Source organism: Wenxinia saemankumensis (genome assembly GCF_900141735.1).
In the GTDB taxonomy this organism is placed as follows: domain Bacteria; phylum Pseudomonadota; class Alphaproteobacteria; order Rhodobacterales; family Rhodobacteraceae; genus Wenxinia; species Wenxinia saemankumensis.
In genome coordinates this window covers 447,909-502,703 of sequence record NZ_FQYO01000004.1, presented here as the reverse complement: position 1 = coordinate 502,703, position 54,795 = coordinate 447,909, and the positions used below count along the sequence as shown (strand labels likewise).

The following is a 54,795-nucleotide window of genomic DNA, read 5'->3' as shown; positions in this document are numbered from 1 at the left end:
TTGCGCGCGGGTGTCGGGGTGCAGCGGCGCGATGGGGTGGCGGCAGAAGGCGGAGCGGATCACGCCCCCTTCCACCATCGCCTCCTTGGCCGAGCGGAACCCGCATTGACGGTTCTCGTGGTTCACAGCAGGTAGCACGCGGGCATAGGCGTCCAGCGCCTCCTGCCGGCGGCCCGCTGCGTGATGGGTCAGGACCGGCTTGATCTGGTCGGGGATCATGGCGCTGGTCATGGTGCCCGTCGCGCCCGCGTCGAGATCGGCCATCAGGGTGATCGCCTCCTCGCCGTCGAACGGCCCCTCGATGGCGTCCCCCCCTTCCGCGATCAGCGTCCGCAGCTTGGCCGCGGCCTGGGCACATTCGATCTTGAAGAGGCGGACCTCCTCGATCTCCCGCGCCATGCGCACCAGCAGCGGCACCGGCAGGTCGACGCCGGAAAGCGGCGCGTCCTGCACCATGATCGGGATCCCGACCTGTCCCACCTCGGCGAACTGCTGGAACGTCTGCTCCGCCGTCCCCTTGAGCAGCGCGCCGTGATAGGGCGGCATCATCATCACCATGGCGGCGCCCTGATCCTTCGCCCGGCGCGCGCGCTCCACCGCGATGGGGGTGGAGAAATGGCTGATCGTGACGATCACCGGCACCCGGCCCGCGACATGCTCGAGGCTGAGGCGGGTCAGCGTCTCGCGCTCCTCGTCCGAGATCAGGAACTGCTCGGAGAAGTTGGCGAGGATGCAGATCCCGTCGACGTCCTGATCGACCATGCAGTCCAGCACGCGGCGCATGCCGTCCTCGTCGACGCGGCCGTCGTCGTGGAACGGCGTCGGCGCGACCGGCCAGATCCCGGAATAGCGGGCCATTGAACTCTCCCTCTGATGTCTCGCGCGGGACACTTACTCATCGCCCGCCGGGAATCAACGGATTTGGTATACCAGATTCTCCGATCCGCCGCCCGCGCGGATTCCGTTTGCCAGACCCGCAGCGGGCGCCTATGTCCGGCGGCGGGACACCCCTCCCCAACGAGGGGCATATATCTGCGAGGGTATCAGATATGGCGATCGAAGCCCCGGGTGCGCGCCCGGCCAATCCGCGTTTCTCCTCCGGCCCCTGTGCCAAGCCCCCGACATATGCGCTCGACAAGCTGGCCGACGCCCCGCTCGGCCGGTCGCATCGGGCCGCCATCGGCAAGGACAAGCTGAAGGCCGCGATCGACGAGACGCGCGACCTGCTCGGCGTTCCGGACGATTACCGCATCGGCATCGTCCCCGCCTCCGATACCGGCGCGGTCGAGATGGCGATGTGGTCGCTGCTCGGCGCGCGGCCCTGCACGATGATCGCGTGGGAGAGTTTCGGCGCGGGCTGGGTCACCGACGCGGTCAAGCAGCTGAAGCTCGACGCGACCGTGCTGACGGCCGATTACGGGCGGATCGTCGACTTCGCGCAGGTCGATTGGGACACCGACGTCGTCTTCACCTGGAACGGCACGACCTCCGGCGTCCGCGTCCCGAACGGCGACGCGATCCCGGCGGACCGGGGCGGCCTGACGATCTGCGACGCGACCAGCGCGGCCTTCGCGCAGGACCTGCCCTGGGACAAGCTCGATGTGACGACCTTCTCCTGGCAGAAGGTGATGGGCGGCGAGGCGGCGCACGGAATGCTGATCCTGTCCCCCCGCGCGGTCGAACGGCTGGAGAGCCACACCCCCGCCTGGCCGCTGCCGAAGATCTTCCGCATGACCAAGGGCGGCAAGCTGATCGAGGGCATCTTCAAGGGCGAGACGATCAATACCCCCTCCATGCTCTGCGTCGAGGACTACCTCTTCGCCCTCGCCTGGGGCCGCCAGGTCGGCGGGCTGAAGGGCCTGATGGGCCGCGCGGATGCCAATGCCCGCGCGATCTGGGAGTTCTGCGAGAGCCGCGACTGGATCGCCAACCTGGCCGAGGATCCGGCCACACGGTCCAACACCTCCGTCTGCCTCAAGTTCACCGATTCGCGCATCGCGGACGGGGCGAGCTTCGCCAAGGCGGTCGCCAAGCGGCTGGAGGCGGAAGGCGTGGCCTTCGACATCGGCGCCTACCGCGACGCCCCTCCGGGACTGCGGATCTGGTGCGGCGCGACGGTCGAGACCTCCGATATCGAGGCGCTGCTGCCCTGGATCGACTGGGCCTTCCACGCCGAGATCGCCGGGTAGGACGAAGGGTGCGTGACGAGCACGCACCCTACCGCGCCTCCCCATCCGATCACATGGCGGTGCGTGGCGAGCACGCACCCTACCGCCCGACTCCGCGGCCGACCCGAACCCCGTAGGGTGCGTGCTCGCCACGCACCGTCCGCCATCCCACACCGGGCCCCCGGCCCGCCCGCACAGGACAATACCCATGCCCAAGGTTCTCATCTCCGACAAACTCTCCGACGCCGCCGTGCAGATCTTCCGCGACCGCGGGATCGACGTCGATTTCGAGCCCGGTTTCGGCAAGGACAAGGATCGCCTGCTCGAGGTGATCGGCCAGTATGACGGCCTCGCCATCCGCTCCGCCACGAAGGTGACCGAGAAGGTGATCGCCGCGGCCGGCAACCTGCGCGTGATCGGCCGCGCCGGGATCGGCGTCGACAATGTCGACATTCCCGCCGCATCCAAGAAGGGCATCATCGTGATGAACACGCCCTTCGGGAACTCGATCACCACGGCCGAGCATGCCATCGCGATGATGTTCGCCGTGGCCCGCCAGATCCCCGAGGCCAGTGCCTCGACCCATGCCGGCAAGTGGGAGAAGTCCCGCTTCATGGGGGTGGAGCTGACGAACAAGACGCTCGGCGTGATCGGCGCCGGCAATATCGGCTCCATCGTCATCGCCCGGGCGCTGGGTCTGAAGATGAAGGTCATCACCTACGACCCCTTCCTGTCCGAGGAACGTGCCGCCGAGATCGGGGTCGAGAAGGTCGAGCTGGACGCCCTGCTGTCCCGCGCCGACTTCATCACCCTGCACGTCCCCCTCACCGACCAGACCCGCAACATCCTGAGCGAGGCGAACATCGCGAAGCTCAAGCACGGGGTGCGGATCATCAACTGCGCCCGCGGCGGCCTGGTGGACGAGGCCGCGCTGGCCGCGGCGCTGAAGGACGGGCGCGTCGCCGGCGCCGCCTTCGACGTGTTCGAGACCGAGCCGGCGACCGACTCGCCGCTCTTCAACCTGCCCAACGTCGTCGTCACGCCCCATCTCGGCGCCGCCACGACCGAAGCGCAGGAGAACGTCGCCCTGCAGGTGGCAGAGCAGATGTCGGACTACCTGCTGACCGGCGCCGTCCAGAACGCCCTCAACATGCCCTCCGTCACGGCGGAGGAGGCGAAGGTGATGGGCCCGTGGCTCAAGCTCAGCCAGCATCTGGGCAACTTCATCGGTCAGATGACGGACGAACCGGCCAAGGCGATCAACATCCTCTACGACGGCTCGGTATCCGAGATGAACCTCGCCGCACTCAACTGCGGGGTGATCGCGGGCATGATGCGGCGGCGCAACCCGGACGTGAACATGGTCTCGGCCCCCGTGATCGCCAAGGAGGCGGGGATCAAGGTCTCCACCACCCGGCAGGAGCAGACCGGCGCCTTCGAGGGCTACATCAAGGTGACCGTGGTGACGGACACGCGCGAGCGGAGCATCGCGGGCACCGTCTTCAGCGACGGCAAGCCACGCTTCATCCAGATCAAGGGCATCAACATCGATGCCGAGATCGGCGAGCACATGCTCTACACCACGAACAACGACGTGCCCGGCATCATCGGCCTGCTCGGCCAGACGATGGGAGAGGGCGGCGTCAACATCGCCAACTTCACGCTCGGCCGGTCGGTCAAGCAGGGCGAGGCGATCGCGATCCTCTATGTCGACGACGCGGTGCCGGAGCCGGTCATCCGCAAGCTGGAGGAGACGGGCAAGTTCAACCAGGTAAAGCCGCTGACCTTCGACGTGGCCTGATCCCGGGCGGATCCCCCGGGGGGGGGTGGCGCAGGCCGCCCCCCATCTTGCCACTGATACCTCATGGGGCCCGGGGGCACGAAGCCCCCGGACCGTGCCGCCGGGACCGGGCCGAAGGATCGGGGCTGGACCCGGTGCCTCGTCCGCCGGTCCCCCATCCGCCCCTGCCCGGATTTCCGCCGGGCCGGCGGTGCCGGGCTGGAAATCCGTCCCTCGCGCCCCATCCTCTACCACCATAGGAGGAGCCAGAGAGATGACACCGGATCCGAAGTCTTTCGTCGCCGATTGGCAGGCCGCATGGAACAGCTACGACATGCCGCGCCTCATGGCCCACTTCCGCCCCGACATCGTCTACCGCTCGCCCCAAGCCGAAACGATCTGTGGAAACGGCGAGGTGCGCGGCATCCAGGCGCTGACCGCCTATTGGTGCGCCACGCTCGAGCGCGACCCTGATCAGGAGGTCGAGGTGCTGGACGTGTTCACGGGGTTCGAGACGATCGTGATCGTCTGGCGCGACCGGGGCGGGCCGCCCGTGGCCGAGAGCTTCCATTTCGACGAGAACGGGGCGATCGACGTCGCCGCCGCCTGCCCCCGCACCGGCCCCATCGACGCGCGCCCGGGGATCCCGCTCGGCAGCATGGCGACGCCGCAGGCCGCGACGCGCCTGCCCGCCTGACGGACCTTCCGAAACGGAACGGGGCGGGAATGATCCCGCCCCGTCCGCACTCACGACAGGATACTCGTCACTTCTCCGGCGGCTCGACCGGGACCAGCAGGTCCTGCGCCTCTTCGGGCGACAGCGCCGCCGGGCGCTCGCAGGTCGTCGTCATCTCGATCACCTGGCGGCTTTCGCCCGCTTCGAGGATCTTGGTCATCACCTCGACCACGTGCAGCGCGAAATCGAGATTGCAGCGATGCTCGCGGCCTTCCTCGATCGCCTGGGCCATGTCGGCAAGACCCGCGCATCGGTAGTTCGCCAGCGCCCGCTCCTCGATCCGGTGGATCTGGTTGGCGACGCCGAACGGGTGGTCGCGCCGCTCGACCTTGTCGCGCTTGGTGCCGGGGCCCTGGAACTCGACATCGTCGCCGAAGAAGTTCGGGTCGGGCACGAAGAGCGAGCCGTCCTCGCCGTAGATCTCGATCGGATCGTGGCCGTGGGCCCAGACGTCCCAGCTGGCGGACAGCGTGACGACCGCGCCCTGCGCGAATTCCAGGATCGCGTGGACGTTGGTCGGCGTCGTCACCTCCAGCTCCTCGCCGAGGCGGGGGCCGTTGCCGATGATGCGCTTCTCGATGGTCGTGTTCGCGATGCCCTGCACCCGCTTCACCGGGCCGATCAGCTGGACGAGATCGCTGATGTAGTAGGGGCCGAGGTCGAGGACGGGGCCGGCGCCAGGCTTGTAGAAGAAGTCCGGGTTCGGGTGCCAGTGCTCCATCCCGTGGTTCATCACGTGGGCCGAGCCGCCGACGACCTTGCCGATCTTGCCCTCGTCGATCAGGGCGCGGGCGAGCTGGTGCGACCCGCCGAGCCAGGTGTCGGGGGCGGAGCCGACGCGCAGGTTCTTCTCGGTGGCGATGCGGCGCAGTTCCTCGCCCTCTTCGAGCGACAGGACGAAGGGCTTCTCGGAATAGACGTGCTTGCCCGCCTCGAGAATGCGCTTCGACACTTGGTAATGCGCATCCGGGATGGTGAGGTTCACCACCACGTCGATGTCCTCCGCGGCGAGGAGGTCATCGACGCTCATCGCGCGAACGCCGTACTTGTCGGCCCGCTTTTGCGCGGCCGCCATGTTGATGTCGGCCACCGCGCGGATCTCCAGCGCGCGGAACGAGGGGGCGAGGCCCAGATAGCTGACGGAGATGTTGCCGCATCCGATGATGCCGACGCCGATCTTGCTCATGATGTTCAGTTCCAGCCTTTGACGGTCGCCAGCGAGCGCGTCGCGAAGCGTTCGTGATCGTTCGGGTTGTCGTGCTCCAGCACGTAATGGGTGATGCCGGCGGCATCGAGGACGGGCTTGATGCTGCCCCAGTCCATCGTGCCGTGACCCACATCGGCCCAGCCGCCCTCGTCCGTCGCCTCGCCCTCGGGGGCGATGTCCTTGACGTGAACGGCGCTGATGCGGCTGGCATACTTGTCGATCCAGGCCACCGGGCTCTGTCCGCCGCGCTTGACCCAGCCGAGGTCGAGCTCGAGATCCACGCCGGCCTCGGCGATCAGATCGAGCGGTGTGATCCCGCCCAGATCGGCCAGTTCGAAATCGTGGTTGTGCCATCCATAGGCGAGGCCCGCGTCACGGATCGGCTTGCCCGCCTCGGCGAGCCGCTTGGCGAAGGCTTCCCAGCCCTCGCGGTCGTCCGGGCGCTGGTCGGGCATCAGGAACGGCACGAAGACCTTCTTCACGCCGCAATCCTTCGCAAGCTTGATCGTCTGGTCCGGGTCGCCCTCGACCATGTCGAGGCCGAAATGCCCGGACGGCATCGCCATGTCGTTGGCCTTCAGCAGGTCGACCAGCTCGCCGGGATTGGCGAAGAGCGCGCCGTAGCCCTCGACGGCGGAATAGCCCGCGGCCTTGAGCATCTTGAGCGTGTCCTCGAGCGGCCAGTTCCGCGAGCAATAAAGCTGGTATGCGATGGTTGGCATCGGGGGGGACTCCTTTCAGGTGTCGTGACGTCGTCCGGCCATGGTGGCCGAATGCAGGTGCCGCAGCGTGAAGTCCGGGCGGGCGCCCGGATCGCGCGGGGTGAAGGTCAGCCGGGCCGTGTGGCCGGGGCCGAGATGGATGGCGTTGTCGCTCCACCGGCCCGGCACGTCGGCCTCGGCCGTGAGGTAGAAGGCCATCGCCTCGGCCGTGAGGGCGAGGGTGAAGGTGCCGTCCGTCTCCTCGACCTCCATCCGGGCCTTCGGGTCCGGCAGGTCGTAGGTCTTCCACGGGCGGGGGGCGTAGATGTCGCCCCCCTTGGCAGCGCCGGCCGTCCAGCCGAAGGACAGCACTTCGCCCTCCTTCAGCGCGGAGCGGTCGATTTCGGCCAGCACGCTGGCGTCGCCGCCGACTTCCGCCCGCCCGGTCGCGATCTCGCGGATCGATCCGTCCAGCGACAGGGCCCAGGCAGTGACCGAGAACTCCGCCGCGTCGGGATCGTCGTTGACCGCGACGAGCTGCACCTGACCGTCCTTCGGCTTCGCGATGACGGTCTTCGGCGCGTAGAAATGCCGGGCGTGGTGGTGCAGCACCTTCCACACGCCGCCATGATCGAGCGAGGACCACGAACAGACGGGCCAGGTGTCGTTCAGCTGCCAGTAGAGCGTGCCCATGCAATGCGGCCGCAGCGCGCGCCACGAGGTGACGGCGGTCTTGATCGCCATCGCCTGCTGGACCTGGCTCAGCCAGACGAAATCCTCGAACCTCTCGGGCCAGCGGAAATAGCGGAACATCGTCGCCGCGATCCGCTCGTTCCCGCCCTCGTTCTTCTGGTGGCTCTCGAAGACGGGGGCGCCGATGTTCCAGTCCTCGGGGCCGGCGAAGGTGCGGATGACCTCCATCGACGGATAGGACTGGAAGCCGAACTCGCTGCAGAAGCGCGGCTGCACGTCGTGGTAATGCTCGAAATCCCGGTTCTCGTGCCAGACGGACCAGAAATGCATGTCGCCCGAGCTGTCGTCGTGCCAGGCGTCGCCGAAGGACATCGGCCCCGGGGACGGCGACGAGGGCCACCAGTTCGCGCGCGGATCGGCCTCTGTCAGGGCCTGCTCGATCGTGTGGTTCAGCCGGTCGTAGCTGACGAGGTAGCGGTCCCGGTCGGCCCGGCTCTCGTCGTACCAGGTCAGCGCGCCGACCAGCTCGTTGTCCCCGCACCAGAGCGCGAGGCAGGCATGGTGCTGGATCCGCGCGACCTGCTCCGCCACCTCGTCTGCCACCTGCGACAGGAAATCAGGGGTGGAGGGGTAGAGCGAGCACGCGAACATCAGATCCTGCCAGACCATCAGCCCGAGCTCGTCGCAGAGGTCGTAGAACCAGTCCGGCTCGTAGCGCCCGCCGCCCCAGACCCGGATCATGTTCATGTTCGCGTCTACGGCCGATTGCAGCAGGTCGCGCACGCCGTCCCGCGTGATCCGGCCCGCCAGCGCATCGGCGGGGATCCAGTTCGCGCCCTTGGCGAAGACGTCGCGCCCGTTCACGCGGAAGCCGAAGCTGCGGCCCGCCGCGTCGGGGGCCGAGACCAGCTCGACGCTGCGCAGGCCGATACGGCGGGTCGCGGTCACCCCGCGCACGGTGACGGTCAGGTCGTGGAGCGGCTGCGCCCCCTGCCCGGCCGGCCACCACAGGTCCGGCGCCTCGACGATGAGGCGCGCCTCGGCGCGGCCGTCGACGACCACCCCCTCGGCGGTCGAGCCGCAGAGCGCGATCTCGACGCTCTCGCCCTCCGCATGGGCGGCGCCGACCGCGACCGTCACGGCGACCGCGCCGTCGCGGTGCTGCTGCCAGACGCGGATCGTGTCGATGCGCGGCGTCCCCGCGGGCTCCAGCGCGACGCGCCCGTAGACCCCGAACGTGGCGAGCGCGATGTTCCAGTCCCAGCCGTAATCGCAATGCGGCTTGCGGATCAGGTTGCCGAAGGGAATCGGGCAGTTCTTGGTCTGCGGCACCGGGAAGGGCAGCCCCTCCGCCACCTCGCGCCCGGCCTCGACCGGCGAGCGGAAGCGGATGGCGATCTCGTGCTCTCCGGCCTCCAGCGGCCCGAGCGGGATGCGGTGCGCGGCAAAGGCGTTGCGCATCTCGCCCACCGGCCGGCCGTCGATCCGCACTTCGGCGATCGTGTCGACCTCGGACAGGACGAGATCGACGTCCGACCCGTCATGGGTAAAGCGACGGGTCGCGATCCAGTCGCGCTCGCAGACCCAGCGGCACTCGTATTCGTTGCGGCCCCGATAGGGCTCGGGCAGGTGCCCGGCGCGGACGAGGGCGGTGATCCCGTCCTCGCCCGGCAGCGAGATGTCGCAGGCGTGCTCGCCGCCCACGTCCGTCAGGGCCCAGGTGCCGGTCAGGTCGACCGTCCCGGGGCGTTCGATATAGGTCAAAGTCGTGTCTCGTCCGATGCGTCGAAGAGGGAGGCCCGGGAGGGGTCGATGCCGATCGGCAGCCTCTCGCCGGGCTTCACGCGGGCGTTGCCGTCCATCCGCAGGCGGAAGGGCCGGTCGCCCATGTTGCCCCAGACCAGCGTGTCCGAACCCATCGGCTCGACCACGTCCACGAGGATCTCGGACTTGACCGGCGCGCCCTGCACCAGCTCGCCGGTGATGACGTGCTCGGGCCGGATGCCGATCGTGGCCTTGCGGTCCGCCACCTTGGGCGCGGCGAACTCGTAGCCGGTCATCGGCATGACCAGGTCGCCGCGCTTGAAGACGTGGTTCTCCAGGTGGCCGTCGAGGAAGTTCATCGAGGGCGAGCCGATGAAGTCGGCGACGTACTTGTTGCGCGGGCGGTTGTAGATCTCGTCGGGGGTCGAGAGCTGCATGATCTGCCCGCCCTTCATGATCGCGATCCGGTCGGCCAGCGTCATCGCCTCCACCTGGTCGTGGGTGACGTAGATCATCGTGTTCTCGAGCTGCTGGTGCAGGCGCTTGAGCTCCACCCGCAGGTCGGCGCGCAGCTTGGCGTCGAGGTTCGAGAGCGGCTCGTCGAACAGGAACACGTCCACGTCGCGGACCAGGGCCCGGCCGATCGCGACGCGCTGGCGCTGGCCGCCCGACAGGGCGCCCGGCTTGCGGTCGAGCAGCGGCTGGATCTGCAGGATCTCGGCCGCGCGGTTCACGCGCTTCTCGATCTCAGCCTTGGGCACCTTGGCGTTCTTGAGGCCGAAGCTCAGGTTCCCGCGCACCGTCATCTGGGGATAGAGCGCGTAGGACTGGAACACCATGCCGATGCCGCGGTCCGACGGCTCGGCCCAGGTCACGTTCCGGCCCTTGATGAAGATCTGTCCGTCCGTCGGCTCCAGCAGGCCCGCGATGCAGTTCAGCAGGGTGGACTTGCCGCAGCCGGACGAGCCGAGAAGCACCAGGAACTCGCCCTCGTGGATGTCGAGGTTCAGGTCCTGCAGCACCTTCACCGCGCCGAAATCGAGGTCGAGATGCCGGATCTCGACGGAATGTTGCTCTGCCATTGTTCCTTGTCCCTCCCGGGGTGGCGGCCTTCGGGCCGCCCTTGATCTTGTGCCGATGGGGCGCCCGCCGGGGGCGCCCCGCCTCCCGTCAGCCCTTCACCGCGCCGGCGGCGATGCCGCGCACGAAGAGCTTGCCCGATACGAAGTAGATGAACAGCGGCACCAGGCCCGTCAGCAGCGTCGCCGCCATGTTGACGTTGTATTCCTTGATGCCCTGCACCGAGTTGACGATGTTGTTGAGCTGCACCGTCATCGGGTAGCTGTCGGCCCGCGTGTAGACGACCCCGAAGAGGAAGTCGTTCCAGATGCCCGTCACCTGCAGGATCATCGCGACCACCAGGATCGGCAGCGACATCGGCAGCATGATCCGGAACAGGATGCCCCAGAAGCCCGCCCCGTCGACCCGCGCGGCCTTGAACAGCTCGTCCGGGATCGACGCGAAGTAGTTGCGGAACAGCAGCGTCAGGATCGGCATGCCGAAGACGGAATGGACGAGGACGAGACCGGTCAGCGAGCCGAAGAGCTGGACGCCCAGCGTGTTGCCCACCTCGCGCAGCATGATGACGATCGGGTAGAGCATCACCTGGTAGGGGATGAACGCCCCCACGATCAGGATCGTGAAGAACAGGTCCGAGCCTTTGAACTTCCACTTCGACAGCGTGTAGCCCGAGATGCAGGCGATCGTGATCGACAGGATCACCGAGGGGATCAGGATCCGGACGGAGTTCCAGAAGCCCCGGGACAGGCCCTCGCAGTTCACGCCCGTGCAGGCCTCGGCCCAGGCCTTTACCCAGGGCTGGAAGGTGATCTCCATCGGCGGGGCGAAGACGTTGCCGGCCCGGATCTCGGGCATGCCCTTCAGCGACGTGACGATCATCACGTAGAGCGGCAGCAGGTAGTAGAGCGAGACGACGAGGAGCGTCCCGTAGAGGATGATGTTGCCGCGGCTGAGGGCCCTTTTCGGGCGCGCGCCCCGCGGTCCGCTGTCGAGACGGCGCCGGACCGGGTCCTCGGCCGCCTTGACCGTGTTGAGCATACCGATGTCAGACACGCTTCTTCCTCCCGCCGAATTCGAGGAACGCCCATGGGACGAGGATGATGACCACGCCCAGCAGCATCATCGAGGACGCCGCGAAGCCCTGGCCCAGGTTCTGGCCGCCGAACATGGCGGTCATCACGTATTTCGCCGGCACTTCCGAGCTGATGCCCGGCCCGCCCGAGGTCTGCGCCACGACGAGATCGTAGAGCTTGATGATGCCGGACGCGATCAGCACGACCGAGGTGACGAAGACCGGGCGCATCATCGGGATGATGACCTGCACGTAGGTCTTGACCGTGCCGATCCCGTCGACGCGCGTCGCCTTCCAGATGTCCTCGTCGATGCCGCGCAGGCCGGCCAGCATGATGCACATGATGAGGCCCGTGCCCTGCCAGAGGCCGGCGATCAGCAGGCCGTACATGACGATGTCGGGGTTGTTCAGCGGGTTGAAGGTGAAGCTTTCCCAGCCGAGCGAGCGGACCACGCCCTGCACGCCGTAATCGGGGTTCAGGATCCACTGCCAGACAAGGCCCGTCACGATGAAGGACAGCGCGAACGGGTAGAGGAAGATGGTGCGGAACACCGCCTCGCCCCGGATCTTGCGGTCCAGCATCGCGGCGAGGGTGAAGCCGATCACCAGCGTGAAGATGAGGCTGAGAAAGCCGTAGAGGGCGAGGTTCTGGATCGAGACGATCCACTTGGTCGTGGACCAGAGCCGGTCGTACTGCTCCAGCCCGACCCAGTCGAGGCGCGGCAGCAGGCCCGAGGAGGTGAACGAGTAGACCACGGTCCAGATCGTCCCGCCGAGGAACACGACGACGGCGGTCAGCGCCATCGGCGTCAGCGCCAGCTTGGGCATGAGGTTGCGGAAGAGCCGCATCGGCTTCTTCGCGCTCGCGGGCCGGTCGGCCACGCGGTCGTCCGTTGCGGTGGTATCGGCGATCGCCATGTCCCCTCCCTCTCGGAAAACGGCCCCTCCCGGGCCGGTTGACGCAGCGGTACGCACCGCCTGCGACGGACAGGACGGGCCCCGCCGAGGGGGCCCGTCCGTTGTCTTCAGAACCCCGTGAGGGCGATCAGCTCGCGCTCTCGATGATCTGGGCGTACTGCTCCTGCACGTCCGCGGGGGTCATGCTGGTGTCGTTCCAGAACTGGGTCATCAGGTCGTTGAGCTGGGTGATCGTGTCGGGCGACAGCAGCTCGTTGCCCGAGGGCAGCGTCTGGCCGGCCGCCAGCAGGTCGAGACCCTTCTGCGTGCACTCGTTGACCGTGGTCAGGTCGACATCGCCGCGGATCGGGAGCGAGCCCTTGGCGGAGTTGAACGCAACCTGCACTTCCGGAGAGAGCAGCAGCGCGGCCAGTTCCTTCTGGGCGGCTTCCATTTCCGGATCGCCGGTCACCGGGAAGAAGAACGCGTCGCCGCCGGTGTCGAGCACCGCGACCTCGCCGAGACCCGGCAGGCAGGAATAATCCTCGCCCGCGACCTCACCGGCCAGAGCGAACTCGCCCTGCGCCCAGTCGCCCATGATCTGCGCCGCGGCCGTGTCCTCGATCACCGCGTTGGTGGCCTGGTTCCAGTCCTGGACCTGCAGGCCGGCCGAATAGTCGCGGGCGGCGCCGAAGGCCTCGAACACGCGGGCATATTCGGGGCCGCGGGCGACCTCGGCGTCCTTGTCGCGGTTCACCGCGAGCCAGGCTTCCTCGCCGGCCAGCGCGATCGCCATCACGCCGAACGAGCCGTTCTGCTGCCACGCCTGACCGCCCATGGCGAGCGGGGTGATCCCGGCCTCTTCCAGCGCGGGCACGGTCTCGACGAACTCGGTCCAGCTCTGCGGAACCTCGACGCCGGCCGTCTCGAACGCGGCGTTCGACAGCCACATCCACTGCCAGGAGTGGATGTTGACGGGGGCGCAGTAGACGCGGCCGTCATAGGTGCAGGCCTCGAGCAGGGACGGCGGATTGATGATCTCGGCCCAGTTCTGCTCCTCGGCCACGTCGGTGAGATCGAGCAGCAGGCCGGCCTCGACCAGCTCCTCGGCCTGGCGGCCGTGGTTGAACTGGAAGGCGGCCGGCGGATCGCCACCGATGATCCGCGACACCATGACCGGGCGGGCCACGTCGCCGCCGCCGGCGATCGCGCCGTCGAGCCAGGTGTTGTCGGTGTTGTTGTTCAGCGCCTCGGCGAACTGGGCGACTGCCGCGGCTTCGCCGCCGGACGTCCACCAGTGCATCACCTCCATCTCGACCGCGTTCGCGGCCGTGGCGGAAGCGGCCACGATGGCCGTCGCACCAAGCATCTTCGTGGTGAGTTTCACGATCTACATCCTCCCTAGACTAAATCGTTGTAGACATGCCTATATCGATTTAGAAAAGGCTGGCAAGTCACAATCTTTCACGGATGCGACGCCGGGCGACAGGACCGTGGAGGACGGTCCGGACGCCTGTATCCATAGGGGGGAACGACACCGGATGCCCGAGGGCACACGACCCGAGGCCCTGCAGGCCAAGCCGACGCTGAAGACGATTTCGGCGTTGACCGGCCTTGCCGTGCCGACGGTCAGCCGCGCGCTGAACGACGCCCCCGACATCGGCGCCGAGACGAAGGAGAGGGTGCGCCGGATCGCCGCCGAGATCGGCTACGTGCCGAACCGGGCCGGGGTCCGGCTGCGGACCGGGCGCACCAACGTCATCAGCCTCGTGATGTCGACCGAGCACGAGCAGATGACCCATACGGCGCGGCTCATCTCCTCGCTCGCCGGGGCGCTGCGGGGCACGCCCTTCCACCTCATCATGACGCCGTATTTCCCGGACGAGGATCCGATGAAGCCGATCCGCTACATCGTCGAGAACCGCTCGGCCGACGCGCTCGTCTTCAACCAGATCAAGCCCGAGGACGAGCGCGTCGCCTTCCTGCTCGACCGTGGATTCCCCTTTGCCACGCATGGCCGCACGATCTGGAGCGACCGGCACGGCTGGGCCGATTACGACAACGCGGCCTATGGCCGGCTCGCCATCCGCGCGCTGGTCGAGCGGGGGCGCCGCAACGTGGTTCTGATCGCGCCGCCGCGCGACCAGACCTATGCCCAGGCGATGATCGAGGGATTCCTCGCCGCCGCGGCGGAGGCGGGGATCAGGGCCACGCTGCTGGACGAGGCCAGTTCCGACGAGGATCAGGACAAGGTCGGACTCGCAGTCGCCGCCCGCCTCGCCGCCGACCCCACCATCGACGGCCTCGCCTCCGGATCGACCAAGGCCGCGATGGCCGCCGTCGCGGGCATGGAGGCAGAGGGATTCGACGTGGGCACCGATGTCGACATCGTCGCCAAGGAGGCCTTTCCGATCCTCAAGGCGTTCCGCAGCCGGATCCTCGTCGTGACCGAGAACGTCCGCGAGACCGGAGACTTCCTCGCGCAGGCGGCGATCCGCGCGATCCGGTTTCCCGGCGAGCCGCCCTTGCATCATCTCGAGGTTCCGACAGAGTTCGCCTGATTCGGAATCCGGGCCAATCCGACCAGTAACGGAGACTTCCATGACACAGACCCAGATCAAGGGGCCGGCGATCTTCCTCGCCCAGTTCGCGGGGGATGCGGCGCCGTTCAACTCGCTGCCCTCCATCGCGAAATGGGCCGGCGATCTCGGCTACAAGGGCGTGCAGATCCCGGCCTGGGACGCCCGGTTCATCGACATCGCGAAAGCGGCGGAGTCGAAGGATTACTGCGACGAGATCAAGGGACAGTGCGCCGAGGGCGGCGTCGAGGTGACCGAACTGTCGACCCACCTGATCGGCCAGCTCGTCGCGGTGAACCCGGTCTACGACGACGCGTTCGACGCCTTCGCCCCGTCCCATCTCCACGGCAAGCCGAAGGACCGTCAGGCCTGGGCCGTCGACATGATGAAGAAGACGGCGCAGGCCTCGGCCAACATGGGCCTGTCGCACACGGTCAGCTTCACCGGCTCGCTCGCCTTCCCGTTCCTCTACCCCTGGCCGCAGCGGCCCGCGGGCCTGATCGAGGAGGCCTTCGCCGAGCTCGGCCGCCGCTGGACGCCGATCCTCGATCACTACGCCGATCTCGGCCAGGACATCGGTTACGAGATCCATCCCGGCGAGGACGTGTTCGACGGCGCGACCTACGAGATGTTCGTCGATGCCTGCGGCGGCCATGTCGCGGCGACGATCAACTACGATCCCAGCCACTTCCTGCTGCAGCAGATGGACTACCTCGCCTTCATCGACCTCTACCACGACCGGATCACGGCCTTTCACGTCAAGGATGCCGAGTTCAATCCGGACGGCCGGCAAGGCGTCTATTCGGGCTACCAGGGCTGGACCAACCGCGCGGGGCGCTTCCGCAGCCTCGGCGACGGGCAGGTCGATTTCGGCGCGATCTTCTCCAAGCTCACGCAGTACGGCTACGACAGCTGGGCCGTCCTGGAATGGGAATGCTGCATCAAGAGCGCCGAGCAGGGCGCGGCGGAGGGCGCGCCCTTCATCGCCTCGCACCTGATCGAGGCGCCGAAGACGGCCTTCGACGACTTCGCCGGCGGCGAGCGGGACGAGGCCCAGATCAAGAGGATGCTCGGACTATGAGCAACGCACACGACCCGATCCGTCTCGGCATGGTGGGCGGCGGACAGGGCGCCTTCATCGGCGGCGTCCACCGCATCGCCAGCCGCATCGACGACCGCTTCCGCCTCGTCGCCGGGGCGCTGTCCTCCAACGCCGAGCGCGCCAGCGCCTCGGCCGAGGAACTCGGCATCGCGCCCGATCGCAGCTACGCCTCGTTCGAGGAGATGGCGAAGGCAGAGGCCGCCCGCGAGGACGGCATCGAGGCGGTCTCCATCGTGACCCCGAACCACATGCACGCCGCCCCGGCCATCGCCTTCCTCGAGGCGGGGATCCACGTGATCTGCGACAAGCCGCTCGCCGCCACGCCCGAGGATGCCCGACGCATCGAGGAGGCGGTGAAGGCGTCGAAGGCGCGGTTCTTCCTGACGCACAACTATACCGGCTATCCGCTGATCCGGCAGGCCCGCCAGATGGTGGCGAACGGCGATCTCGGCGAGATCCGTCTCATCAACGCCGAGTACCTGCAGGACTGGATGGCCGAGAGCGGGGTGGAGAGCAGCGGCAACAAGCAGGCCGAATGGCGCACGGATCCGGCGAAGTCCGGCGCGGGCGCCATCGGCGACATCGGCACCCACGCGCTCAACCTCGCCACCTTCGTCACCGGCAAGGCACCGACCAAGCTGGCCTGCGAGCTGCAGAGCTTCGGAGAGGGGCGCCGCGTCGACGACAACGCGCATATCCTGCTGCATTTCGAGGGCGGCGCGCGGGGCACGCTCTGGTGCTCTCAGGTCGCGATCGGCAACGAGAACGGCGTCCGCCTGCGCGTCTACGGCACCAAGGGCGGGATCGAGTGGCACCAGGAGAACCCGAACCAGCTGTTCTACACCCCGATCGGTGAGCCGACGCGGCGCCTGACGCGCGGCGGCGCGGGGCTGGGCTCGGGCGGTGGCGACTGGACGCGGATTCCGCCGGGCCATCCCGAGGGCTATCTCGAGGGCTTCGCCAATCTCTACACCGATGTCGCCGACGCGATCCGGGGCCGCGGCGACGCCGCGCTGGTGCCGGACATCGCCTCGGGGCTGGAGGGGATGTGGTTCATCGACGCCTGCCAGCGCTCGTCGCAGGCGGACGGGGCCTGGATCGACCGCTAGGTCCGGCCACGCCTTCGGGACCGGGGGCTGCGCGCCCCCGGACCCCGCGCGGTATTTGTATCCCTGCGAAGGGGGGAGGGGCGCGCGTCCCCCTTCGGCGGTCAGGAGGGGGCGTAGCGCAGCAGGACGACGCCGCCCGGCATCTCCTCGTGCGAGAGCAGGCGCAGCTGCGGGCTCCAGCCGGCGAAGAAGGGGGTGCCGCCCCCGGTGACGACGGGATGCAGGTAGAGCCGGATCTCGTCGATAAGGCCCGCCTCGCCCAGCGCGCGGGCCAGAACGGTGCCCCCCACCTCGATCCCGCCCTTTCTTTCGGCCTTCAGCCGGCGCGCGGCGGCGACCGCGTCTCCCCCGAGGAGGGTGGCGTTCGGCCCCACCTCCTCCAGCGTCGCGGAGGCCACCCACTTGGGAACGGCGCGCCAGGCGGCCGCGAAGGCGCGTTCGTCCGGGCCCCAATCCGCCCGATCCTCGTCCCAGTAGCGCATGATCCCGTAGAGGCCGCGCCCGTACAGGCTGCCGGCCAGCCCCGCCGTCTGCTCGATGAAATGGCGGAAGAGCCCGGGCCCCGGCGCGAAGGCATCGTGGTCGACATGGCCGTCAAGAGAGACGTTCATCCCGTAGAACAAGGTGGCCATTCCGCGACTCCGCACGATGACTCGTGGGCGAGGCTAGGCCCGGCCGGGCCAGCCGGCAAGCGGCCTCAGGTCAGCCCCGCGACCCCGTCCCAGATCAGCTTGGCCGCCACCACGGCGACGAAGGCGTACATCAGCGGATAGAACACCTCCGCCCGGATCCTCTTCACCAGCCAGGCCCCGAACAGCGTCGCGAGCGCCGCGACCGGCATGAGGAGCGCGGAGGTGGTAAGGTTCGTCGCGTCGAACTGGCCGAGCGCGAAATAGGGGATCGTCTTGATCGCGTTCACCACCGCGAAGAACAGGACCGAGGTGGAGACGTACACCTTCGGATCCAGACGCAGCGGCATCGTGTAGACCTGATAGGGCGGCCCGCCGGCATGGGCGACGAAGCTGGTATAGCCGGCGACACTCGCCCAGACGCTGCCGAGCAGCGGCCGGTGGGGACGCGCGGCGCTGCCCTGCCCCGCCACGGTCAGCTGGACGTAGCGCAGCACGAAGGCCAGCGCGATCAGACCGACGATCAGGCGCACCATCGGGTCCGACACGATCGCCGCCGTCGCCCAGCCGATCGCGATCCCGACCACCGCGCCCGGCAGCATGACCAGCAGCGTGCGCCGGTCCCATTGCCCCCACCACGACCAGAGCGAGACCCCGTCCATCACCAGCAGGATCGGCAGCAGGATGCCCGCCGCCTGCACCGGCGGCATGACCAGCGACATCAGCGGCACGCCGAGAAGCGCCATCGCCCCGCCGAGCCCGCCCTTCGACAGGCCGACCACGATCACGGCGGCGAAGCAGGCGGCGAGCGTGGCCGCGCTATCGAAGAGCATCGTGTCCATGGGGCGGAGGAGTGGACCCATCGGCCCGGAACGGCAAGGCATCCCGGGCGGGGAACTTGACCCCCCGGTCGGGGTGGTTAGCTCTGGCCCATCCGAGACGGAGAGGCCCCATGCCCCGCGATGCCGCCCACGCCCTACTGGTGATCGACATGCAGAAGGATTTCTGCCCCGGCGGCGCGCTCGCCGTCGACGGGGGCGATGCCATCGTCCCCGGCATCAACGCGTTGATGGGGGAGTTCGCCACGGTGCTCTACACGCAGGACTGGCACCCGGCGGGCCATTCCTCCTTCGCCTCGTCGCATCCGGGGGCCGCGCCCTTCACGATGACGGACATGCCCTACGGGCCGCAGGTGCTCTGGCCCGACCATTGCGTGCAGGGCAGCCCGGGCGCCGAGTTCCATCCGGAGCTGCGGCTGGACGGCGACCTGATCGTGCGCAAGGGCTTCAACCCGGCCATCGACAGCTATTCCGCCTTCTTCGAGAACGACCATTCCACCCCGACGGGGCTGGAGGGCTACCTGCGGACCCGCGGGATCGAGCGGTTGACGCTGGTCGGCCTCGCGCTGGACTATTGCGTGGCCTATTCCGCGCTCGACGCGGCGAAGCTCGGGTTCGGGGTCGAGGTGCGTACCGACCTCAGCCGCGCGATCGATCTGGACGGTTCGCTCGCCGCCATGACGGGCGAGATGCGCAGCGCCGGAATCACCCTGACGTGATCGCCCCGGCGTGACAGGGCCCCGCCCACCTGCCACTCTCGCCCGGACGGCCCGGCACGGAGGCGCCAGATGCAACTGACGGTCAACGGCGTGACCCGCGAGGTCGAGGTGCCGGAGGAGATGCCCCTTCTCTGGGTGCTGCGCGACGTGCTGGGTCTGACGGGCACGAAATACGGCTGCGGCATCGCCCAATGCGGGGCCTGCACGGTCCATCTGAACGGGCAGGCCGTGCGGTCCTGCCAGGTCCGCGCGGCGGAGCTGGAAGGCGCGGACGTGGTGACGATAGAGGGTCTCGGCACGCCGGAGGCGCCGCACCCGGTGCAGGCGGCCTGGATCGAGGCGCAGGTGGCGCAATGCGGCTACTGCCAGTCGGGGCAGATCATGCAAGCTGCCGACCTGTTGGCGCTGAACCCCGACCCGACGGACGACCAGATCGACGCCGCGATGGGCGGCAATCTCTGCCGCTGCGGGACCTATCCGCGGATCCGCGCCGCGATCCGGGACGCGGCCGGCCGGATGCGGGGGGCCTGAGATGGGCAGGCTGCGCACGATCTCCCGCCGCACCTTCCTCGTCGGGCTGACGGCCGTCTCGGGCGGCGTCGCCTTCGGCGTTATGGCCGCGCGATCCGACTACGACAACCCGCTGACGGCCGGCCTCGGCGCGGGCGAGGCCGCGATCACCCCTTACGTCCGCATCGACGCCGAAGGGGTGACGCTGATCACCCCGCGCACCGATCTCGGCCAGGGAGGCTATCACGTCCAGGCCGCCCTGCTGGCCGAGGAGCTGATGGTCGACCCCGCCTCGGTCCGCATCGATCCCGGCCAGCCCGCCCCCGCCTATTACAATACCGGCTTCGCGGACGAGGCCGTCCCCTTCCGCCCCACCGATTACGGCTGGGCGGCGGAAGCCTCGCGCGAGGCGATGGCGGGGATGCTCAAGATCATCGCCATGCAGCTCACCGGCGGGTCGACCACGGTGAAGGACGCCTACGAGAAGCTGCGGATCGCCGGCGCCACCGCGCGCGAGACGCTGATCGACGCCGCCTCGCAGGTGAGCGGGGTGGAGCGGGAGAGCCTGCGGGCCGAGGACGGCGCAATCGTCCTGCCGGACGGCACGCGCCTGACCTATGCCGGGCTGGCGCCGGTGGCCGCCACCCTGACCCCGCCACGCAGCGTCGCGCTGAAGCCCCCCACCGAGTTCCGCCTTCTGGGAAAGGCGCAGCAGCGGCTCGACATCGTCCCGAAATCGACCGGCCGCCAGGTCTTCTCCACCGATGTGACGCTGCCGGACATGCTCTTCGCCGCGGTCGCGCTCGCGCCGAACCGGGGCGAGGTGACGGGGATCGACGCCGCCGCCGCCGAGGCGATGCCGGGCGTGCTGTCCGTCCATCCCGTCACCGGCGGGGCGGGGGTGCTCGCGAGCACGACCTGGCACGCGATGGAGGCGGCACGGGCGATCCGGCTGGAAACCGGCCCCTCCCCCTACCCGCCCGAGCAGGAGGCGCACTGGGCCGTGCTGGCCGAGGCGATCCGCGACGACAACCGCAACCAGCGCAAGCGCGACGACGGCGATGCGGGGGCCGCGCTCCCGGCCTCCTCCCGCCCGGTCTCGGAATTCCGCGCGCCCTACCTCGCCCATCAGCCGCTCGAGCCGCTGAGCGCCACCGTGCGGATCGCGGGCGGCCGGGCCGACCTCTGGTGCGCGAGCCAGGTTCCGGGCGCCGCGGTCGATGTCGTGGCGGATGTCGCGGGCCTGCCGGCTGAGGCGGTAACGATCCATGTGCAATATGCGGGCGGCAGCTTCGGCCAACATCTGGAGATCCTTCATATCCGCGCCGCGGCCGAGCTCGCCGCGCAGGCGGGCGGGCGGCCGGTCAAGCTGACCTTCTCGCGCGAGACGGATTTCCAGCAGGATTTCGTGCGCCAGATCGCGCTGGCGCGTGGCACCGGCGCGGTGGCGGACGGCCATGTCACGGCCATCGACCTCGACATCGCGGCGCCTTCCGTCATGGGCAGCCAGGCGACGCGGACCGGGGGCGCGCAGCCGCCGGGTGCGGACCTGATGCTGACGATCGGCGCCTGGGACGCGCCCTACGAGCTGCGCGATTTCCGGGTGAGCGGCTACATCGCGCAGGGCCTCGCCCCCGTATCCTCCTGGCGGTCGGTCGGCGCCTCGACCAATGTCTGGTTCATCGAGGCGCTGATGGCCGAACTCATCCACGAGGCGGGCGCCGACCCGGTGGAGGAACGGCTCCGCCTGATCCGCGATCCCTTTTCGCGCGGCGTGATCGAGGCGGCGGCCGAGGCGGCGAACTGGGGCAGCACGCCCGAGGGGCGCGGCCGGGGCATCGCCTTCGGCCATTCCTTCGGCGTGCCGGTGGCCGAGATCGTCGAGGTCAGCCGATCGGACCGCGGCATCCGGATCGAGGAGGTCTGGTGCGCGACCGAGGCGGGCCGCGTGCTCGACCCGATCAATTACGAGAACCAGGCCCAGGGCGGCGTGATCTGGGGCCTCGCCCATGCGATGAACTGCGAGACGACCTATGCGGGCGGCGTGGCGCAACAGGTGAACTACGACGCCTATCCGGGCCTCCGCCTCTACAATGCGCCGAGGGTGAATATCATCCCCCGCGAGACCAGCCCCGGCATCCACGGCATCGGCGAACCGACCGTGCCGCCCGCCGCCCCCGCGCTCGCCGCCGCGATCTTCGACCTGACGGGGGAGCGGCTGCGGGAGATGCCGTTCTCGCGGCATGTGAGCTTCGCATGAGGCGCCTCGCTCTCGCCTGCCTTCTCCTCCTCGCCGCGCCGGCCCTGGCGCAGGACGTGGTCCTGCCGGAGGCGGGCAGCGTCTCCCGCGAGGAGGGACTCGCCGCCTTCGACCGGATCCACGCCGTCGTCTCCTCCCCCCGCTGCGCGAACTGCCATGTCGGGCCGGACAACATTCCGCGCTGGGACGGGCTCGGCCTCGGCGAGGACGTGCCCCACGGGATGAACGTGACCGCCGGCGACAGCCGGATCGGGGTGGAGACGCTGCTCTGCTCCACCTGCCACCGGACGGTCGAGGACGGGCCGATCGCCGAACGCGGCGCCCCGCCCCACGTGACGACGGACTGGCGCCTCGCCCCGGTCGAGATGCAGTGGCACGGCCGGACGGCGGAAGAGATCTGCGCCCAGCTGTCGGATCCCGACACGAATGGCGGCCGGGACTGGATCGAGCTGGCCGAGCATCTGGACGAGGACGGGGGCCATGGCGGCTTCATCGCCTTCGGCTTCGATCCCGGGCCGGGGCGCGCGCCCGCCCCCGGAACCCTGCAGGAGCATATCGACGACATGCTGACATGGGGCGCGGCGGGCCAGCCCTGCCCCGGCCCCGTCGGCGCCGTGGCGGTGGAGGAGTAGATGCCCGGCTCCCGCCCCCTCCGCCTCGCCTCCGTCCTGCTGCTCGCGGCCGCGCTGGCCCATCTCGCCGCGCCGGCCTTCGGGGGGGCGACGGGAACGAACCTGATCCTCGGCGCGGTGCTGGTCGTGCTGGCCTTCGCCCTCGGCGCGGGGCTGCGCGCCGCCGGATGGCTCGCCCTGCCCGTCGCCCTGATCGACGCCGCCGCGACCGCCACCGCCCGCGACATCCCCCTCTGGCTCGCCTGGGGCGAGGCGGCACTGGCGATCCTCGCCGCACTGGCGCTCTTCGTGGCGCTGTGGAAGGCGCGGCCCCGGCCGGCGTGACCGCCTGACTTTACAAGGCCCGCGCGACCGCTAGGCTCCGCCCTTCGGACGGAGGAAGAAATGGTCGACATCGCCACACGTGTCTGGAACCACAAGTGGAAGATCGATCCGATCGTCCGCTCGCTCATCGACACGGATTTCTACAAGCTGCTGATGTGCCAGTCGGTCTTCCGCAACCGGCCGGACACCGACGTCACCTTCAGCCTCATCAACCGGACGAAGAGCGTCCGCCTCGCCGACCTGATCGACGAGGGCGAGCTGCGCGAGCAGCTGGACCACATCCGCTCGCTCTCGCTCTCGCGCGGGGAATCGACCTGGATGCGGGGCAACACCTTCTACGGCAAGCGCCAGATGTTCCGCCCCGACTTCATGGACTGGTTCGAGGCCTTGCGCCTGCCGCCCTACGAGCTGGCGAAGAAGGACGGCCAGTACGAGCTGACCTTCCACGGCAAATGGCCCGAAGTGATGCTGTGGGAGATCCCGGCCCTCGCCGTCCTGATGGAGCTGCGGGGCCGCGCCGTGCTGCGCGACATGGGCCGGTTCGAGCTGCAGGTCCTTTACGCCCGCGCCATGACCAAGCTGTGGGAGAAGGTGGAGCGCCTGCGCGCCGTTCCCGGCCTGCGCCTCGCCGATTTCGGCACGCGGCGGCGGCATTCCTTCCTCTGGCAGGACTGGTGCGTGCAGGCCCTGCACGAAGGCCTGGGCGACAGCTTCACCGGCACGTCCAACTGCCTCATCGCCAAGAACCGCGACCTCGAGGCGATCGGCACCAATGCGCACGAGCTGCCGATGGTCTATTCCGCCCTCGCGGAGGACGATGCCGCGCTGGCCCGCGCGCCCTATGACGTGCTGTCGGACTGGCACGAGGAGCATGACGGCAACCTGCGCATCATCCTGCCCGACACCTACGGCACGAAGGGCTTCCTCGACCGGGCGCCCGACTGGCTGACCCAGTGGACCGGCATCCGCATCGACAGCGGCGACCCGGCCGAGGGGGCCGAGACGGCGATCCGCTGGTGGCAGGAGCGGGGCGAGGATCCGCGGGCTAAGCTGGTCATCTTCTCCGACGGGCTGGACGTGGGGAAGATCGAGGAGCTGTCGAGGCGCTTCGACGGGCGGGTGCGGGTCAGCTTCGGCTGGGGCACGATGCTGACCAACGACTTCATCGGCCTGACGGAGGGCGACCGGCTGGCGCCGTTCTCCCTGGTCTGCAAGGCCGTGGAGGCGAACGGACGGCCCACGGTCAAGCTCTCGGACAACCCGAGGAAGGCGATGGGGCCTGCAGCAGAGATCGAGCGCTACAAGCGGGTGTTCGGGGTGGGGGCGCAGGTGGAGCGGGAGGTGGTGGTGTGAACAAGGAGACGCAAATGTCACAAACCGAGGACGAAAGCGAAAATGCGACTTCACCGATTTTAGAGGGTGAAGTTGAGTCGGAACAACTTTCTGATGAAGAAACGATTTATCAGATCAACACCTACGGGGCGGACTTTACAGTCGATGGACTAGTAAAACGTTTCGACCGCGGTGATATCTTTCGGCCAAAATTCCAGCGAAACTTCGTATGGACATGGCCTCAGGCGTCCAAGTTCATCGAATCGATACTGCTGGGCCTTCCGATACCGAGTGTTTTCCTTTACAGAGAAGAGTCAACGCAGAAACATCTAATCGTTGATGGCCTCCAGCGTCTTACGACGCTTGCTTCATTTAGTAATGGACGACTACCGCACAACGACCGGGTGTTTAGACTGAGGGATGTTAAAGAGCGCTTTGAAGGGCGCACTTTTAAAGAACTCGAACCGGAAGATCAGCGCCGCTTCGAGGATGCAGTTGTCCATGCCATGATAATTCAACAATTGGCACCCGACGATGGAAACTCTGCAGTGTTCCATATCTTCGACAGACTAAATTCAAACGGCACTCCTCTCCAACCTCAGGAGATACGCGCTGCTGTTTACCATGGGCCATTTCAGGACTTACTCGGAGAGCTGAATCTTGACCCGAGTTGGCGAGCGATATTTGGGGCCGTACACAAACGCGCTAAAGATCACGAGTTAATCCTAAGATTTCTAGCGCTTGCGTACAACGGAGACAACTATGAAAAGCCTATGAAGGGGTTTCTAAATTCCTTCATGGAAAAACATAGGCACCTAGATCAAAGGCTGCAACAAGAATTCGCATCAGCGTTTACCCAGACCATAAGAATCATACACAATGCAATAGGCGAGAAAGCGTTTAGACCGGCGCGTTCGTTTAACGTCTCCGCATTTGACTCGGTGATGTTGGGGGTTTTTAAGTCGCAGCTAGAAGAACCAGATGCAGTCCGGGAGGTCTACCAAAAACTACTTGCCGATCCCGCTTATCAGGAGACAATTACCGGCGCTACGAGCGACGAAACTGTGGTGGAAGCCAGGCTTGCAATATCGTTGAGATACTTCAACGATGCTGCCTGAGCTAGATGCTTGGATAAAGCGGACTGACAATACACAAACAACAATGGCGAAACTGATCCCAGATGTAGATTTCGCTGTTCAGTCGGTATTTGCAAATCAGCTCGCACTTTTGGCAGCCGGCCTGGTCGAAGAAACCGTATCCAAAGTTCTTTCGGAGTATGGGAGGAAGAAAGGAGATCCGAAAATTTCAAGATACATAACTAAATCGGTTGAACACCAGAATTCATTAAGCTGCGAAAAGATAAAGCTTACGTTGGACAAGTTTGATGGCGGGTGGTGGGACCAACTTGAAGATAGAGTTAAAGATAGCGATAGAGCCGCCATCGATAGCCTGAAGGCCATCCGAGACAAGGTCGCACACGGAAGGCCGAATGGGACCGGCTTTTCGGTTGTCGGATCCTATTATTCGTCGATTAAAAGGTTTGCGCGCGAATTTGATCAACTAATACTCGAGGAGTAGAGATGATTGATGTGTGCGGACTTTTTCACGAAAATGGGGCCCGGCGCTCCCGCGCCGGGTCCTCCTCTCCATACAGCAACCGGAACCCTCAGTCCCGGTGTTCCGGCATCGCCTTCAGCTCGTCCTTCGTCAGCGCCGTCGTCGCGTGGGCCGCGCCGTCGGGGTCGCGCATGAAGTTGAGCGAGGTCATCGGCAGGGCCACCGGCTTGGCGCCGATCCCCAGGAAGCCGCCCACGTCGACCACGACCTTGCCGCCGGGCGGGGTGCCGTGGGTGTGCGAGACGGTGCCGATCTTCTCGTCATCGGGGCCGTAGACGTTCGCGCCGTCGATATTGGCGGCCACGACCTCGACATCGCTCATCGGGATATGCTTGCTGTGGTCCATGACTGGTCCTCCTCGCATTGCGTTCGGGGGACCAACGCGCCCCCCGGGGGGCGCGTTCCGGGGGTTACTCGGAGGTCACCTCCTCCTCCGGCGCGATTTCGGGGTTCTCCTGCACGCCCCAGCCGATCAGCAGCAGGACGAGGATGATGGCGGCGAAGCCGATGGGGATCATCGCCTTGCCGAGGGGATTCTTGGCGGGCGGGGTGGTGCGGGTCTCGGGCTTGACGGTGTCGTCGCGGTTCTCGGGCACGGCACTCTCCATGGGTCGGGGTCTGACGGCGGAACGCGCCGCCCCGCCCGGTCGGTTCCCCGCCTCACGGGTCCTTGCGCAGGGCCTTCACCTCGCCGCGCTTGCGCTTCTCCTCCACCCGCTTGCGCTTCTGGTTCTGCGACACGCGCGTCGGGATGCGCTTCTTCGGCGCGACCAGGGCGCGGGCGACCAGCTCGGCCAGACGCTCGCGCGCGACGGCCCGGTTGCGGGCCTGGCTGCGTTCCTCGGAGACCTGGATCACCAGCGCCCCGTCCTTGGTCCAGCGTCGGCCCGCGATGCGCCGCAGCCGCCGCTTGACCGGATCGGGGAGGGAGGGGGACCGCTCGGCCTCGAAGCGCAGCTCGACCGCGGAGGAGACCTTGTTGACGTTCTGCCCGCCGGGACCCGAGGCGCGGACGAACTGCTCCGTCAGCTCCCAGTCCTGGATCTCCACCTCTCCGATCGTCAGCGGCATGCGGGCCTCGCGGGTTCGTTCATCGAAAAGGGCCGTCCCCGGCGATGGGAACGGCCCTTCGAAAGTTCAGGAGGTGGATCGGTTAGAGGCCGGCTCCGCCGCTACGGGCGGGGGCCCTCCACCTGGGTTCTCCGTCAGCCGAGGGCTGCCTCAGCTGCGCGCCCCCCAAGCTGTCCCGACACTCCTCTCCAATACCTTTCTAGACACTGGATCACCTCCTTTCGTTGATTTCGCCTGATCCCAACCTTGCACGTCATTTGTGTATGTCAAATGAAAATCCCCAATATCTCGTCACGCGATCGTGGGGCGATGCAGGATCCGCCCGGTGATGAGGCGGAAGGGGATCAGCGCGATCAGGGCGAGGGCGATCTTGACCCCCCAGTCGGCGAGGGCCAGCGACACCCAGAGCGGCGCCCCGGGCCCGAATGTCAGCAGCGGCGCCGGGCCCTGCGCCCATTCCACCGCCGCGTTGGCGCCGGCGGGAAAGAGGCCGGACAGCGCGGCCGCGAAGGCGACCGAGAAGAAGACCGCCGTGTCGAGCGTCGCGCCCACCAGGGTCGAGGCGAGCGGCGCCCGCCACCAGCCCCCCGCCCGCAGCCGGTGGAACACCGCCACGTCGACCATCTGCGCCGCAAGGAAGGCGAGGCCGGAGGCGATCGCCACCCGCAGCGTCACGGCCGGCCCGAATTCCAGCATGACCTGCGTGCCGACCAGCGAGCAAAGCACGCCGACGGCAAAGCCCGCGACGACCACCCGGCGCGCGGCGGCCGGGCCGTGCACGCGGTTCGTCAGGTCGGTGACGAGGAAGGCGAAGGGATAGGTGAACGCCCCCCAGGTCAGCAGCCCGTCGAGAAGGAGGATCTGCACGAGGATGTTGCTGGCCACGACGATGGCGGCCATTGCGAGGATCGCGGGGAGTAGACGCATGGAAGGGCTCCGTTTTGGCAGGGGTGCGGCGACCTGGCCGCCCCGTCCGTTGGAGCGACGCGGCCGTCTACGCCCGCCGCCGCGAGCCGTCAATCCGACGCGGGGGGCAGCGGCAGTTCCACGATCTCGGTCCGCTGGAACCAGCGCTGGTTATCGTCGGCGATCATCGTCGCGACGAGGGCGCCGTCCCTCTCCCAGACCGAGATGCCTTCCAGATTGTCGAACTCGGCGCTCTCCATCAGCACCTCTTCCGCCCCGCCGGACAGGTCGAACCGGCGCAGCCGGCTGCGGAAGCCGAGGCCGGTGAAGTCCCGTTCGAGCACGTAGAGCCGCCCGTCCGGTCCGATATCGGCGCCGACGACGAGGTAGGGCCCCCGGCGCGGGATCGAGAAGGGTATGTCCCAGGTGCCGCCTCGATACCGGTAGACCGGGAAGGGGCGATCGGCCCGGCCCGACCGTTCGGGGATCGTGTAGAGCGCGCCGTCCGGTCCGATCGCCAGCGCCTCGAGCGAGGAATTCGGCTGCATCCCGGCGAAATCGGGATGCCGGGGCAGGCGGCGGGGCAGACCGCTGCCGTCATCCTCGACCCGGATGCGGGCGATCCCCTCGAACGAGATGTAGACCTCGCCGCTCGGGCCGACCGCGATTCCCTCGCTGTCCGAGCGCGGCGCGTCGAGCGGATCGCCGTTCTCGTCCTGCAACGGGGTCAGCGGCCCCCGCTCGACCCCTGTGATCCAGCCCGCCGCGTCGCGCCGGAAACGCCCCTCGACGAGGCGGGCGCGATCGGACAGGGCGAGGAACCGCTCGCCCCCCGGAAAGACGTGGATCGCCGAGAAGCCCCCGAAATCGGGGTCGGGATCGCTCCAGACGAACGCATCCTCGCGCCGCAGTTCGGCAGCGGCGATTCCCGCCCAGAGGGCGAGCGCCAGCAACAGGCGAAGGCGGGGCAAGGGATCAGTCGGCGGTCAGGACGGCGAGGCACTGCCCCGGCAGGTCGGACATCAGCACGTCCCCCCGCGGCGGCGGCGGAACGTAGTTCGGATCCGGCGGCGGCGGGTTCAGGATGTTGGCCACGGCCTGCCGCGCCTCGGCGCAGCCATCGCCGGCGGGCACCGGATCCTGCGCCTCGCAGGACGGATCGCCGGCCGGGCAGCTCAGCCGGACGTGGAAATGGTAGTTGTGATTGGCGAGCAGGCGGATCTTGCCCAGCCAAGACGTGTCGCCGGTCGCGCGCTCGCACATCCAGACCTTGGCGGCCGGGAAGACGAAGATGCGCTCGACCCGCGGATCGCGCGCGGCGCGTTCGAGGATGGCGGCATGGGCGGGCGACCAGGCCCCGTTCACCGCGGCGCCGCGATTGGCGTCGGTGCGGATCGAGGACAGGCTCTCGCGCTCGGCCGGGGTCAGGTTCAGCCGGTCGGGCGGCAGCATCCAGATGTCGGCGTCGAGCCCGATCTGGTGGCTGGCATGCCCCGTCAGCATCGGACCGCCCCGCGGCTGGCTGAGATCGCCGATATAGAGACCCGCCCAGCCCGGCTGGGTCGCGGCGAAGGCGGACAGGTCCTGCAGGAAATCGACCAGGATCGGCTGGCCCCAGTTCCGGTTGCGGCTCAGTCGCATCGCCTGCCAGGTCGGCCCGGTCTCGGCCAGCTGGATGTTCCCGGCGGCGCAGCCGCGCGAGTAGAAGCCGATCGCCTCCGACGTCTGCTGCGAGGCGCTGTCCATCGCCCCGAACAGGCGCTTGGCGACCCGGCTGTCGGCGAGGTTCTCCATCGCGGCGAGGGTCGCGCCGGCAAAGCCGAGCCGGTCCTCCTCGGCCGCATTCGTTCCGCCCCGGCCGCAGGCGGCGAGGCCGACCATCAGGGCGAGGGTTTCTAGTCTGCGGACCATTCTGCTCGATCTCCGTCCTTGTCGACGAAGCCTAGCAGGATCAGCCCGACGAGGAAAAGCGCGATGACCGGCAGGAACCCCAGCTGGTTCGACATCGTGATCCAGGTGAAGAGCGTGATCAGCGCCGGGGCGAGGAAGGCCGTCGCCCGCCCCGTCAGCGCGAAGAGACCGAACGCCTCGGCCGGGCGGGACGGGTCGGTATGCCGCACCATCAGGGACCGCGAGGCGGAATAGAGCGCGCCGCCCGAGCCGCCGATCAGCGCGCCGCACAGGTAGAAGGTGATGTCCGGCACGGGCGAGCCCTCGGCCAGCGGCAGCCAGAACAGGTGCTCGCGGCTCATGCCCACGATCACGGTGCAGACGAGGATCAGCACCCAGATGCAGGCGAGGATCACCGGCTTCGGCCCCAGCCTCTCGTCGGCAAGACCCCCGACCCAGGACAGCACCGCCGCCGCGACGGCCGCGATGATGCCGAAGATCCCGACCTGGATCACGCTCCAGTCCAGGACGAGCGCGGCATAGACCCCGCCGAAGGAATAGAGCGCGGTGAGCGCGTCGCGGTAGAACATCGACCCCACGAGGAAGGCGGCGAGCGAGCGCCGCCGCGCGACCCCGCGGATCGTCGCCCAGAGATCGGCCAGCACCGCGCGGAAGGACGGCCTGTCCCGCCGCAGCGCGCCGGGATCGTCGGCATTGGCCCAGAAGAAGGGCAGCATGAAGACCAGGAACCACCCGGCGATGAACGGCCCGACGAAGCGCGTCCCCTCGCGCTCGGCCCCGTCGAGGCCGAAGGGCGGCGGGTTGCCGATGAGCGTCACGCCGCTTTCGTTCTCGGCGAAGACGAGCAGCATGATCGCCAGCGACAGCACCCCGCCCCAGTAGCCGAAGGCCGTGGCCCCGCCCGAGATCCGGCCCACGTCGTCCGCGTCGCCCAGCGAGGGCAGGATCGCGTTGGCGAGGTTGAACGCCGCCTCCGACGCGGTAAAGCCCAGCCAGAACAGGATCAGCACGAGATAGAGGTTCGTCCCGTCCGGCTGCAGCAGCCACAGGGCCGCCGCGCAGGGGACCAGGATCGCGGTGAAGGCGTAGAACCACGGCATCTTGCGGCCCGAACTGTCCGCCCAGGCGCCGAGGATCGGCGCCGAGAAGGCGATGACCAGACCCGAGATCGTCTGCGCCGCAGACCACAGGCCCTGCGCCCCGGCCCGGGCCGCGTCCGGCGCGGCGCCGCCATCGAGGAAGCTCTGCGCCGCGACGGCCGCAAAATAGGGCCCGAAGATGAAGGTCAGGCCGAGCGTCGCGTAGGGCTGCTGCGCCCAGTCGAAGATCATCCAGCCCCAGATGCGCCGGCGCGATGCGCGTGCCATTCCCCGGCCCTCCTGCCCGTTCGCGGGGATAGGGCCCGACGGCCCGGGCAATGGCAAGACCGCGTCAGGCCCCCGCCATCGGCGGCCAGGGGCGCGTGTCCTCGGCGCCGACGAGGGCCGTCACCCAGTCCGGCAGCGGCGGCGAGTCCGGCCCGACGCCCAGTCCCTCGCCCAGCGCGGTCGGCGGGATCAGCCCGGCCCGGCCGCGCCCGACCAGGGCGGTGCGGATGAGGACATGCGAGGTGCATTCCCCGTCCGCCCGCCACATCGACTGCTCCATGTAGAAGAACCGCCTGTCCCAGCCGATCATCCGGCTCTTCATCGTCAGCTTCTCGAAGATCCTGACCCGCCGCCGGTAGCGTGTGAAGCTCGCCGCGACGGTAAAGCCCCAGCCCTTCTGCCGCAGCAGATCCACGACCCCCGTCCGCCGCGCCATCGGGATCCGGCCCAGGTCGTAGAGGGTCAGCGTCCGGCCGTTGTTCAGCTCGCTCCACAGGTCGATGTCGATGGGCCAGCAGCGGTGGTGGCTGACATGCGTGTCGAAGGGACCGAGCGGCGGCAGGTTCCGGGTGGCCCAGTTCTGCCAGGCGAAGCGGATCAGGGGATACATGGGGCCTCCGGGTCTCGATCGGCCTTGCGTGGCGGCGGCGCCCCGCCGGGTCAAGCGTAACGCTCCGGTAAACCCCTTGCGTGCATGACAGGATTGCGCGGGGCGGCGGGGATGCCTACCTCTCCCCGCGACACGGGAAACGCGAAAGGCCAATCGGCGAATGACCTCGATCTTCCAGATCCTGATGCTGCTGCTCTCCATCGCGAAATTCTTCATCTTCGCGCATTTCATCATGAGCTGGCTCATCAGCTTCCAGGTGCTGAACGTCCGCCAGCCCTTCGTCTACCAGATCTGGTCGGGCCTGAACCGCCTGCTCGAGCCGATCTACGGCCCGATCCGGCGCGTCCTGCCCAGCATGGGCGGTCTCGACCTGTCGCCGCTGGTCGCGCTGATCGGCATCTACATCATCGAGATCGTCCTGCGGAACAACGCGGGCCTCTTCCTCGGCTACTGAGATGGACTGGATCGCCTTCGCGCTGTTCCTCGCGGCGGCCGCCGCCGCGGGGGCGACGGGGGCGATGTTCCCCACCGGCGCCTGGCTCGCGCGGCTGGACAAGCCGTCCTGGATGCCGCCGAACCGGGCCTTTCCCGTCGTCTGGACGACGCTCTACCTGCTGATGGCCCTCGCGGGCGGGCGGATCGTCCATGCGGGCGGCGGCGGGGTCGCGCTCGCCTTCTGGGCGCTGCAGATCGCGCTCAACACGCTCTGGACGCCGGTCTTCTTCGGCGCGCGGCGGATGCGGGCGGGGCTCTGGGTCATCGGGGCGCTCTGGATGGCAGTGCTGGGTTTCGTCCTCGCCGCCTGGCCGGTCGACCGGGTCGCGGCGCTGCTCTTCCTGCCCTCTCTCGCCTGGGTGAGCGTGGCGGCGGCGCTGAATGCCAGCCTCCTCCGCCGGAACCCGGACGAGAGGCCGCTCCGCCTCTCGGACCTCTAGGCGCCGATCAGTCCGGGGCCAGCAGGTAGCCCTCGCCCCGGACCGTCTGCAGGTAGCGGGGCTGGCGGGGATCGGCCTCGATCTTGCGGCGCAGGCGCGTGATCTGCACGTCGACCGCGCGCTCCTGCGCCTGCCCGTCGCCCCGCCCCAGCTCCTCCACCAGGAAGGACCGGCTGACCGCCTCGCCAGGCCGGGCGGCGAAGATGCGCATCAGCTGCACCTCGGTCGCGGTCAGACGCACCGGTGCCTCGCCCTCCCACATCTCGCCGCGGTCGACGTCGTAGCGGATCGCGCCGAGCGAGAGCGAGGCCGGTCGCGGCGCGGGATCCTCGACCGGGGCGGGGGCCCGGCGCAGGATCGCGTTGATCCGCAGCAGCAGCTCCTTCGGCTCGAAGGGCTTGGCGAGGTAGTCGTCCGCCCCCGCCTCGAGCCCCGCGATCCGGTCCGACGTCTCGCCCCGCGCGGTCAGCAGCAGGATCGGCATCTCGCGCTCGTCCCGCAGCGCCCGGCAGAGCGAGATCCCGTCCTCGCCCGGCATCATCACGTCCAGCACCGCAAGGTCGAAGTCGAGTCCGCCGAGGATCCGCCGCGCATGCGCCCCGTCGCGGGCCGAGGTGACGAGGAAACCGTTGCGCAACAGGAACCGGCTCAGCAGCTCGCGGATGCGCTGGTCGTCGTCGACGATCAGCAGGTGCGGCGTCTCGACCGGCGACATCAGGGGCGCCCCCGGGGGCCCAGCGCCTCGTAATGGCGCAGCATGTCCTCGTCCATCATCGCCTCCAGCACGCGGCGGAACCCCGCGACGGCGGCCGGACCCGCGGCGCGGTAGGCGCTGCGCATCCGGTCCCTCTGCGCGTCGGACAGCTCGCGCTCCAGCGCCTCTCCCTCCTCCGACAGATACAGATGCCGCTCGCGCTTGTCTTCCGTGCCGACCCGGCTCACGACCATGCCGTCGGCGATCAGGGTCCGCAGCACCCGGTTCAGCGACTGTTTGCTGACCCCGAGGATGCCGAGCAGGTTGTTGATCGAGGTCCCGGGCGAGCGGTGGATGAAGTGCAGCGCGCGGTGATGGGCGCGGCCGTAATCCTTGTCCTGCAGGATCGCGTCGGGCGCGGCGGTGAATCCGCGATAGGCGAAGAACATCGCCTCGATCCCGGTGCGCAGCTGGTCGTCGGTCAGGTAGAGCAGGTGGTTCGGCGGCTCGCTCGATCCCGCGCGCCTGTCGTGTCCCGGCCTGTCGCCCATTGCGGATCTCCTGTCTGCCTGCCGGCAAAATACGTCAGCCTTGTTGACATTAAAAGGGGCGGCTGTTAGCGAAATTCGCATGATGCGCAATTTTGTGTCGATCCGCACGATCTGCGCGCAACTTAAGCCTCGGGAGAAGCGGCATGGCTGGCACTTACGACGACCGCGACGGCACGATCTGGATGGATGGCAGGATGGTGGACTGGCGCGACGCCAACGTCCACATCCTGACCCATGCCCTCCATTACGCCTCCTCCGTCTTCGAGGGCGAGCGCGCCTATGGCGGCAACATCTTCCTCAGCCGGAAACATTCCGAGCGGCTGCATGCCTCGGCGAAATCGATGGATTTCGAGATCCCCTTCACCGTGGACGAGATCGAGGCCGCCAAGCAGCAGGTCCTCGCCGCGAACGGCCTGTCCGACGCCTATATCCGCGCGGTGGCCTGGCGCGGCGCCGGCCCCGACATGGGGGTCGCCTCGCAGCGCAATCCCGTCCGGCTCGCCATCGCGGCCTGGGAATGGGGCAGCTATTACGGCGACGCCAAGATGAAGGGCGCCAGGCTCGACATCGCGAAATGGAAGCGCCCGGCCCCCGAGACCGCGCCCTACACGGCCAAGGCAGCGGGTCTCTACATGATCTGCACCATGTCCAAGCACGCGGCCGAGGCGAAGGGCTGCTCGGACGCGATGATGTTCGACTACCGCGGCTACGTCGCCGAGGCGACGGGGGCCAACATCTTCTTCGTCAAGGACGGCGAGGTGCACACGCCCAAGCCCGACTGCTTCCTCAACGGACTGACCAGGCAGACGGTGATCGGCCTCTTGCAGGACCGGCAGGTCAAGGTGAACGAGCGGCACATCATGCCGGAGGAGCTCGAGGGCTTCCAGCAATGCTGGCTGACCGGCTCGGCCGCCGAGGTGACGCCGGTCGGGCAGATCGGCGACTACAATTTCGAGGTCGGCGCCCTGACCCGCGACATGTCCCAGGCCTACGAGGCGCTGGTCCGGGCCTGACGCCCCCGGGGCGGACTGGCAGGGGCGGTTCCCCGCGCCATCTGGTGCAGCCGCGCCGGAAGGAGAGCCCGGAGGGAACCGCCCGATGACCGACGACCTGCGAGACGAGGCCCGGATCGGGGACGAGGCCGCGACCGATGTCGCCGCCGTCCGGTCCGAGGCGGAGGACGAGGCCGTCGAGGGCGCTGTCCACCTGTCGCCCCGGCTGGTCTACGAGGTGATCCTGCGCGAGGGCGAGGGCGAGCTGGTGCGCCCGCGTACCTCGCTGCTCTATTCGGGTCTCGCCGCCGGGATCTGCATCAGCTTCTCGGTAATCGGCGAGGCGATCCTGCGGGCCAACCTGCCCCCGGGCAGCGGCGCGTCCTACCTCGTCGAGAACCTCGGCTACTCGCTCGGCTTTCTTATGGTGATCATGGGGCGGCTGCAGCTCTTCACCGAGAACACGATCACCACCGTCATGCCGGTGCTCAAGCGGCGCAGCCTGCACGCGCTCGGCCGGATGCTGCAGCTCTGGGGGATCGTGCTGGGCGCGAACGTGGTCGGCTGCGTGATCGCGGGGGCCTTCATCGCCTGGACGCCCGCCTTTCCGCCCGAGGTGACGCAGGCGGTCGCCGCCTTGTCGCGCCACGCGGTCGAGCCGGGCGCCTGGGAGGCGTTCTTCCGCGCCATCCCGGCCGGGCTGCTCGTCGCGGCGCTGGTCTGGATGATGGCCGCGGGCGAACGCACCGACGGCTTCTGGCTGATCCTCGTCTTCACCTGGGCGATCGCGGCGGGCGACTTCACCCACGTCGTCGCGGGATCGGTGGAGATGGCCTTCCTGCTTCTGACGGGCGAGCTCGGCCTGCCGCGCGCGATCTTCTCGTTCTTCCTGCCGGTGCTGGCGGGCAACGTGGTCGGCGGCACGGCCGTCTTCACGATGATGGCCTGGGGCCAGGTCCGCGAGGAGGTCGCGCACCGCCCGCCGCCTCAGAGATAACCGCGCACGAGGCTGCCGGCGATCAGCGACCAGCCGTCGGCGACGACGAAGAAGGCCAGCTTGAACGGCAACGACACGATGGCCGGCGGCACCATCATCATCCCCATCGACATCAGCACCGCTGCGACGACGAGGTCGATGATCAGGAACGGCAGGAAGACGAGGAATCCGATCTGGAAGGCGCGGGTGATCTCGCTCAGCATGAAGGACGGCACGAGGACCGAGAGCGGCGCATCCTCGCCTGCGACCATTCCCTCGGTCCCGGGGCGCAGGTCGGCGAGCGTCTCGAAGGTCTCGGGCGCGACGCGGGCGGCCATGAAGCCGCGGAACGGCGCGATCACGCGCGGGATCGCCTCCTCCACCGCGATCGTCTCGTTCACCAGCGGCTCGATCCCGTCGGTCCAGGCCGTCCGGAACACCGGCTCCATCACGAACCAGGTCAGGAACAGGGCGAGGCTGACGATCAGCATGTTGGGCGGCGATTGCTGCAGGCCCAGCGCCTGCCGCAGGATCGCCAGCACGGTGACGATGAACGGAAAGCAGGTCACCATGATGGCGAGCCCCGGCACGAGGCTCAGCACGGTGAGCAGGAGCAGCAGCTGGATCGACCGCTCCGCGAGGGATCCCTCGCCGCCGAGATCGACCGAGAGGGACTGTGCGGCGAGCGCCCCCGGGAGGAAGAGGGCGGCCAGGCCGACCAGAACGGCCAGCGCCGGCCCCGTCGCCGGCGGGATCGGGCCGCCCGGCGGCGGGGCCCGCACCGCCAGGGATCCGGCCGGTGCGACCGGGCCGCGCGGGGTCGCCCCTCCCGGGGCGGCCCCGGGCGGGGCGGCGAAACGGTCCCGGACCCTCCCGCCCGTGACTGCGCCGGATGATCCGGCGGCAGGCGCGACAGGGCGGGGATCGTCCCGCTGGACAGGCCGTCCGCCGACCGGCGCACGGGGGCACGGCCCGGGCGGCGGGACCGGGGGAAGCCCGAGGCGGATCTTCGCGCGGGACATTTTCAGGGCCGGTCCCGCCCGGGCGCGGGGGCGACCTCCGTCAGCTTGACGGCCAGCTGCCCCGGCTCTCCGCCCGGCATCTCCTGCAATTCGCCGCGCGCGATCAGCCGGTCCCCGACATAGAGCTCCACCGGATCCTCGACCCGCCGGTCGAGCGGCAGGACGGCGTTCTCGCCGAGCGAGAGCAAGTCGCGGATCGTCGGCCGGGCCCGGCCGACCGAGATCGTGATCTCGATGGGCACCGAGTGGATGGGGCTCTCGGCCTCGCGGCCCTCCCCGTGCGGGATGTCATCCATGGGCGCGGCCCTCCTCTGCGGCCGGGGGCGGAACGAGATTGGACAGGATCTCGACCAGCTGGTCGGTCAGCCCGCCGAGATCGAGCCCGGTCTCCGCCCCGCCGGCGACGATCACCGCCTCCAGCGGGCCGAGATCGGGATCGGGGACGATGACGAGCGCGGCGGCGGGCAGGGCGGTGCGCGCCGCCTCCACCTCCGCGGCGGCGCCGGGGGCGACGTGCAGACGCAGCGGCCGCGCGGTGTCCTGCGCCGCCGCCTCCGCCAGCTCGGCGGCGATCCGGGGGGCGAAGGTGGCGCGCGCGGCGTCGGGCAGGAACCGCCCGACCAGTTCCCGGAACAGCGGCTGCAACCCGTCCAGCACGACGCGCCGCGCCTCCGCCCCCGCGAAATCGAGGTCGGCGAGGGCGGCCACGAGGTCGGCGGTCAGCGCCGCATGGGTGGCCTCCGCCTCGGCCAGCGCCTCCGCCCGGCCGGCGGCGTGCCCGTCCAGCCAGTCCTCGGACGGGCCGGACGGAGGCTCCTCCACGGGGCCGGCGGGGACGGGGGGCGGATCGAAATCCTCGAGGAAGGCGTGGCGGGTCACCGGCTCAGCCCTCCCCCTCGCCCTGGCGGACGGGGTGCCGCGTGTCGCCCTCCGGGCTCTCGATCCAGCTCTGCAGCAGGCGGAGCGAATCGTCCTGACGCTCTTCGATCAGCCGGCGGAGGCGGCTCACCGGGTCCTGCGGCTCCATCGTGGCCTCGGCATCCTCGGCCGCATCGAAGGCGCTCATCATCGGGAAGGCGAAGCCGCCGCCGGCGCCGCTCATGTCGAGGGGGGACGCCTCCTCCGTCCCGCCGGGCCCGTCCGGGGCGGGCAGGGCCGTCGCGCCGCCGCCCCGGGCCAGGATCGGGCGGACCACGAAGAGGCCGAGGATCAGCGCCACGAGGGCGAGAACGCCGAGCTGGATCAGCGACATCATGTCGAGCGGCGCGCCGCCCTCCGTCACCTCGGTCCCCATCTCCGGCACCGGCTCGAGCGGGAGCGAGCGGATCGTCAGGACGTCGCCCCGCGATTCGTCCAGCCCGACGGCGGAGGCGACGAGTTCGCCCAGCGCCGCCAGCTCCTCGTCGGGCCGGGGCGTCCGCTCGACGGTGCCGTCGGCGGCGACCGTCTCGACATCGTTCACCAGCACGGCGACGGTCAGCCGCTTCACCGCGCCGGGCGTCCGGACCAGTTCCCGGCTCGTCTCGGAGACCTCGTAGTTCGTCGTCTCGCGCGTCTCGGAGCTCTGGCTCGACTCGGTCGCGCCGGGCGTTCCGGCCTGGCCGTCGGGCAGGTTCGAGGCGACGGTGACATCGCCCCCCGCGCCGCCCTGCTCGGTGTTCGTCCGTTCCTCGACATCGGTCGAGATCGCGACGCGGCTGTCGGGATCGACCCGCCGCTCGACGATCTGCTCGCTCTCCGTCACCGTCTCGAGGCTGACCTCGACGAGGGCGTTGCCCTGCCCGACCCGCGCCTCGAGCAGGCGCTCGGCCTGCAGGCGCAGCGCCTCGGCCCGGTCGGCGGGGCGCGTGCCCTCCCCCGTCCCGCCGCCTTCGGCGAGACGGCCGTCCTCGCCGTCGATCACGGCCACGTCCTCGGGGTCGAGGCCCGACACGGCGGAGGCGACGAGGTAGCGGATCGCGCGCGCCTGCGCCCCCGTCACCGCACCGCCCGACGGCGTGAGCGTGACCGAGGCGGTGGTCCGCGCCTCGCGCGCGAAGGGGCGGGAGGACGGGGTGGAGACGTGCACCCGCGCCGCGCGGTAGAGCGGGCTGGCGACGATGGTGCGCGCCAGCTCGCCCTCCTTGGCCCGCCAGTAGGCGGCGTCGAACATCTGGCTGGTCGTGCCGAAACCGCTCAGCTCGTCGAGCAGCTCGTAGCCCTGGGACGAATTCGCCGGCAGGCCCTGGCCCGCCAGTACCATCCGCAGCGAATCGCGCTCCGTCACGGGGACGTAGATCCCGGTCCCGCGCACCTCGTGCGCGACCCCCGCCTGTTCGAGCGCCGCCACCACGTCGCCCGAGGCGCGCGGCTCCAGCCCCGAATAGAGCAGCGCCATCTCGGGCTGCGCGGCCGACCGGCCCAGCAGCAGCACGGCGGCAAAGACCGCGAGGGTAGCGCCGATGACGACGACGCGCCGCCGCAGGTCCAGACCCTGCCAGGATGAGGCGATCGAGCTCACGCAACCGTCCTTCTGCACGTGGCGGGCCAGCTGCCCGTTCACCGCCCGTTCTGCGCGATCAGCCTTAACAACCCGTTAGTCCCTGCGGGCGTATCCAGCGGCGATCCCGGTGGTGAGCACGAGGACCAGATGACCGACGCGACGACGGATGAGGCGGAGGCCGCGCCAAGGAAGAAGAAGGGGCTGAAGGGCCCGCTGCTGATCGGCCTGCTGCTCGCCCTTCTCGGCGGCGGCGGCGGGGCGGCCGCGGTGATGCTCGGCCTCCTGGGCGGCGATTCGCACGGGGGCGAGGCCGGACCTTCCACGGAGGAGGAGGCGGCGCCCCTCACTCCGATGGAGGAGGTCGCCTTCGTCGCGCTGGAGCCGATGGTGGTGAACCTGCCGCCCGGATCGGCGCGCGACTTCCTCAGCTTCCGCGCCACGCTCGAGGTGCATCCCGACGCGGTCGCCGATGTCGAGGCGGTGGTGCCGCGCGTGGTCGACGTGCTCAACACCTACCTGCGGACCCTCGATCCGGCCGCGCTCGAGGATCCGACCTTCCTCCCCCGGACGCGCGGGCAACTCCTCCGGCGGGTGCAGATCGTCGCGGGCGAGGACCGCGTGCGCGATATCCTGATCATCGAATTCGTCCTGAACTGACCGACGCGAAAGGCACATTCCATGGACATCCTGGCCGACATCCTTCTCGTCGCGGGCGCCGTCGGCGCCGGGTTCTACTGCCTCGTCCTGTCGCGGCGGCTGCGGCGGTTCACCGATCTCGAGAAGGGCGTCGGCGGCGCCGTCGCCGTCCTGTCGGCCCAGGTGGACGACCTGGCGAAGTCCCTCGCGCTCGCGCGCAAGGCGGCGGCCCAGACCTCCGGCACGCTGACCGGCACGACCGAGCGGGCCGAGAAGGCCGCCCAGAGGCTGGAACTGCTCATCGCCTCGATGCACGACCTTCCGGGGGACGAGGAAGAGGCGCCGCGCGCCGGCGGGCCCTACTTCACCCGGCAGGACCGGCGGGGGGCCGCGTGACCCGCGCCCCGGCCAGCCCCCCCGGTCGTTCCCGCGCCCGGCGCCCGCGCCGCAGCTTCGTGCTGGCGACGATCGCCACGCTGCTGCTCGGCTCGGCGGCGCTGCGCCTCGGCGATGCGGGCCCGGTGCTCGCGGCCGGCCTCGCCGAGCCGGAAACCGCGCCGGAAGCTGCGCCGCAGGTCTGCGAGGGCACCTCCGACAACGCCGCCTTCCTCGCCGCCCTGCAGGAACGCGAGCGCCGCGTCGCGACGGACGAGGCGCGCCTGGCCGAGCGGATGCAGGCGCTGCGGCTCGCCGAGGCCGAGATCGACGAGAAGCTCGCCGCCCTGACCGAGGCCGAGGCCAGCCTCGCCGCCACGCTCGACACCGCCGCGACCGCCGCCGATTCGGATATCGGCCGGCTGACCCTGGTCTACGAGAACATGCCCTCCGCCGAGGTCGCCGCCCTCTTCGAGGAGATGGAGCCCGCCTTTTCGGCCGGGTTCCTCGCCCGGATGGACCCGGCGGCGGCGGCGGCCATCATGTCCAACCTGACGCCAACCACCGCCTACTCGATCAGCGTCGTGATCGCGGGGCGCAACGCGCTGGTGCCGACGGAGTGACCGGCGGAACGGGGCGGACGTGACGCTTCGTTAAGGACTGTCCGACATAAGCGGGCGGGAGGGGCCCGCGGGGCGGCCCGTCGCGGAAGCGGGGACTTGCGGCCATGGTCGGCTTCATCGGGATCGGCGTGATCTTCGTCATGGTCTTCGGCGGCTACATGCTGGCCGGGGGCAAGCTGGGAATCATCCTGAAGTCCCTTCCGTTCGAGATGATCATGATCGGGGGGGCCGCGGTCGGCGCCTTCGTCATCTCCAACGACGGCGCGTCGATCAAGCATACGCTCAAGGACATCGGAAAGGTCTTCAAGGGTCCGAGGTGGAAGCCGGACGATTACCGCGACCTGCTCTGCCTGCTCTTCGCCCTGCTGCGGATCGCCCGCACCAACCCCGTCGCGGTGGAGCCGCATATCGAGGCGCCGGAAGAGAGTTCGATCTTCACGCAATATCCCCGCATCCTGGCCGACAGGGAATCCGTCTCGCTGATCTGCGACACGATGCGATCCGCCTCGATGAACTACGACGACCCCCACCAGGTCGAGGAGGTGCTGGAGAAGCGGATCGAGGCGACCTACCATCACGCGACACATTCGACCCACGCGCTGCAATCCGTCGCCGACGGCCTGCCCGCGCTGGGGATCGTCGCCGCCGTGCTCGGCGTCATCAAGACGATGGGCTCGATCGACCAGCCGCCCGAGGTGTTGGGCAAGATGATCGGCGGTGCCCTGGTCGGCACGTTCCTCGGCGTCTTCCTCGCCTACGGGCTCGTCGGGCCCTTCGCGGCGAAGCTCAAGACGGTGATCGACGAGGACGCCCATTTCCACCGGCTGATCCGCGAGGTGCTGGTTGCCAACCTGCATCGCCACGCCCCCGCCATCTGCATCGAGGTCGGCCGCCAGAACACGCCGAACCATTATCGCCCCAGCTTCTCCGAGCTGGAGGAGGCCCTGAAATCGACGAAGGAAGCGGCATGAGAGCGACCGCTCCCGCCCTCCTCGTCGCGGCCGTCGCGGCGCTCGCGACGCAGCTGTCGGCGCAGACGATCCCCGTCCGGTCGGGCGATCACCCCACCTTCGCGCGGCTGGTCCTGTCGATCCCGCAGGGGGCCGCGTGGCGGCTGGGCCCGGTCGAGGGGGGGTACGGGTTGCGAATCTCGGGGCCGGGCGTCGCGGAGCCGGATTTCGCGCTGGGCGGGGTCTTCGACCGGATCGGCCGGGACCGGATCGCCCGGATCGATCCGGTACCGGGCGGCATCGACCTCGCCCTCGCCTGCGACTGCCATGCCGATGCCTTCCTCTGGCGCGACGACAGGCTCGTGCTCGACGTGGTCGATGGCCCGCCCCCCGCCGAAAGCGGGTTCGAGACCCCGCTCGCCCCGGCCCCGGAGGCCGCGCCCGACCCCGCCGCACCCGCGCCGGCTGCCGCACCTGCGCCCCGGCGGAACCCGATCCTGCCGCTCCTTCCGGCCGCCGCGTTGCCGCCCGGCCTCGATCCCCGAATCGTCGACCCGCCGCGCGGCGTCCCCGCCGCGGTCGCACCGCCCCCCACCGACCGCGCGGCCCCCGCCGATCCGGGCGAGACCGAGCTCCGCCTGAGGGAGAGCATCGGGCAGGCCGTCGATGCCGGCTACCTCACCTTCGCGGACGCGCCCCCGGGCGAGGCCGCGCCGGACCCGCCGCCCCCGCCCGCGCCGGCCGAGCCGCTGCTTCCGGACCGCCCGGGCCTCGCGGCCCACACCGCGACCGAGGCGCTGTCGCCCGGACTCGCCGCCGCGGCGGCCGCCTTCTGCCCCCCGGCCGAGGCGCTCGACATGACCGCTTGGACCGACCCGGATACCGCTTTCTTCGACGGGCTGGGCCCGGTTCGCGCCGCCTCCGTCACCGAGGAGGGGGATCCGTCCGCCCAAGGGATGCTCGACCTCGCCCGCTACTACCTGGCATGGGGTTTCGGCCGGGAAGCGGTCGCCGCGCTCGACCTCGCCCCGCATCCGCCGCGCCATGCGGACCTGCTGCGCGCCATGGCCGAGGTGATGGACGACCGCCCCCGCGGCGCCGTCTTTCCCGCCGCGGCAGGCGGCTGCCCCGGTCCGGCGCAGCTCTGGTCGGCGCTGATCCGCGGCGACGTCTCCGACCTCCTGCCGCCGGATCGGGCCGCGGCGGTCGCGGCCTGGTCGGACCTGCCGTCCGCGCCGCAGGCGATGCTCGGTCCCCGGCTCGCCCATCTTCTCCTCGCGGCCGGCGCCACTACCGAGGCGGATGCCGTCCTCTCGCGCGTCGCCGAAGAGGATCTGCGGGATCCGGCCGCCGAGTCGACCGCGCGCGCCGAGCTGCAGATGCGCACCGAGGGACCGGCCGGGGCGGTCCGCACCCTGCAGGACGCCACGACCGAGCCCGGGGCGCTCACCCCCGCCGCGCTGGTCCAGTTGATCGAGCTCAGCCTGCGCGGCGGCATCCCGGTGACCGAGGACACGATCTCCCTCGCCGAGGCGCTGGCCCAGGAGTATCGCGGCACCCCGGAGGGGGCGGCGCTGGACGTGTCGGCGATCCGGGCAAGGTCCGCCGGGGGCGATCACGCGGGCGCGTTGCACCGCCTGTCCGCGATGGACCCGGACCTCCCGGGCCGGGAGGACCTGACCCACGAGATCCTTCTCGCCCTCACCGAACGGGGCGACGACGCCACTTTCCTAGACATCGCCTTCCGCGACCTCCCCGGCGCGGCGGACGATCCGGCCCGTGCCGCGATCTCGGAGCGGCTCGTCCTTCTGGGCTTCGAGGATCGCGCCCGCCAGATAGGCGCCGCCGACGGGACGGCGGCCGATGCTCCTGCCCCGCCCGGTGGAGGCGCGGTTCGGGCCGGGGCGGTCGAACCTTCCCCACCGGGAAGGGACGCGACCAAACCGCCGCCGACCGGCGCTGCCGAACCCTCCGCCGACCTGCAAGCAACCGCTGCCGAGGGCCCCGCGCAGGACCGGACCGGCCGGATCGTCGACCCCGCCCAGGCCGACATGCAGGACGCGGACCTGCCAGCCTGGGTCGCGGGTGACTGGACGGGGTTGCGGCGATCCGGCGATCCGCTGCTCGCCACGGCGGCGGAGGCGGTGCTGACCCCGACCGTCCCCGACCCGGATTCGCCGCCGCTGGCCGCGCGACGCGACCTGCTGCGGCAGGCGGACGAAACGCGGGCCATGATCGGGGCCCTGCTCGAGCGGTTCCCCTCCCCCGAGGGGGGCGAGGGGACGACGCCCGGGCCGGAGGATCCCGCGCCGCCGCCCGGCGGGTAACGATGCGTGAAGGTTCGAGGCCTAGGATGGGCGCGGAACGGAAAATCCGGACGATCGGTATGAAATGCCCTCCTGCCCCGCCCCGCTGCGGGCCATTGCCAATCCCGGGGCCTGCCCGCGGCAGGACAGGCGGCGATGCCTGACCTTTCGCTCCGGGCGATCTTCCAGCCGACGGTGCTGCTCGCGCTCGCGCTGATGGCCGTGATCGCGATGATGATCCTGCCGATGCCTCCGGTGATCCTCGATATCGGGCTCGCCGCGTCCTTCGCGCTCGCGATCCTCATGTTCACCGTCACCCTGTTCATCGAACGGCCCCTCGACTTCTCGGCCTTCCCGACGGTGCTGCTGGCTTCGCTGATGCTCCGGCTGTCCCTCAACGTCTCGTCGACGAAGCTCATCATCGCGAACGGCCATACCGGCACCGCCGCGGCCGGCGACGTGATCGAGGGATTCGCGATGTTCGTCATGGGCGGGTCCATCGTGCTCGGACTCGTCGTGTTCGGCGTTCTGCTGATCGTGAACTTCATCGTCATCAACAAGGGCGCGACCCGGATGGCCGAGGTCGGCGCCCGATTCGCCCTCGACGCGATGCCGGGCAAGCAGCTGGCGATCGATGCCGACATGGCCGCCGGCGCGATCGACCACGCCGAGGCCAAGCGCCGGCGCGAGACCGAGCAGGCCGAGACGACCTTCTTCGGCTCGCTCGACGGCGCGTCGAAATTCGTCAAGGGCGACGCGGTGGCGGGGCTGCTGATCACGGCACTGAATCTCGTGGTCGGCCTGATCGTCGGCTCGATGCTGCACGACATGCCGCTGGGCCGCGCGTTCGAGACCTACGCCATCCTCACCGTGGGCGACGGTCTCGTCAGCCAAATCCCGGCGGTCGTGATCTCCATCGCCTCGGCCCTGCTGCTGGCCCGGGGCGGCGCGACCGGCGCGACCGACCTCGCCCTCGTCGCGCAGCTCGGCCGGCATCCCGCGGCGCTGGCCACGGTGGGGGGGCTGCTCGCCCTCTTCGCCCTGCTGCCCGGTCTGCCCTTCGTGCCGTTCATGCTGGGGGCCGCCGGCCTCGCCGCGATCGCCTGGCGCAGCTGGCGGACCCGCGAGGCGAGCCGGGCGGCAGAGGCGCGCGCGCGCCGCAGCGACACCGCGCCCGAGGCCGCGCAGCGCGCCTCGATGGGCGACATGCTCGACGTCGACGACATCCACCTGGAATTCTCGCCCGACCTCGTCGAGATGGTGCTCGACCCCGGAACCGGGCTCGACGCGCGGATCGAGAACATGCGCGCCCATGTCGCGCGGACCTACGGCATCATCCTGCCCGAGATCCGCCTGACCGACGATCCCGGGCTGGGCCCCGGGCAGTACCGGGTCAAGATCCTCGGCGTCGAACAGGCGCGCGACACGCTGCGGCCCGACCGGGTGCTGGCCCTGCTCGCCGCCCCCGATCGCGGCGACCCGCCGGAGGGGGAGGACGTCTCCGAGCCGGTCTACGGGGCCCCCGCCCGCTGGATCGCCCCGGCCGAGCAGGAGACCGCCTCGCTGTCCGGCCTTACGATCGTCCAGCCGGCCGAGGTGCTGGCCACCCACCTGCTCGAGATCATCCGCCGCAACCTGTCCCGCCTGCTCAGCTTCAAGAGCCTGCGCAAGATCCTCGACGAGATGACGCAGCTCTCCGACACGCGCCGGGCCGAGGCGAACCGGCGGATGATCGACGAGATGATTCCCGACAAGGTGCCGCTCGACATGCTGCTGGCGGTGCTGCGGCTCCTGCTGGACGAGCTGGTCTCGATCCGCAACCTGCCGCTGATCCTCGAGGCGATCGCCGAGGGACGGCAGATGTACCCGACCGCCGACGGCGTGACCGAGCATGTGCGGCAGCGCCTCGGCTTCCAACTCGTCGCCGATCTCAAGCGGCCGGACGGGACGATCCCGCTGCTCCAGCTCGCCCCCGAATGGGAGGAGACCTTCACCGCCCATCAGCTCGGCCCGGCGGAGAAGGGCGGCGACGTGGCGCTGCCGCCCGACGCGTTCAACCGTCTCGCCGGTGGGATCGCCGACCGGCTGGAGAAGGCGGCCGCGCAGGGCATCGCGCCCGCGCTCGTCACCTCGATGCGGCGACGCCGGTTTCTCCGCACGGTGATGAGTGCGAAGGGCATACCGGCGCCCGTCCTCTCCTTCGAGGAGATCGGGGTCGAGGCGCGGCCCGCGCTGGTCGGCCTCGTTCCGGCATGACCGAGCTGGCTGCCGCCGACCTCGCCGCCCTGCTCTGGCCCGCCTTCCTCCTGTTCCTGCGGATCGGGGCGGCGGCCTTCCTGATGCCCGCGATCGGCGAGAGATCGGTGCCGGTCCGGGTCCGGCTGGGCGCGGCGGCCGCGTTCACGATGCTGCTGCTGCCGGTCCTGGCGGAAGAGCTTCCGCCGCTGCCCGGCTTCCCCGGCGCGCTGGCGGCGGGCGGCGCCGAGGTTCTGACCGGCCTGCTTTTTGGCCTGATGCTGCGGCTTTTCGTGATGGGGCTTCAGGTCGCCGGCACGATCGCTGCGCAGGCGACCTCGATCAGCCAGATCTTCGGCGGCGGCCCCTCGGTCGAGCCGCAGCCCGCGCTCGGCAACGTGCTGATGGTGGGGGGGCTGGCGCTCGCGGCGATCCTCGACCTGCACCTGCGGCTCGTCGCCTTCCTGGTCGAGACCTATCGCCTCGTCCCGCCGGGATCCCTGCCGGCCCCCGCCCTGGTGGCCGAGGCCGGACTTGCCGTCGTCGCCCGCATCTTCGCGCTGGCCTTCACGCTCGCCGCGCCCTTCGTCATCGCCTCGGTCGTCTACAACCTGACGCTCGGCATCATCAACCGGGCCATGCCGCAGCTCATGGTCGCCTTCGTCGGCGCGCCCGCGATCACGGCCGGCGCGCTGATCCTGCTCATGGTGGCCGGCCCGCACATGCTGTCGGTCTGGGTGGCCGCGCTGAACGGCTTCCTCGCCGATCCCGGGGGTCTGGGGTCATGAGCGAGGAGGACGGCGCCGAGAAGTCTTACGAGCCGACGCAGCGCCGGCTCGACGAGGCGCGCCGCAAGGGCGAGGTGCCACGCTCGGCCGACGCGGCGACGGCGGCGGGCTACCTGGGCTTTCTCGTCGCCGCTCTCGCCTTCGGCCCGGCAAGCCTGCTGGCGCTGGGCACGACGCTGATGCTGCCGCTCGACCGCGCCGACGCGCTGGCCGGGGCGATCTTCGGGACCGGCCCCCACCCGGCCAGCGGTCGACCCCTGGCGGGCGGGTTGCTGACCGGGATCGGAGCCGCGATGGCCCCCTGGCTGCTGCTTCCGGGGATCTTCGCGCTGCTGGCCTATGTCGCGCAGCAGGCGCTCGTCTTCGCGCCCTCGCGGATTGCACCGAAGGCGGACAGGCTGTCGCCCCTGCAGGGCATCAAGCAGAAATTCGGTCGCAACGGGCTGTTCGAGTTCGCCAAGAGCGCGGTGAAGCTGACGATCTACGGCCTGATCCTCGGCCTCTTCGTCTGGATGCGGATGCCGACCCTCGTCGCGACCCTGGCAATGGACCCGGTGATCGTGACCGCCCAGCTGGGGCAGATCGCCATCGACCTGATGTGGATCGTCGTGATCGTGGCGGCCGCGCTCGCCTTGATCGACGTCGTCTGGCAGCGCGGCGAGCATCGCCGGCGCCACATGATGAGCCGCAAGGAATTACGCGACGAGATGAAGGAGAGCGAGGGCGACCCCCAGCTCAAGCAGCAGCGGCGGCAGAAAGGGGTGAGCCTGGCCCTCAACCAGATGCTCGCCGAGGTACCCAAGGCCGATGTCGTCATCGTGAATCCCGTCCATTATGCCGTGGCGCTGGGCTGGGACCGCGCGGGTGGAGGTGCGCCGGTCTGCCTTGCCAAGGGGACAGACGAGATCGCGCTGCGGATCCGCGAGATCGCGGTCGAGCACGCCATCCCGATCCATGCCGACCCGCCGACCGCCCGGGCGCTTCATGCCGCGCTCGACCTCGGCGACGAGATCGCGACCGAACATTACAAGGCCGTCGCCGCCGCCATCCGCTTCGCCGACCGGTTGCGGGCCGGAGGCGGGCGGCGATGAAGGCGCGGGTTTCGGACTTGCGCGGCCTGCTGCGGTTGGCCGGAGCGCAGCTGCAGGCCGAGCGGGCCAGGATGGGCCGGCTGGCCGCCGAGGCGGAGCGGATCCGCGCCCGCCTTGCCGCGATCGAAGCCGACCGGCGGGCCCAGCTGGTCGACCTGCGCGCCGACGACATCTTCGTGAGGAGCGGCGCGGCGCTGGACTGGCAGCGCTGGATCGATGCGCGCAAGGCGCTTCTGACTCGCGATCTCGCACGTGTCAGGGCGGGGATCGAGGAGGGGCGGCCCGCGCTCGCCCGGGCCGTCGGCCGGGAGCACGCGGTCCGGGCGCTGCTCGACGAGGCCGGGGCAGAGGCGCGACGCGCCCGCTCGCGGCGGGACTAGCCGGCGCTGTCCTGCCGCACCAGGTCGGTGATCAGCACGTCGTGGACATCCTGCCCGACGACCCGCCGGGCCGCCTCGCGCAGGGCGGTGCGCAGCGCCCGCATGTTCGAGGGCGCGGTGTAGATCCCGTCGAAACCGCCCAGATTGGCATGGTCGAACATCACCTGGAGAAGGGCGTCGCGCAGGCGGGGTTCCAGCGCGAAGACCGCCGGCTGGCTGCCCGTCGTGATCTCGAGGCTGAGCGAGGCGACGACCAGGGCGGACATTCCGGCCTCTCCCACGACGGGGACGACGAACTGGTTGTCGATGCGGAAATATTCCCGGCCCTCCCGGGGGGCCGTCTCCTCCGCGGGGGCGGCGGCCCCCGTCGTCCCGTCCCCCGCTTGGTCGGCCGGCGCCTCGCCCGGGCCGCAGGGCGGCAAACCCTCGGGCGCCGTGCCCGCCGGGAGCCCGGCCGCCTCCTCCGGCGCCGGGGCCGGGCGCAGGACCATGGCCCCGACGACCCCCCCACCGGTGCCGACGAGGAGGAGGAGGACGGGGATCAGCAGACGCAGCATGGCGGACTCCGGGATGGGTCAGAACGGGGAGACGATGTCGACGACCTGCTGGCCCCAGGCGGGCTGCTGGACCTCGGTGATCTGCCCCTCTCCCCCGTAGGAGATGCGGGCCGCGGCAATCTTGTCGTAGGTGATCTCGTTCTGCCGGCTGATGTCCTCGGGGCGGACGAAGCCGCTGACGACCAGCTCGCGCATCTCGAAATTGACGCGGACCTGCTGGCTGCCCTGGATCTCGAGCACGCCGTTCGGCAGGACCCCGGTCACGGTCGCGGCGATCCGGAGCGTCAGCTGCTCGTTGCGGCTGATCGACCCGTCGCCCGAGAAGCTGCTGCCCGAGTCGAAACCGATCCCGGGGGAGAGCGAGGCCCCCTCCGGCATCTGCCGCTCGATCCGCTGCGGCAGGCCGAACAATGCGCCGACGCTCATGTCCGATCCGCCGCTGCGCGACCTGTCGGTCGAATTGGAGATCGAGGCGCTGTCGTCGATCTCGATCACCACGGTGAGGATGTCGCCCCGCTCCAGCGCGCGGCGATCGCCCAGCAGCGAATCCTGGTCCCCCGTCCAGAGCGAGGCCATCGCGACCTGCGGGGGCTGGGCCAGCGGCGGCAGCGACACGGGAAGGCCGGGATCCATCATCGCCTGCATCTCGCTGCCCGCACCCGGAGCCGTCAGGGGAGGCGGTCGACCGACCTCGGCCAGGGGCCGGCCGCATCCGCCGAGCCCGGCGAGCAGCGCGAAGAGGATCAGCAGAAGCGCGTCAGTTCGTGACATGGCCGGTTCCGGTCTCGTCGATCACCGCCGTGATCGTGGTGCGGGAGGCGAGGTTCATCACCCGGATCGCGTCGCCGGGTCCGCCGCGGTCGAGGGCGCGGCCCTCGGTCGTGATCACGAGCCCGGCGGCGCTGAAGACCAGCGGGATGATCTGGTTGCGATCCACCACCGCGGGGGAGACGAGGTCGCCGGCATGGATCGGCCGCCCGGCATAGAGCGCGACCGCCGCCTCGAGTCCCACGGCCTCCTCCGCGCGGGTGAGGGCGCCGGGCGTGCGGCCGCCGATCACCGTGACGTCGTCCCCGGCCAGCACGGTCTCCGCCGGGATCGTGCGGGCGGCGACGAGGATGTCGGCCTGCCCCGGCCCCGCGGCGAGCGCCAGGAGAAATGCGGCCCCCCTCACCGGAGCTGCACCATCGCGCCGAACATCTGGTCGGCCGCGGTGATGACCTTGGAATTGAGCTCGTAGCCGCGCTGCGCCTCGATCAGGTCGGTGATCTCCTTCACCGCATCGACGGAACTCTCCTCGAGATAGCCCTGCCGCAACATCCCGAGCCCGTCCTGTCCGGGCGTGCCGCCGAGGGGCGGGCCGGAGGCCTCGGTCTCGAGGAAGAGGTTGGAGCCGATCGCCTCGAGCCCGCGGGCATTGGTGAAGCTCGACAGGGTGAACTGGCCGAGGAACTGGCCCTGCACCGCGTCGGCGAAGTAGGCGGTCACCTCGCCGTCGGGCGAGATCGAGACCGACCGCGCGTCGGCGGGCACCGTGATGCCGGGCGCGACCTCGTAGCCGTCGGAGATGACGATCAGACCGTCGCCCGTCAGTTTGAGCCCGCCGTCGCGGGTGAAGGCGGCGCGACCGTCGGGCAGCGTCACCTCGAGGTAGCCGCGCCCCTCGATCGCCACGTCGAGATCGCCGCCCGTCGCGGCCGGGGCGCCCTGCTGCAGCATCTGGCTGACGGCGGTGGCGCGCACGCCGAGACCGAGCTGGATGCCGGTCGGCAGGACGGTGCCGTCGGCGGCGGAGATCGTGCCCGGGCGGGCCATCTGCTGGTAGTGAAGGTCGGCGAACTCGGCCCGGCGCGCGTTGTAGCCGGTCGTGTTCATGTTCGCGAGGTTCTGGGCGATCACCTCGACGCGCATCTGCTGGGCGCTCATGCCGGAGGCGGCGATCTGGAGGGCACGCATGGGGGCTCCTTTACCGGGTGAGGTCGCGGATGGCCGAGCGGATGCGCTCGTCCTCGCGGTCGATGAGGGACTGGCCGAGCTCGTAGGCGCGCGACACCTCGATCATGCGGGCGATCTCGCGCACCGGGTCGGTATTCGCCTCCTCGAGGAAGCCCTGCAGGATGCGGCCGCCCTCGGCCGGGGCCCAGCCGCCGGGGGCGTCGAAGCGCACCCCGTCCTCGCGGCGCAGACCCAGCGGGTCGAGCGGCTGCACGAGGCCGACCTGCCCGACGGGCTGTCCGTCCGCGGAAATCGTGCCGTCCGCCGCGATCCCGATCTCCCCCGGCGGGACGAAGATCGGGGCGCCGCCGGGATCGAGCACGGGATACCCTTCGGGCGTGACGAGATCGCCGTTCTGGTTCGGCGTGAAATGCCCGGCCCGCGTCAGCCGCACGCCGCCCGGCGCCTGCACGAGGAAGAAGCCGTCCCCCTCGATCGCGAGATCGAAGGGCCCGCCGGTCTGCGTCAGCGCGCCCTGCGCGAAGGACGTCTCGCGCACCCGGGTCGCGGCCATCGAGAGCGAGGGGTGCTCGCCCAGGGCGGCGACCCATTCGCTGTACATGACGCCTTCGGCCCGGTAGCCGGTCGTCGCCGCGTTGGCGACGTTGTTCGCCACCGCCCGCATCTCGGCCCACAGGCCGGACTGGCGGGTGAGCGAGGTGTAGATCGCGTTGTCCATCTCAGCCCCCGGCGATCAGCGGGACGAGCACGCCGCGCCAGTAGGCGACCAGCGTCTCGGTCATGAATCCCATCGTGATCCAGAACACCCCGGCGATGGCCGCGAGTTTCGGCACGAAGGTCAGCGTCATCTCCTGGATCGAGGTCAGGGCCTGGAACAGGCCGACGACCAGGCCCGAGACGAGCGCGACCACGAGGATCGGCGTCGAGATCAGGACCGCGACCCATAGCCCCTGGCGGAGCGTGTCGTAGAAGACGGTCTCGCCCATCCGTCAGACCGGCATCCGCAGGATTTCCTGGTAGGCCTCGACCACGCGGTTGCGGATCGTGACCGCCGTCTCGACCGCGAGCTCGGTCTGGGCGAGCGCCTGGACGAGGGCATGCGGATCGGCGCTGCCGGTCATCGCCCCCATCGCCTCGGCCTCACTGGTGTGCAGGGTCTGCGCGAAATCCCCCGCGAGGCCCGCGAGGTCGGGCCCGGGGCGCCCGCTCTCGTCCGGGCGGGTCGCTTCGCGGTCGCGGAGATAGGCCCGGATACTGTTCGTCGTGCCGAGTTCCATTCTGGTCACTCCTATCTGCGGAGGAGGTCGAGCAGCGCGCCCGACATCCGCCTCGTCTGTTCGAAGAGCTTGAGGTTCGCCTCGTAGCTGCGCGACGCCTCGCGCGCGTCGGCGATCTCGTAGAGCAGGTTGACGTTCGAGCCGTCGTAATGCCCCGTCTCGTCGGCGAGCGGGCTGGACGGGTCGTGGATCCGCGCGAAGGCCGTCCGGTCGAGCCGCACCGGCCCCGTCTCCACGCTGCCGGGAACCGCGCCGCGGCCATGCGCCTCGCGGAAGGGCACGGTCTTGCGCCGGTAGCCGGGCGTGTCGGCATTGGCGACGTTCTCGGAGGTGAGCCGCAGCCGCATCGCCTGGGCGCGCAGCGCGCTCGCCGTGATCGAGAGCGTGTCGGAGAAGCCGGCCATGCCCTACCTCCCCGAGGTGACGGCGCGCAGGACCGTCATCGCGTGGCGGTAGATGGCCAGGGCGCGGTTGTGTTCGCGTTCGACATCCGCGGCGGCGACCATCTCCAGCTCGACCGAGACGGAATTGCCGTTCGGGGCGGGTTCGAGTCCCGCATCGACCGCGCGGGCGGAGGTGCGGCCCATCCCGAGGGTCCCCGCCTCGGAAGCGCCGCGCAGGTGACCGGGCCGGCTGGTCGCGAGGGGGCGGTCCCCCACGACATCGGCGAAGGAGCCGAGGGTCATCGCCCGGAACCCGGGCGTATCGGCATTGGCGAGGTTGGTGGCCACGACGTCCTGCCGGAGTCCGGCATGCCGGGCGACCTCCGTCGCGGTCCGCATCAGGGTCAGGTTCTCGTACATCGGGGATTCTCCCTCGGTCGGCTTCAACCAAGGCTTAAGGCCGATTCCTTAAGAACCGGTTCAACGCGGCAGGAGGGACCGAGTCATGGATCTGGAGACGATCGCGAAGGTGACGGGGGCGCTGGGCCGGACACGCGCGCGGGCGCCCTGCGGCCGCGTCGTCCGGGCAAGCGGCGGCCTGCTGGAGATCGACGGCCTCGCCCGGTCGGCGCGGCTGGGCGACCGCGTCCGGCTCGGCCCGCCGCCCGGCCTGCGGGGCGAGGTGGTCCGGATCGGGCCCGACGGCGTCGACGTCCTGCCGGACGGCCCGGTCGACGGGATCGCGCGTGGCGCACTCGCCCGGCTCTCGCCCGCGCCCGCCCTCGCACCCGACGACAGCTGGATCGGCCGCGTCCTGGACCCGGACGGACGCCCCCTGGACGGGCGACCGCTGCTGCCCGGCCCCCGCACCCGGCCGATCCGCCACGCCCCGCCGCCGGCGCATGACCGGCGCCCCCTCGGCCCGCGGATGGAGACGGGGCTGGCCGTGATGAACACGTTGCTGCCGGTCGTCCGGGGCCAGCGGCTGGGCCTGTTCGCCGGGTCGGGGGTCGGAAAATCCTCGCTCCTGGCCCAGCTCGCCCGCGGGATCGAGGCGGATGTCGTCGTGATCGCGCTGGTGGGGGAGCGCGGGCGCGAGCTGCGGCACTTCACCGACGACGTGCTCGGGCCGGACGGGATGGCGCGCACCGTGCTCGTCGCCGCGACGTCGGACCGCGCGCCGCAGACCCGCCGGCGCTGCGCCTGGGCCGCGACCACGGTGGCGGAGCATTTCCGCGACGAGGGGCGGCAGGTCCTTCTGCTGGTCGACAGCGTGACCCGCTTTGCCGAGGCGCATCGCGAGGTCGCCGTCACGGCCGGGGAGCCGGCGGCACTGCGCGGCTTTCCGGCCTCGACCGGGCCGCAGATCGCCGCCCTGTGCGAGCGGGCCGGTCCGGGCACGGGGATGGCGGGCGACATCACGGCGGTCTATTCGGTGCTCGTGGCCGGCTCCGACATGGAAGAGCCGGTCGCCGACTGGCTGCGCGGCGTCCTCGACGGGCACGTGGTGCTCGACCGCGAGATCGCGGAGCGCGGGAGGTTCCCGGCCATCGACGTCCTGCGCTCGGTCTCGCGCGCGCTTCCCGCCGCGGCGAGCCCTTCCGAGAACGCGGTCATCGGCGAGGCGCGGCGCCACCTGGGCACCTGGGACCGCGCCGCCCTGATGGTGCAGTCCGGGCTCTACAGCGCGGGGTCCGATCCGGCGGTCGATACGGCCATTGCGGTCCGCGGGCCGCTCGAATCCTTCTTCGCCCGGACCGGGGAGACCAGCGTGCCGGCCAGCTTCGCCGCCCTGCGCCGAGCCCTGGCGACGGCGGGCGACGAGCGCGGCCACTGAGCGGCGGGGTCCTGGACGGTCGAACCGGGCGGACGGGACGCGGACCCCGTGCCCGCGTGCGTCGGTATTCCCGCTGTCCCCCGGGGCTCCGGCAACCCCTACCGGGCCCCGGGCTGCCGGCGGGGTGGCCATGA

The 54,795-nt window shown here is 69.9% G+C and carries 61 protein-coding genes (1 of these 61 cut by a window edge); 28 read left to right on the top strand and 33 right to left on the bottom strand.

The genetic code is table 11. The annotated features are described in order from the left end of the window. Positions 1-858 carry the 5' portion of a dihydrodipicolinate synthase family protein gene (locus tag BUE30_RS13500; protein WP_073331712.1) on the bottom strand. The gene continues 54 nt to the left of window position 1, outside the view, so the window shows 858 of its 912 coding nt (coding positions 1-858); it begins with the start codon at positions 856-858; its stop codon lies off the left edge, out of view. Between the two features lie 191 nt (positions 859-1,049). On the opposite strand from BUE30_RS13500, the gene BUE30_RS13495 reads away from it, so the two are divergent. The 3 genes from BUE30_RS13495 (at position 1,050) to BUE30_RS13485 (ending at position 4,645) form a co-directional block, all read left to right on the top strand. Then, complete coding sequence (locus BUE30_RS13495) at positions 1,050-2,189, top strand: phosphoserine transaminase (protein ID WP_073331707.1); 1,140 nt, start codon at positions 1,050-1,052, stop codon at positions 2,187-2,189. Between the two features lie 187 nt (positions 2,190-2,376). Then, positions 2,377-3,969 carry a phosphoglycerate dehydrogenase gene (gene serA, locus BUE30_RS13490; protein WP_073331700.1) on the top strand — a complete coding sequence of 531 codons (1,593 nt, stop codon included), beginning with the start codon at positions 2,377-2,379 and terminating at the stop codon, positions 3,967-3,969. Between the two features lie 253 nt (positions 3,970-4,222). Then, entirely contained in the window at positions 4,223-4,645 is a 423-nt protein-coding gene (locus BUE30_RS13485) for a nuclear transport factor 2 family protein (RefSeq protein ID WP_073331695.1), read from the top strand. A 67-nt stretch (positions 4,646-4,712) separates the two neighbouring features. Here the strand turns inward: BUE30_RS13485 and BUE30_RS13480 are convergent, their stop codons facing one another. The 7 genes from BUE30_RS13480 to BUE30_RS13450 all read right to left on the bottom strand — a co-directional run bounded on the left by BUE30_RS13480 (position 4,713) and on the right by BUE30_RS13450 (position 13,485). Next, positions 4,713-5,870, bottom strand: a complete 1,158-nt coding sequence (locus tag BUE30_RS13480) for a Gfo/Idh/MocA family protein (RefSeq protein ID WP_073331691.1) — start codon at positions 5,868-5,870, stop codon at positions 4,713-4,715. Positions 5,871-5,875: 5 nt separating this feature from the next. Continuing rightward, complete coding sequence (locus tag BUE30_RS13475; RefSeq protein ID WP_073331687.1) at positions 5,876-6,613, bottom strand: sugar phosphate isomerase/epimerase family protein; 738 nt, start codon at positions 6,611-6,613, stop codon at positions 5,876-5,878. Positions 6,614-6,628: 15 nt separating this feature from the next. Then, a complete protein-coding gene (locus tag BUE30_RS13470) occupies positions 6,629-9,049 on the bottom strand; it encodes a beta-mannosidase (RefSeq protein ID WP_073331684.1) in 2,421 nt (806 codons plus the stop codon). Continuing rightward, a complete protein-coding gene (locus BUE30_RS13465) occupies positions 9,046-10,131 on the bottom strand; it encodes an ABC transporter ATP-binding protein (protein ID WP_073331681.1) in 1,086 nt (361 codons plus the stop codon). Before BUE30_RS13465 ends, BUE30_RS13470 begins: the two co-directional genes overlap by 4 nt. Before the next feature lie 88 nt (positions 10,132-10,219). Then, positions 10,220-11,167, bottom strand: coding sequence for a carbohydrate ABC transporter permease (locus BUE30_RS13460; RefSeq protein WP_212590723.1), 948 nt, complete (start codon positions 11,165-11,167; stop codon positions 10,220-10,222). Positions 11,168-11,174: 7 nt separating this feature from the next. After that, positions 11,175-12,119 carry a carbohydrate ABC transporter permease gene (locus BUE30_RS13455; protein WP_073331675.1) on the bottom strand — a complete coding sequence of 315 codons (945 nt, stop codon included), beginning with the start codon at positions 12,117-12,119 and terminating at the stop codon, positions 11,175-11,177. A gap of 127 nt (positions 12,120-12,246) precedes the next feature. Continuing rightward, positions 12,247-13,485 carry an ABC transporter substrate-binding protein gene (locus BUE30_RS13450; RefSeq protein WP_212590721.1) on the bottom strand — a complete coding sequence of 413 codons (1,239 nt, stop codon included), beginning with the start codon at positions 13,483-13,485 and terminating at the stop codon, positions 12,247-12,249. Between the two features lie 154 nt (positions 13,486-13,639). On the opposite strand from BUE30_RS13450, the gene BUE30_RS13445 reads away from it, so the two are divergent. Genes BUE30_RS13445 through BUE30_RS13435 form a run of 3 tightly spaced genes read left to right on the top strand, consistent with a single transcriptional unit; the run spans position 13,640 to position 16,888 of the window. Then, complete coding sequence (locus BUE30_RS13445; protein WP_073331673.1) at positions 13,640-14,659, top strand: LacI family transcriptional regulator; 1,020 nt, start codon at positions 13,640-13,642, stop codon at positions 14,657-14,659. Positions 14,660-14,699: 40 nt separating this feature from the next. Further along, on the top strand, positions 14,700-15,758 hold the full coding sequence (locus BUE30_RS13440) for a sugar phosphate isomerase/epimerase family protein (protein WP_073331670.1): 1,059 nt from the start codon (positions 14,700-14,702) through the stop codon (positions 15,756-15,758). Then, positions 15,755-16,888: a Gfo/Idh/MocA family protein gene (locus BUE30_RS13435; RefSeq protein WP_244526363.1), complete on the top strand. Its 1,134-nt coding sequence runs from the start codon at positions 15,755-15,757 to the stop codon at positions 16,886-16,888. The genes BUE30_RS13440 and BUE30_RS13435 overlap by 4 nt, the downstream gene beginning before the upstream one ends. A 101-nt stretch (positions 16,889-16,989) precedes the next feature. On the opposite strand, the gene BUE30_RS13430 is transcribed toward BUE30_RS13435, so the two are convergent. Continuing rightward, positions 16,990-17,520 (bottom strand): dihydrofolate reductase family protein, encoded by a 531-nt coding sequence (locus BUE30_RS13430; protein WP_073331667.1) that lies wholly within the window; start codon positions 17,518-17,520, stop codon positions 16,990-16,992. 65 nt (positions 17,521-17,585) lie between these two features. Continuing rightward, positions 17,586-18,350, bottom strand: a complete 765-nt coding sequence (locus BUE30_RS13425) for a sulfite exporter TauE/SafE family protein (RefSeq protein WP_244526362.1) — start codon at positions 18,348-18,350, stop codon at positions 17,586-17,588. A 119-nt stretch (positions 18,351-18,469) separates the two neighbouring features. Between BUE30_RS13425 and pncA the strand changes: the two genes are divergently transcribed. The 8 genes from pncA to BUE30_RS17575 all read left to right on the top strand — a co-directional run bounded on the left by pncA (position 18,470) and on the right by BUE30_RS17575 (position 25,711). Beyond that, positions 18,470-19,075 (top strand): bifunctional nicotinamidase/pyrazinamidase, encoded by a 606-nt coding sequence (gene pncA / locus BUE30_RS13420; protein WP_073331661.1) that lies wholly within the window; start codon positions 18,470-18,472, stop codon positions 19,073-19,075. A 69-nt stretch (positions 19,076-19,144) separates the two neighbouring features. Further along, positions 19,145-19,606, top strand: a complete 462-nt coding sequence (locus tag BUE30_RS13415; protein WP_073331658.1) for a (2Fe-2S)-binding protein — start codon at positions 19,145-19,147, stop codon at positions 19,604-19,606. Between the two features lies 1 nt (position 19,607). After that, entirely contained in the window at positions 19,608-21,845 is a 2,238-nt protein-coding gene (locus BUE30_RS13410; protein ID WP_073331655.1) for a xanthine dehydrogenase family protein molybdopterin-binding subunit, read from the top strand. After that, positions 21,842-22,477, top strand: coding sequence for a hypothetical protein (locus BUE30_RS17840; RefSeq protein WP_073331652.1), 636 nt, complete (start codon positions 21,842-21,844; stop codon positions 22,475-22,477). The genes BUE30_RS13410 and BUE30_RS17840 overlap by 4 nt, the downstream gene beginning before the upstream one ends. Then, a complete protein-coding gene (locus tag BUE30_RS13400; protein WP_073331649.1) occupies positions 22,478-22,801 on the top strand; it encodes a hypothetical protein in 324 nt (107 codons plus the stop codon). Positions 22,802-22,861: 60 nt separating this feature from the next. Then, positions 22,862-24,154: a nicotinate phosphoribosyltransferase gene (pncB, locus tag BUE30_RS13395; RefSeq protein WP_073331646.1), complete on the top strand. Its 1,293-nt coding sequence runs from the start codon at positions 22,862-22,864 to the stop codon at positions 24,152-24,154. 14 nt (positions 24,155-24,168) lie between these two features. After that, positions 24,169-25,251, top strand: a complete 1,083-nt coding sequence (locus BUE30_RS13390) for a DUF262 domain-containing protein (RefSeq protein ID WP_073331643.1) — start codon at positions 24,169-24,171, stop codon at positions 25,249-25,251. A 43-nt stretch (positions 25,252-25,294) separates the two neighbouring features. Further along, positions 25,295-25,711: a HEPN domain-containing protein gene (locus BUE30_RS17575; RefSeq protein ID WP_139300561.1), complete on the top strand. Its 417-nt coding sequence runs from the start codon at positions 25,295-25,297 to the stop codon at positions 25,709-25,711. A gap of 88 nt (positions 25,712-25,799) precedes the next feature. Here the strand turns inward: BUE30_RS17575 and BUE30_RS13385 are convergent, their stop codons facing one another. From BUE30_RS13385 to BUE30_RS13350, 8 genes are all read right to left on the bottom strand, one after another. After that, positions 25,800-26,096 (bottom strand): PRC-barrel domain-containing protein, encoded by a 297-nt coding sequence (locus tag BUE30_RS13385; protein ID WP_073331640.1) that lies wholly within the window; start codon positions 26,094-26,096, stop codon positions 25,800-25,802. 64 nt (positions 26,097-26,160) lie between these two features. Then, positions 26,161-26,358, bottom strand: a complete 198-nt coding sequence (locus tag BUE30_RS13380) for a hypothetical protein (protein WP_073331637.1) — start codon at positions 26,356-26,358, stop codon at positions 26,161-26,163. Between the two features lie 52 nt (positions 26,359-26,410). Continuing rightward, positions 26,411-26,821, bottom strand: a complete 411-nt coding sequence (gene arfB / locus BUE30_RS13375) for an alternative ribosome rescue aminoacyl-tRNA hydrolase ArfB (protein ID WP_073331633.1) — start codon at positions 26,819-26,821, stop codon at positions 26,411-26,413. A 291-nt stretch (positions 26,822-27,112) separates the two neighbouring features. Then, positions 27,113-27,748 carry a queuosine precursor transporter gene (locus tag BUE30_RS13370; protein ID WP_073331630.1) on the bottom strand — a complete coding sequence of 212 codons (636 nt, stop codon included), beginning with the start codon at positions 27,746-27,748 and terminating at the stop codon, positions 27,113-27,115. 89 nt (positions 27,749-27,837) lie between these two features. After that, on the bottom strand, positions 27,838-28,698 hold the full coding sequence (locus tag BUE30_RS13365; protein ID WP_073331628.1) for an esterase-like activity of phytase family protein: 861 nt from the start codon (positions 28,696-28,698) through the stop codon (positions 27,838-27,840). A 4-nt stretch (positions 28,699-28,702) separates the two neighbouring features. Beyond that, on the bottom strand, positions 28,703-29,638 hold the full coding sequence (gene mepA / locus BUE30_RS13360) for a penicillin-insensitive murein endopeptidase (RefSeq protein ID WP_073331625.1): 936 nt from the start codon (positions 29,636-29,638) through the stop codon (positions 28,703-28,705). Continuing rightward, a complete protein-coding gene (locus BUE30_RS13355) occupies positions 29,623-31,005 on the bottom strand; it encodes an MFS transporter (RefSeq protein WP_073331622.1) in 1,383 nt (460 codons plus the stop codon). Before BUE30_RS13355 ends, mepA begins: the two co-directional genes overlap by 16 nt. Before the next feature lie 64 nt (positions 31,006-31,069). Beyond that, positions 31,070-31,615: an acyl-CoA thioesterase gene (locus BUE30_RS13350; RefSeq protein ID WP_073331619.1), complete on the bottom strand. Its 546-nt coding sequence runs from the start codon at positions 31,613-31,615 to the stop codon at positions 31,070-31,072. A gap of 160 nt (positions 31,616-31,775) precedes the next feature. Between BUE30_RS13350 and BUE30_RS13345 the strand changes: the two genes are divergently transcribed. Then, positions 31,776-32,069 carry a YggT family protein gene (locus BUE30_RS13345; RefSeq protein ID WP_073331616.1) on the top strand — a complete coding sequence of 98 codons (294 nt, stop codon included), beginning with the start codon at positions 31,776-31,778 and terminating at the stop codon, positions 32,067-32,069. Between the two features lies 1 nt (position 32,070). After that, positions 32,071-32,550 (top strand): tryptophan-rich sensory protein TspO, encoded by a 480-nt coding sequence (gene tspO, locus BUE30_RS13340; protein WP_073331613.1) that lies wholly within the window; start codon positions 32,071-32,073, stop codon positions 32,548-32,550. A gap of 7 nt (positions 32,551-32,557) precedes the next feature. On the opposite strand, the gene BUE30_RS13335 is transcribed toward tspO, so the two are convergent. Both BUE30_RS13335 and BUE30_RS13330 read right to left on the bottom strand, forming a co-directional pair. Further along, positions 32,558-33,265, bottom strand: a complete 708-nt coding sequence (locus BUE30_RS13335; RefSeq protein WP_073331610.1) for a response regulator — start codon at positions 33,263-33,265, stop codon at positions 32,558-32,560. Then, entirely contained in the window at positions 33,265-33,795 is a 531-nt protein-coding gene (locus BUE30_RS13330) for a MarR family winged helix-turn-helix transcriptional regulator (RefSeq protein WP_073331607.1), read from the bottom strand. Before BUE30_RS13330 ends, BUE30_RS13335 begins: the two co-directional genes overlap by 1 nt. Positions 33,796-33,938: 143 nt before the next feature. Between BUE30_RS13330 and BUE30_RS13325 the strand changes: the two genes are divergently transcribed. Both BUE30_RS13325 and BUE30_RS13320 read left to right on the top strand, forming a co-directional pair. Further along, positions 33,939-34,808: a branched-chain amino acid aminotransferase gene (locus BUE30_RS13325; RefSeq protein ID WP_073331605.1), complete on the top strand. Its 870-nt coding sequence runs from the start codon at positions 33,939-33,941 to the stop codon at positions 34,806-34,808. Between the two features lie 85 nt (positions 34,809-34,893). Further along, a complete protein-coding gene (locus tag BUE30_RS13320) occupies positions 34,894-35,784 on the top strand; it encodes a formate/nitrite transporter family protein (protein WP_083601386.1) in 891 nt (296 codons plus the stop codon). Here the strand turns inward: BUE30_RS13320 and fliP are convergent. From fliP to fliF, 4 genes are all read right to left on the bottom strand, one after another. Next, positions 35,775-36,545, bottom strand: coding sequence for a flagellar type III secretion system pore protein FliP (gene fliP, locus BUE30_RS13315; RefSeq protein WP_425303932.1), 771 nt, complete (start codon positions 36,543-36,545; stop codon positions 35,775-35,777). The two genes, BUE30_RS13320 and fliP, sit on opposite strands and share 10 nt — an antisense overlap. Before the next feature lie 242 nt (positions 36,546-36,787). After that, entirely contained in the window at positions 36,788-37,081 is a 294-nt protein-coding gene (locus BUE30_RS13310; protein ID WP_073331602.1) for a FliM/FliN family flagellar motor switch protein, read from the bottom strand. Then, entirely contained in the window at positions 37,074-37,664 is a 591-nt protein-coding gene (locus BUE30_RS13305; protein ID WP_073331599.1) for a hypothetical protein, read from the bottom strand. Before BUE30_RS13305 ends, BUE30_RS13310 begins: the two co-directional genes overlap by 8 nt. A 4-nt stretch (positions 37,665-37,668) precedes the next feature. After that, positions 37,669-39,285 carry a flagellar basal-body MS-ring/collar protein FliF gene (fliF, locus tag BUE30_RS13300; protein WP_139300559.1) on the bottom strand — a complete coding sequence of 539 codons (1,617 nt, stop codon included), beginning with the start codon at positions 39,283-39,285 and terminating at the stop codon, positions 37,669-37,671. Between the two features lie 129 nt (positions 39,286-39,414). On the opposite strand from fliF, the gene BUE30_RS13295 reads away from it, so the two are divergent. From BUE30_RS13295 to BUE30_RS13255, 9 genes are all read left to right on the top strand, one after another. After that, positions 39,415-39,924, top strand: a complete 510-nt coding sequence (locus BUE30_RS13295) for a flagellar basal body-associated FliL family protein (protein ID WP_073331593.1) — start codon at positions 39,415-39,417, stop codon at positions 39,922-39,924. Positions 39,925-39,945: 21 nt separating this feature from the next. Then, on the top strand, positions 39,946-40,299 hold the full coding sequence (locus BUE30_RS13290; RefSeq protein ID WP_073331590.1) for a hypothetical protein: 354 nt from the start codon (positions 39,946-39,948) through the stop codon (positions 40,297-40,299). After that, on the top strand, positions 40,296-40,901 hold the full coding sequence (locus tag BUE30_RS13285; RefSeq protein ID WP_073331587.1) for a MotE family protein: 606 nt from the start codon (positions 40,296-40,298) through the stop codon (positions 40,899-40,901). Before BUE30_RS13290 ends, BUE30_RS13285 begins: the two co-directional genes overlap by 4 nt. Before the next feature lie 104 nt (positions 40,902-41,005). Next, positions 41,006-41,872: a flagellar motor stator protein MotA gene (motA, locus tag BUE30_RS13280; protein ID WP_073331584.1), complete on the top strand. Its 867-nt coding sequence runs from the start codon at positions 41,006-41,008 to the stop codon at positions 41,870-41,872. Beyond that, on the top strand, positions 41,869-44,178 hold the full coding sequence (locus BUE30_RS17835; protein WP_073331581.1) for a hypothetical protein: 2,310 nt from the start codon (positions 41,869-41,871) through the stop codon (positions 44,176-44,178). The genes motA and BUE30_RS17835 overlap by 4 nt, the downstream gene beginning before the upstream one ends. Before the next feature lie 135 nt (positions 44,179-44,313). Next, on the top strand, positions 44,314-46,413 hold the full coding sequence (flhA, locus tag BUE30_RS13270) for a flagellar biosynthesis protein FlhA (protein ID WP_073331579.1): 2,100 nt from the start codon (positions 44,314-44,316) through the stop codon (positions 46,411-46,413). Beyond that, on the top strand, positions 46,410-47,180 hold the full coding sequence (locus BUE30_RS13265; RefSeq protein ID WP_073331575.1) for a flagellar biosynthetic protein FliR: 771 nt from the start codon (positions 46,410-46,412) through the stop codon (positions 47,178-47,180). Before flhA ends, BUE30_RS13265 begins: the two co-directional genes overlap by 4 nt. Beyond that, positions 47,177-48,271 carry an EscU/YscU/HrcU family type III secretion system export apparatus switch protein gene (locus tag BUE30_RS13260; protein ID WP_073331572.1) on the top strand — a complete coding sequence of 365 codons (1,095 nt, stop codon included), beginning with the start codon at positions 47,177-47,179 and terminating at the stop codon, positions 48,269-48,271. The genes BUE30_RS13265 and BUE30_RS13260 overlap by 4 nt, the downstream gene beginning before the upstream one ends. Further along, complete coding sequence (locus tag BUE30_RS13255; protein WP_073331570.1) at positions 48,268-48,651, top strand: hypothetical protein; 384 nt, start codon at positions 48,268-48,270, stop codon at positions 48,649-48,651. Before BUE30_RS13260 ends, BUE30_RS13255 begins: the two co-directional genes overlap by 4 nt. Here BUE30_RS13255 and BUE30_RS13250 read toward each other — a convergent pair. Genes BUE30_RS13250 through BUE30_RS13210 form a run of 9 tightly spaced genes read right to left on the bottom strand, consistent with a single transcriptional unit; the run spans position 48,648 to position 53,244 of the window. Next, entirely contained in the window at positions 48,648-49,208 is a 561-nt protein-coding gene (locus BUE30_RS13250) for a flagellar basal body-associated FliL family protein (RefSeq protein ID WP_073331568.1), read from the bottom strand. The genes BUE30_RS13255 and BUE30_RS13250 overlap by 4 nt on opposite strands. Before the next feature lie 18 nt (positions 49,209-49,226). Continuing rightward, positions 49,227-49,979, bottom strand: a complete 753-nt coding sequence (gene flgH, locus BUE30_RS13245; protein WP_073331566.1) for a flagellar basal body L-ring protein FlgH — start codon at positions 49,977-49,979, stop codon at positions 49,227-49,229. Then, the gene (gene flgA, locus BUE30_RS13240; RefSeq protein WP_073331564.1) at positions 49,966-50,382 is read right to left on the bottom strand and encodes a flagellar basal body P-ring formation chaperone FlgA; all 417 of its coding nucleotides are present in this window, start codon (positions 50,380-50,382) and stop codon (positions 49,966-49,968) included. The genes flgH and flgA overlap by 14 nt, the downstream gene beginning before the upstream one ends. After that, a complete protein-coding gene (gene flgG, locus BUE30_RS13235) occupies positions 50,379-51,164 on the bottom strand; it encodes a flagellar basal-body rod protein FlgG (RefSeq protein WP_073331560.1) in 786 nt (261 codons plus the stop codon). The genes flgA and flgG overlap by 4 nt, the downstream gene beginning before the upstream one ends. 10 nt (positions 51,165-51,174) lie before the next feature. Beyond that, positions 51,175-51,882: a flagellar hook-basal body complex protein gene (locus BUE30_RS13230; protein ID WP_073331557.1), complete on the bottom strand. Its 708-nt coding sequence runs from the start codon at positions 51,880-51,882 to the stop codon at positions 51,175-51,177. A gap of 1 nt (position 51,883) precedes the next feature. Next, positions 51,884-52,150 (bottom strand): flagellar biosynthetic protein FliQ, encoded by a 267-nt coding sequence (locus BUE30_RS13225; RefSeq protein ID WP_073331554.1) that lies wholly within the window; start codon positions 52,148-52,150, stop codon positions 51,884-51,886. A 3-nt stretch (positions 52,151-52,153) separates the two neighbouring features. After that, entirely contained in the window at positions 52,154-52,441 is a 288-nt protein-coding gene (fliE, locus tag BUE30_RS13220; RefSeq protein ID WP_073331551.1) for a flagellar hook-basal body complex protein FliE, read from the bottom strand. A gap of 11 nt (positions 52,442-52,452) precedes the next feature. Then, entirely contained in the window at positions 52,453-52,845 is a 393-nt protein-coding gene (gene flgC, locus BUE30_RS13215; RefSeq protein WP_073331548.1) for a flagellar basal body rod protein FlgC, read from the bottom strand. A 3-nt stretch (positions 52,846-52,848) separates the two neighbouring features. Further along, positions 52,849-53,244, bottom strand: coding sequence for a flagellar basal body protein (locus BUE30_RS13210; protein ID WP_073331545.1), 396 nt, complete (start codon positions 53,242-53,244; stop codon positions 52,849-52,851). A gap of 85 nt (positions 53,245-53,329) precedes the next feature. Between BUE30_RS13210 and BUE30_RS13205 the strand changes: the two genes are divergently transcribed. Further along, the gene (locus tag BUE30_RS13205; RefSeq protein WP_073331542.1) at positions 53,330-54,661 is read left to right on the top strand and encodes a FliI/YscN family ATPase; all 1,332 of its coding nucleotides are present in this window, start codon (positions 53,330-53,332) and stop codon (positions 54,659-54,661) included. The last annotated feature ends 134 nt before the right edge of the window (positions 54,662-54,795 follow it).

Coding starts and splice junctions, on each gene's coding strand:
- BUE30_RS13495 (WP_073331707.1), top strand. CDS start 1,050: ATGGCGATCGAAGCCCCGGGTGCGCGCCCGGCCAATCCGCGTTTCTCC.
- serA (WP_073331700.1), top strand. CDS start 2,377: ATGCCCAAGGTTCTCATCTCCGACAAACTCTCCGACGCCGCCGTGCAG.
- BUE30_RS13485 (WP_073331695.1), top strand. CDS start 4,223: ATGACACCGGATCCGAAGTCTTTCGTCGCCGATTGGCAGGCCGCATGG.
- BUE30_RS13480 (WP_073331691.1), bottom strand. CDS start 5,870: ATGAGCAAGATCGGCGTCGGCATCATCGGATGCGGCAACATCTCCGTC.
- BUE30_RS13475 (WP_073331687.1), bottom strand. CDS start 6,613: ATGCCAACCATCGCATACCAGCTTTATTGCTCGCGGAACTGGCCGCTC.
- BUE30_RS13465 (WP_073331681.1), bottom strand. CDS start 10,131: ATGGCAGAGCAACATTCCGTCGAGATCCGGCATCTCGACCTCGATTTC.
- BUE30_RS13460 (WP_212590723.1), bottom strand. CDS start 11,167: ATGCTCAACACGGTCAAGGCGGCCGAGGACCCGGTCCGGCGCCGTCTC.
- BUE30_RS13455 (WP_073331675.1), bottom strand. CDS start 12,119: ATGGCGATCGCCGATACCACCGCAACGGACGACCGCGTGGCCGACCGG.
- BUE30_RS13445 (WP_073331673.1), top strand. CDS start 13,640: ATGCCCGAGGGCACACGACCCGAGGCCCTGCAGGCCAAGCCGACGCTG.
- BUE30_RS13440 (WP_073331670.1), top strand. CDS start 14,700: ATGACACAGACCCAGATCAAGGGGCCGGCGATCTTCCTCGCCCAGTTC.
- BUE30_RS13435 (WP_244526363.1), top strand. CDS start 15,755: ATGAGCAACGCACACGACCCGATCCGTCTCGGCATGGTGGGCGGCGGA.
- BUE30_RS13430 (WP_073331667.1), bottom strand. CDS start 17,520: ATGGCCACCTTGTTCTACGGGATGAACGTCTCTCTTGACGGCCATGTC.
- BUE30_RS13425 (WP_244526362.1), bottom strand. CDS start 18,350: ATGCTCTTCGATAGCGCGGCCACGCTCGCCGCCTGCTTCGCCGCCGTG.
- pncA (WP_073331661.1), top strand. CDS start 18,470: ATGCCCCGCGATGCCGCCCACGCCCTACTGGTGATCGACATGCAGAAG.
- BUE30_RS13415 (WP_073331658.1), top strand. CDS start 19,145: ATGCAACTGACGGTCAACGGCGTGACCCGCGAGGTCGAGGTGCCGGAG.
- BUE30_RS13410 (WP_073331655.1), top strand. CDS start 19,608: ATGGGCAGGCTGCGCACGATCTCCCGCCGCACCTTCCTCGTCGGGCTG.
- BUE30_RS17840 (WP_073331652.1), top strand. CDS start 21,842: ATGAGGCGCCTCGCTCTCGCCTGCCTTCTCCTCCTCGCCGCGCCGGCC.
- BUE30_RS13400 (WP_073331649.1), top strand. CDS start 22,478: ATGCCCGGCTCCCGCCCCCTCCGCCTCGCCTCCGTCCTGCTGCTCGCG.
- pncB (WP_073331646.1), top strand. CDS start 22,862: ATGGTCGACATCGCCACACGTGTCTGGAACCACAAGTGGAAGATCGAT.
- BUE30_RS13390 (WP_073331643.1), top strand. CDS start 24,169: ATGTCACAAACCGAGGACGAAAGCGAAAATGCGACTTCACCGATTTTA.
- BUE30_RS17575 (WP_139300561.1), top strand. CDS start 25,295: ATGGCGAAACTGATCCCAGATGTAGATTTCGCTGTTCAGTCGGTATTT.
- BUE30_RS13385 (WP_073331640.1), bottom strand. CDS start 26,096: ATGGACCACAGCAAGCATATCCCGATGAGCGATGTCGAGGTCGTGGCC.
- BUE30_RS13380 (WP_073331637.1), bottom strand. CDS start 26,358: ATGGAGAGTGCCGTGCCCGAGAACCGCGACGACACCGTCAAGCCCGAG.
- arfB (WP_073331633.1), bottom strand. CDS start 26,821: ATGCCGCTGACGATCGGAGAGGTGGAGATCCAGGACTGGGAGCTGACG.
- BUE30_RS13370 (WP_073331630.1), bottom strand. CDS start 27,748: ATGCGTCTACTCCCCGCGATCCTCGCAATGGCCGCCATCGTCGTGGCC.
- mepA (WP_073331625.1), bottom strand. CDS start 29,638: ATGGTCCGCAGACTAGAAACCCTCGCCCTGATGGTCGGCCTCGCCGCC.
- BUE30_RS13355 (WP_073331622.1), bottom strand. CDS start 31,005: ATGGCACGCGCATCGCGCCGGCGCATCTGGGGCTGGATGATCTTCGAC.
- BUE30_RS13350 (WP_073331619.1), bottom strand. CDS start 31,615: ATGTATCCCCTGATCCGCTTCGCCTGGCAGAACTGGGCCACCCGGAAC.
- BUE30_RS13345 (WP_073331616.1), top strand. CDS start 31,776: ATGACCTCGATCTTCCAGATCCTGATGCTGCTGCTCTCCATCGCGAAA.
- tspO (WP_073331613.1), top strand. CDS start 32,071: ATGGACTGGATCGCCTTCGCGCTGTTCCTCGCGGCGGCCGCCGCCGCG.
- BUE30_RS13335 (WP_073331610.1), bottom strand. CDS start 33,265: ATGTCGCCGGTCGAGACGCCGCACCTGCTGATCGTCGACGACGACCAG.
- BUE30_RS13330 (WP_073331607.1), bottom strand. CDS start 33,795: ATGGGCGACAGGCCGGGACACGACAGGCGCGCGGGATCGAGCGAGCCG.
- BUE30_RS13325 (WP_073331605.1), top strand. CDS start 33,939: ATGGCTGGCACTTACGACGACCGCGACGGCACGATCTGGATGGATGGC.
- BUE30_RS13320 (WP_083601386.1), top strand. CDS start 34,894: ATGACCGACGACCTGCGAGACGAGGCCCGGATCGGGGACGAGGCCGCG.
- BUE30_RS13310 (WP_073331602.1), bottom strand. CDS start 37,081: ATGGATGACATCCCGCACGGGGAGGGCCGCGAGGCCGAGAGCCCCATC.
- BUE30_RS13295 (WP_073331593.1), top strand. CDS start 39,415: ATGACCGACGCGACGACGGATGAGGCGGAGGCCGCGCCAAGGAAGAAG.
- BUE30_RS13290 (WP_073331590.1), top strand. CDS start 39,946: ATGGACATCCTGGCCGACATCCTTCTCGTCGCGGGCGCCGTCGGCGCC.
- motA (WP_073331584.1), top strand. CDS start 41,006: ATGGTCGGCTTCATCGGGATCGGCGTGATCTTCGTCATGGTCTTCGGC.
- BUE30_RS17835 (WP_073331581.1), top strand. CDS start 41,869: ATGAGAGCGACCGCTCCCGCCCTCCTCGTCGCGGCCGTCGCGGCGCTC.
- flhA (WP_073331579.1), top strand. CDS start 44,314: ATGCCTGACCTTTCGCTCCGGGCGATCTTCCAGCCGACGGTGCTGCTC.
- BUE30_RS13265 (WP_073331575.1), top strand. CDS start 46,410: ATGACCGAGCTGGCTGCCGCCGACCTCGCCGCCCTGCTCTGGCCCGCC.
- BUE30_RS13260 (WP_073331572.1), top strand. CDS start 47,177: ATGAGCGAGGAGGACGGCGCCGAGAAGTCTTACGAGCCGACGCAGCGC.
- BUE30_RS13255 (WP_073331570.1), top strand. CDS start 48,268: ATGAAGGCGCGGGTTTCGGACTTGCGCGGCCTGCTGCGGTTGGCCGGA.
- BUE30_RS13250 (WP_073331568.1), bottom strand. CDS start 49,208: ATGCTGCGTCTGCTGATCCCCGTCCTCCTCCTCCTCGTCGGCACCGGT.
- flgH (WP_073331566.1), bottom strand. CDS start 49,979: ATGTCACGAACTGACGCGCTTCTGCTGATCCTCTTCGCGCTGCTCGCC.
- flgG (WP_073331560.1), bottom strand. CDS start 51,164: ATGCGTGCCCTCCAGATCGCCGCCTCCGGCATGAGCGCCCAGCAGATG.
- BUE30_RS13230 (WP_073331557.1), bottom strand. CDS start 51,882: ATGGACAACGCGATCTACACCTCGCTCACCCGCCAGTCCGGCCTGTGG.
- BUE30_RS13225 (WP_073331554.1), bottom strand. CDS start 52,150: ATGGGCGAGACCGTCTTCTACGACACGCTCCGCCAGGGGCTATGGGTC.
- fliE (WP_073331551.1), bottom strand. CDS start 52,441: ATGGAACTCGGCACGACGAACAGTATCCGGGCCTATCTCCGCGACCGC.
- flgC (WP_073331548.1), bottom strand. CDS start 52,845: ATGGCCGGCTTCTCCGACACGCTCTCGATCACGGCGAGCGCGCTGCGC.
- BUE30_RS13210 (WP_073331545.1), bottom strand. CDS start 53,244: ATGTACGAGAACCTGACCCTGATGCGGACCGCGACGGAGGTCGCCCGG.
- BUE30_RS13205 (WP_073331542.1), top strand. CDS start 53,330: ATGGATCTGGAGACGATCGCGAAGGTGACGGGGGCGCTGGGCCGGACA.